Origin of the sequence: Bradyrhizobium forestalis (genome assembly GCF_002795245.1) — a bacterium.
GTDB lineage: Bacteria > Pseudomonadota > Alphaproteobacteria > Rhizobiales > Xanthobacteraceae > Bradyrhizobium > Bradyrhizobium forestalis.
In genome coordinates this window covers 1-54,026 of the sequence record NZ_PGVG01000002.1, presented here as the reverse complement: position 1 = coordinate 54,026, position 54,026 = coordinate 1, and the positions used below count along the sequence as shown (strand labels likewise).

The window sequence follows — 54,026 nt, the reverse complement described above, 5'->3', positions numbered from 1 at the left end:
GGCAGCGAGAGCGAGGGTGAGAGCCAGGGTTACGCGTTTCATGGGCTTCGGGCCTTTCAAGGTCGTCTCAAGGTCAGGAATGTTGTCTCAGGATCGACTCTGCCAGGGGCAGCCCTGCAAGAGTCATGCTGGAAAACCTTGCCGAACACTCGCCGATCTCGGGAGGCCATACCTTCATTCCCGCCGCTGGCGCCCGCCATTTTTGGCTGTGGCGCAAGGTCCGGTCAGACGATGGATCGAAGGTCGCGGCAGGCCCCTCAACATGCGGCGACTGAATAGCACCTGCGCATCACAGAACGACTGGCGAGCCGGGTCAAGGGGTTGACGGGACTCTTCTGTGTTCTGTTATTAACGACAGCGGCCTTTCGGCCGGCCCGCGGGCGCGACGCGCCCGGTGGAAACGCGGTTTTGAAAGCAGACGCATGGATTCCTCGCACCCCCAAGAGCAGCACGCCGAGACCCGGCTGGTCACCTCCGGCCGCGACACCAAGGCGCAGAAGGGGTTCGTCAATCCGCCGGTGTTCCACGGCTCGACCGTGCTCTATCCGACCGCCGAGGACCTGCACGCCCATCGCAGCGAGTTCACCTACGGCCGCCACGGCACCCCGACGACCCGGGCTTTCCAGGATACCCTGATGGCGCTGGAGGGGCCGCAATGCGCCGGCGTCGGCATCGTGCCGTCGGGGCTGTCGGCGATCTCCACCACCCTGCTCTCGGTGCTGAAGGCCGGCGACCATATTCTGGTTGCCGACAACATCTATCGGCCCTCGCGCAATTTCTGCAACGGCATGCTGACCCGCTATGGCGTCGAAACCACCTATTTCGATCCGCTGATCGGCGCCGGCCTCGACAAGCTGTTCAAGCCGAACACCCGCGCGGTGCTGGTGGAGGCGCCCGGCTCGCAATCCTTCGAGATGCCCGACATCCGCGCCATCGCCGAGGTCGCGCATGGGCGCGGCGCGCTCGTCATCGACGACAACACCTGGGCGACGCCGCTCTATCACCGCTCGCTGGAGCAGGGCGTCGACATCAGCATGCAGGCCGCCACCAAATATATCGGCGGCCATTCCGATATCATGTTCGGCACCATCTCGGCCAACGCGCAGGCCTGGCCGATGGTCGCCGAGGGCATCCGCCTGCTCGGCGTCTGCGCCGGCCCCGACGACGTCTTCCTGGCGCTGCGCGGTTTGCGCACGCTGTCGGTGCGGCTGGCGCAGCATCATCGCTCCGGGCTCGAGATGGCGCGCTGGCTGGCGGCGAGACCTGAGGTTGCGCGCGTGCTGCATCCCGGGCTCGAGACCGATCCCGGCCATGCGATCTGGAAGCGCGACTTCACCGGTGCGTCGGGCCTGTTCAGCATCGTGCTGAAGCCCGCCCCGCAGAAGGCTGTCGACACCATGCTCAACACGCTAGAACTGTTCGGCATGGGCTTCTCCTGGGGCGGCTTCGAGAGCCTTGCGATTCCCTTCGATTGCGATGCCTATCGCACAGCCACGAAGTGGGCTCCGGGCGGCCCGACTCTGCGACTTCACATCGGCCTCGAAAACACCGACGACCTCAAGGCCGATCTCGATCGCGGCTTCGCTGCCCTGAAGACGGCAATGTGAGCCTGCTCACAGGGCATCGTGCGCGAGGACGCGGCATCGCGCGCCGCGGGAACGTGCACGCGCCGTAAACGTTAACGCGGATGCGCCAACAAATGGTTTGATCCGCTGTCGTTTGGCGCTAGCCTCACCAATCGACTCCAATCCGGACACGGAGCATGGGAACGTTGGTTCTGCTCGATCTCATGGGCGGCGTGGCGCTGTTGTTGTGGGGCCTGCACATGGTCCACAGCGGGATCCTGCGCGCCTTCGGTCCGGACCTGCGGCGCCTGCTCGGCAAGGCACTGGGCAACCGTTTCAATGCCTTTGCTGCTGGCCTCGGGCTCACCGCGCTGCTCCAGAGCAGCACGGCGACCGCGCTGATCACCTCTTCGTTCGCGGCCGAGGGCCTCGTCAGCCTCGCCGCCGCGCTCGCCATCATGCTCGGGGCCAATGTCGGCACGACGCTGATCGTGCAGGTGCTGTCGTTCAACATCGCAGCCGTCGCGCCGGTGCTGTTCGTGCTTGGGCTCGTCGCCTTCCGCTCGGGACCGCGATCCCGGATCAAGGACATCGGCCGCGTCTGCATCGGCCTCGGCCTGATGCTGCTCTCGCTGCACATCCTGCTCGACACGCTGGCGCCGGCCGAGAACGCGCCCGGCGTCCGCGTCGTCATGTCGGCGATCACGGGCGACCCGATCTTGTGCATCGTCATCGCGGCCCTCGTCACCTGGGCGGTGCATTCGAGCGTCGCCAGCGTGCTGCTGATCATGTCGCTGGCCTATGCGCAATTCGTCACGCCTTACGCGGCGCTCGCACTGGTGCTCGGGGCCAATCTCGGCAGCGCCATCAATCCCGTGTTCGAGGGCGCCAAACGTGACGATCCCGCGAGCTATCGCCTGCCGGTCGGCAATCTCGTCAACCGCGTGGTCGGGATTGCGCTCGTCCTGCCCTTCCTGGGCGCGATCGCCGAGCACATGCACGCCTGGCAGCCCGATCTCGCCAAGATGACGGCGGCTTTCCACATCGCCTTCAATGTCGGCACGGCCGTGCTCTTCATCGGCCTGCTCGACACCATGTCGCGCCTGCTCATCCGCCTCTTGCCGGATCGCGTGCAGGAAGCCGACCCGGCAAGGCCGCGCTATCTCGACGAGACCGCGCTGGAGACGCCGTCACTGGCGCTCGCCGACGCCGCCCGCGAGACCTTGCGCATGGGCGATCTCGTCGAGGTCATGCTGCGCAAGGTGATGACCGCGATGATGACCGGCGACCGCGCGCTGGTCGACCAGGTCTCGAAAACAGACAATCTCGTCGACGGTCTCGACGAGGCCATCAAGCTCTACGTGACGAAACTGATGCGGGGCAGCCTCGACGAGAGCGAAGGACGTCGTGCGATGGAGATCATCTCCTTCGCCATCAACCTCGAGCATATCGGCGATATCATCGACAAGAGCCTGAGCGAGCTCGCCACCAAGAAGATCAAGCGGCGCTTCCAGTTCTCGGCGGAAGGGGCCGAGGAGCTCGCCGCCTTCCACAAGCGCACGATGGACTCGCTGCGCATCGCCTTCGGCGTCTTCATGTCGGGTGACGCCAACGAGGCGCGCAAGCTGCTGGTGGAGAAGACGGCGCTGCGCAACACCGAGCTTGCCGCGGTCGAGCGCCATCTCGACCGCCTGCGCGAGGGCCGCCCCGAAACCATCGAAACCACCTCGCTCCATCTCGACGTGCTGCGCGACCTCAGGCGCATCCACTCGCACATCTGCTCGGTCGCCTATCCCGTGCTCGACGCGGCCGGCGAGCCTTACCGCCGGGCCGAGACAGAGACGGCCACCCTCCCCGACTCAGGCACGGCGTCGGCGCTGCCGCGCTAGGCGGCCGGGCGCCGACTGAAGTCGGCACGACACGAGGCTCGACGATCAGGCTGGTTGGGCGCGTGGGCGCACTTGCGTCATGGCGACGCCTGAGATCGCGAGCAGCCCGCCGACGATCAGCTTTGGGCTCATGCGCTCGTCAAGAAAGATAACGCTGCAAGTCAATGCGAACACCGGAAGCAGCAGACCGAAAGGCGCGACGCGCACCATCGAGCAACGGGCGATCAGCCAGAACCAAAGGCCAAACCCGACAATTCCGCCGATGAAGATTGTATAGGCAAGCGCCAGCCAGCCGCGTTCGTCTGCCGTGACAAGGCTCGCCATTTGTCCGGATTCGAGCAACAACGACATCAGCATGACCTGCGGCACCGTGAGCAGCGACGACCAGCCCATCAACATCAGGGGATCAAAAGGGCCATAACGCTTCATCAAGACGTTGGACACCGCAAATGCGAAAGCTGCCCCGACCACGAGCAGCAGCGGAAGCGCGTTTGCCGACAGGCCAGGCCCCGTTGCCAGCACGACCACGCCGACGAACGCAAGTACGACGCCGGCGGACGTGGTTAGAGACGGCTTCTCCGCGAGCAGCGGCCAGGCCAACAGAACGGTGAAGGGCGGAGCGAGTTGATAGGCGACGGCAGACATGCTTCCCGAGCCGAGCCCGAGACCAACGTAGAACAGGCCGAAGTTCAATCCACCGAGGAAAAGCGAAATGGCAGCGACAGGCCCGAGCTGCCGACGGCTCGGCCTTTCGACGAACGGAACGAGCAGCAGCGCGATTGCCAGGAAGCGAAGTGCGAGGAAGAAGAGAGGCGGAAACTCGCCCACGCCCACTTTGATGACCACGAATTGATAGCCCCAGAGCAAGGGAACCACCACCGCGCAGACGATCTGGATGGCGGACATGGCATCGCTATTTTCAAGACCATTCGGTCCAGATATGGGCCTGCGAACAACGGAAAGGTCCATGGTTTGTCTACCTGATAAAGCGGTCGAGAAGAGCGTCAACGGTGGCTTGCGAAATGATCCGTGTCGGTGCCGTCTTACCGACCACCCGCAGCCCTTCGACGAAACAGACGAGAATTCGGGCGGCGCTCGAAGGCTCGACACCATCGGCGAGTTGGCCCGCTGCCTTCGCACGGGAAAATGCACCAGCCACCCGAGCCTCCATGGCTTTGAAGAAGTTCCCGATGCGACGATCGACCTCGACGTCACGGCCAGCCAGTTCCATGGCTGTGGCTACCAGCAGGCATCCGCGCCGACCATTGGCACCGCTGTTGCGGTCAACGTAGCCGGCAAGATAGGCCCTTAGGCCTTCGACCGGCTCTCTGCGGTGGTCGAGTTCGGTATCCATCCGCGTCAAGGCAATGGCAATATAGCGATCGAGCGCACGCAAGAACAGCGAGTGCTTGTCACCAAAGGCGGCGTAAAGGCTGCCACGGGAGAGCTTCGTCGCACGAAGCAAGTCCGGCAGTGCCGTGGCGTGATAGCCGCGCGACCAAAATACGTTCATCGCGCGTTCGACAGCGGCTTCCGTGTCGAAACTCCGGGGGCGGCCACGGGGCAGCTGTACTGGGGCGGCGCGACGCATAGGGATATATGAACCAATCGGTCTTGAAATAGCAAGAGCCGATTGGGTCACATATCACACGATTTTGGGAGAAGTCCCGGAGTCCGGTTTGGGATCAGCGTTCCAGCGTCTTCGACGCTTTGCCGCGATTCTTGATGATCAGCATGATGTTGCGGATATAGATCACCGTCGCCAGCGACTGTCCGAGGATGATAACGGGCTCGCGCTTCACCACGCCATAGACCAGCGTCATCAGCCCACCGCCCATCGAGCAGAACCAGAATGCCATCGGCACCACGCTGTTGCCGGCGCGCTCGCTCGCGATCCATTGCACCAGGAAGCGCGCGGTGAAGAACAGCTGCGCGACCAGGCCGAACGCAAGCCAGAAGTCGAACTTGGCGACGAAGACGTCGTAGAGATAATTGCTCAGCGCCTGACCGTATTGGATGATCATGCATTCACCTCGGTCACCTCAGGCGTCGGCTTCTTGCGGCGGATCAGCCACCAGACGCCAACGAGATCCATGATGCCGATCCACAGCCGGTCGAAGAAGCCATAGTTCGACACGCCGGAATGGCGCGGCCGGTCGATCACGTCGACATAGGCGATGTCGTAGCCTTCGCGGCGGACCAACGCGGGGAGGAAGCGATGCAGCCCGTCGAAGTAAGGCAGCATCAGGAAGACGTCGCGGCGGAACGCCTTCAGTCCGCAGCCGGTGTCGCGCGTGCCGTCCTTCAGGATGGCGTTGCGAACGCCGTTCGCCACGCGCGACTGGAATTTCTTGAAGCCGGTGTCCTTGCGCCCGACGCGCTGGCCGGCAGCGAGACCGACGCGCCCTGCCCCCTTCTCGACCGCCGCGATCAGGTCGGGCAGGAAAGCCGGATTGTTCTGGCCGTCGCCGTCGAGCGTCGCCACGATCTCCCCGCGCGCCGCGCGCACGCCGCTGCGCACGGCCGCCGATTGGCCGCCGGATCTCGCATGGCGGAGCTGACGCAGATTGCTCCGCTGTTTCATGATGGCGCCGAGCCGCTCGCCGGTCGCATCGGTCGAGCCGTCGTTGACGTAGATGATCTCATAAGCCCAGCGGCCATCGAGCGCCGCGGTGATCTCCGCGATCAGGGGCGCGATGTTGTCGGCTTCGTTGCGCACGGGAACGACGATGGAAACCGAAGGCTGGGACGTCGACAAATCGAGGCTCGTGGTTGGAATTGAGCTGCCCCAGGGAACCGGCGTCCCGGCAGGCAGCCGCTTTTATGGGGCGGATGCCCCGCGGGCAACCCTTTTAAGGCGGTCCGAAACCGTCCCTGAAAGCGGCACGATGGTGCCGTCGGCGCGGATGGCAAAGCCGAGCCTTCGGGCCGCAAACCAGTAACGGACGGCCATGGCGCCGACCGTTCCGACGAGAGCGCCGGCCACGACGTCGCTCGGGTGATGCGCCAGCAGCACCAGGCGCGTCAGCAGGATCACGATTGCGTAAGTGAACATGAACACGCGCAGGCGCGGCCACAATGCCGACACGGCAAACGCCAGGGCGAACGCTGCCACGGCGTGGCCTGACGGCAGGCTGGCATAAGCCCCCGTCCCGTCGAACGGGACGAAGTTGAACGGGTTGGCCTTGCCGCCGACGAACGGACGTCCGCGTCCGATGAGAAATTTCAGGATTTCGGCGACGAACGCTGACACGGCAACCGACAGAAACATGAACTGAAGCCGCGTGCCGAAGCCGAGCAGCAGCGCGCGGCGGCTTCCGTGCAGCCCGGCCGCAACAAGCGCCAGCGCCACCAGCGCAGCCCCCAGCACCAAGAGCACATACTCGTCCTTGCCGAAATCGGTGAGGATGCGGATCGGCCACAGGCTGGGCGTGCCGCGCGGCGGCATCAGCAGGATCTCGGCCTGATCGAACCCGACCATCAGCGCGATGACCAGCGCTGCGCCCGCTGCGCTGAGCCAGAGCGAATGCCGGGCCAGCTTGCGGGCGGCCTCGGCCCGGCACGAATGTGACGGCGAGCGCACGAGCTGCGCCAGCGCGCGCCGGGACACGGCGAGCAACTGCGCGGGATAGCCGCCACGCGGCGCAATGCCGGTCAAGGCCCGCATCCTATTCGGTGCCTTCCGACCGGAAGATCGAGATCGAGATCGCGCGCCCTTGCGAGAAATTGTAGCCGTCGATGCGCGCGCCGACCTTGTAGCGCAGCCCGATCGCCTCGGCGCGCTGCACGAAGCTGCGCTCGGAGCGCTGCTCGATCAGCGCGAAGCGGCAGCTGCCCTGCCGCAGGAAATCCGCCGCACCGGAGCCGTCGGTCAGCAAGGTCTGGGTGCCCACCAGGAAGACGAGGCTCGGCTCGTGATAACCGGCCGCGGCCGCTTTCGGTCCGACGCAGGTGACGTTGCGAAGCGCGCGCGCGATCTCGATGCTCGGAAACAGCGGCGTCAGTGCCGGCAGCACGATGCCGTAGACCGTCACGGCCAGCATCAGGGCTGCGACCAGCGCGTTGAGCAGCGAGCGCTCGGCGCGATTGTTGTCGTAGAGCCACCAGGCGAACAGGCCGAAGATCAGCGCGGCCGCGATGAACGGCCAGGCCACGAAGGCCGGCTGCCGCGTCAGCATCACCGCGCCGACGACCGCGATGATCGAGGCGGCTGCGGGGATCGCGAACCACCAGGCCGAGCCGCGCATCAGCCAGGAGCGCGATAGCACGCGCCGCTCCACCGCGCCTGCAGTGAGGATCGCAATCGCCGGATAGAGCGGCAGCACGTAATGCGGCAGCTTGGTCAGCACCGCCTCGAACACGATCCAGGACGGGATCAGCCAGGCCAGCAGAAACTGCGCGCCGGGCTCACGCCGCGCCCGCCACACCGCGGGCGCGGCCATCGCGGCGAGCGGCGCGCCGGGCCAGAAGGTGATCCAGAACAGCGCGAGGTATAGTCCGGGCGGGGCGCCATGGGATTCCTGTGCACCTAACTTGCTCAGCATATCGCCGCCGACGGAATCGGCGAAGAAGGCATCGCCCGCCCGCCAGAAGATTGCGACGAACCAGGGCAGCACCAGCACCAGCATCCACATCAGGCCCCAGAGGGGGCGCAGCTTCCACAGCCAGGAGGCATCGCGATCCTGGATCGCAAGCGCGACGATGGTCAGGCCTGCGAACATCAGGATCAGCGGACCCTTGATCAGGATGCCGATGGCAAGCGCGGTCCAGAAGATCGCCGGCCAGCTCCAGGGCGGATGCGTCTCGTCCTCGGCGCGCTGCCAGGACAAATAGGCCCGCGCCATCGCGCCCATCGCGGCGACGACGCAGAACAGCAGCATGGCATCGGTCTTCGCCAGCCGCGCCTCGACGCCGAGCAGCACCGAAGCGCACATCATCAGCGCCGCCAGCACCGCGGCGCGCCGCGTGACGAAGCCGAGCGCTGCCCAATAGGTCATGAGCACGGCGCCGATCGCGCCCACCAGCGACGGCAGGCGGTAGACCCAGATGCGCAATTCGGCCTTCGGCAGCTTGAGCATCGACGCGGCTTCGACCGTCGCCGATTGCAACCAGTAGATGCCGACTGGCTTCTTGTAGCGGACGTCCTCCTGAAAGCGGATGTCGACATAGTCGCCGCTCTCGACCATCTGCTTGGTGGCCTGGGCGAACCGCGCTTCGTCGCGATCGATCGGCGGGATGGTGAAGAAGCCCGGCAGGAACAGCAGCAGCGCGCACAGCACCAGGAAGCCGACCGCGCGCGCATGGCTGGCCGTGGCGATGTCGAGCATGCGCACGAGCCCACTGCCCGGATTTGCGGGCGATTTCGACTCGCGGGGTGCTCCAAAACGGGGGCTTGGATAGGTCTCGACCATTGGTTCCGCTTACGCTGAAACCGCCATCGCCACAACCGCTTAAGCCGGGGTCATTGAATTCGAATGACGACTGTGTCCGCGGCGCCCGTGGCGTCGATCACGGTGAGCCGGGCAAAGCCCGGACCGGGCGGGTCGATCAGCCGCTGACGGCGGCCGTCGATCTCGCCGCGCGAAGTGCCGTTAACCATGACGGTCATGGGCAGCACGCCGCCGGCGACTTTGATCGGCATGGCTGCGCTCTCCCGGCCAGCCGATCGATCGACGTCGATCCGCGAGCCATTGAGCGGAAATTGAATGTGCAGCGCCTGCTCGCTCCCGGTGCGCACCAGTTCCCCGACCGGGCGGAACCGCTTCAGAGGCAGCGGCAGCTTGGCGTTGCTGGCCACCAAGGTTCCCCGTGGCGGCTTCGGCAATGGAGTTAGCGTCTTACCGGTCCGGGCGAAGGCGTCGAACAGGATTGGCGCGGCAGCGACGCGCCCGATCAGGCCGGGAACCGGAGCGCCGTCGGGCCGGCCAACCCAGACGCCGATGGTCATGCGGCCGTCGAACCCAACCGACCAGGCATCACGATAGCCGTAGGAGGTGCCGGTCTTGAACGCGATCCGGTTGTGGGCGGCGTTCTCCGGCGGCGGTGTTCCCAGCAGCACGTTGCCGACCTGCCAGGCCGCGACCTGATCCAGCAGCCGCAGCGGCTCGCGGTCGTCCTTATCCGTCATGACCTCGCGCAGTGGCTTGGTAGTGCCGACACGGGCGAAGCCCGCATAAAGCTGAGTGAGGTCCTGGAGTGTGACGCCAACGCCACCGAGACCCATGGCGAGCCCTGGCGTCTCGTCCCTGGGCAAAACCAGGTTGCCACCGGCCTGCCGCAGCCGCGAAGCCAGCCGGCTCGAGCCGACCCGGTCGAGCAGCACGATGGCCGGCACGTTCAGCGATAATTGCAGCGCCTTCCTCACCGGCACCGTGCCCTGGAACGTCATGTCGAAATTCTCCGGCGCGTAGGAGCCGAAGCGAACCGGCCGGTCGTCGATCAGGCTCTCCGGATGCACGAAGCCATCCTCGAAGGCGAGCCCATAGATGAACGGTTTCAGCGTCGAGCCCGGTGAGCGGATGGCGCGGGTCATGTCGACCTGCCCTGCCCGGCGCTCGTCGAAATAATCGGCCGAGCCGACGCGGGCGAGCACGTCGCCGCTCTCATTGTCGACCACGATGATGCCGACAGAGATGTTCGGCCCGAGCGCGATGGCGCGGTCGCGGGCCAGCGGCTCCAGCACCTTCTGCAGATTCGCATCGAGCGTCAGCTTGATGACCGGCGTATCCTTGATTGTCGACAGCGCTGTGTCGGAGGCATGCGGCGCCAGGATCGGCATCGGCTTGCGCAGCTTTGGCACGGGCACCGCCTTGGCCTGCTTGGCGTCGTCGGCACTGACCACGTGCTCCTCGACCATGCGGTCGAGCACGCGGTCGCGCGCCTTCCGCGCCGCATCAGGGTAGCGGTCGACGCGGCGGGTTTCCGGCGATTGCGGCAGCGCCACCAGCAGCGCGGCCTCCGCCAGCGACAGGCGCTTCGGCTCTTTGCCGAGATAGGCGATGGACGCCGCGCGGATGCCTTCGAGATTGCCGCCATAGGGTGCGAGCGCCAGATAGAGATCGAGGATCTGCTCCTTGCTCATGCTGCGCTCGATCTCGATCGCACGCACGATCTGCCGCAGCTTTGCGTGGAGCGAACGCTGCCGGCGCGGCTCCATCAGCCGCGCGAGCTGCATGGTGATGGTCGAGCCGCCCGAGACGATGTGGCCGCGCGTTCCGAACTGCAACGCCGCGCGCCCCAGCGCCAGCGGATCGATACCATCATGGGCGTAGAAGCGCTGGTCCTCATAGGCGAACAGCAGTTTCAGGTACGTCGGATCGACGTTGGTCTTGGCATCGACCGGCAACCGCCAGCGGCCATCCGCCATGGCATAGGCGCGCAGCAGCTTGCCGTTGCGGTCGACGATGGTGGTGGAGACCTGGCGCGCTTCGTCGAGCGGGAGAGGACCGAGGGAGTAGACCCAGGCGACGAAGGCGACGATGGCGAGGATGAGGGTGAGTGCAGCCGCCGAGAGAAGGCGAAAGGCGATCCGCCCCCTCCGCCCGTGATGGCCGGGCTTGACCCGGCTATCCACGCCGTCACCCACCGCCCGCGAGGCCGTGGATGCCCGGGTCAAGGTCGGGCATGACGACTGTGTATGCGGCTCTACCTCGCTCACCTCACCACCTCACTTCGCCACCCGCACCTCGACCGTCCCCGTGCCGGTGCGGCCATAGCGCGAGGGGTTGTACATGTCCTCGACATAGGCCTGCGGCAGCACGTATTTGCCGGGCGAGACCGCGCGCACGACATAGGCGACGGTGAACACCGACTTGGAGTCCGAGGCCCGGTCGACGGCCGCGGTGAAGCGATCGTCGCGGAACTCGGTGTCTTCAGGCTCCTCGCCGTCCTCGATCCAGTCCAGCGTGCCGCTGTCGCCGGACGAGACCAGTTTCGGATTGTCGATCTCAAGACCGGCCGGCAGATAGTCGGATACCATGACGTGGCCGTACTCCGGCTTGGCCTCGGTGATCTTCAGCACCACCGCAAATCGCTGGTTCTGCTTGACCTTGCTGATGTCGGCGGGCTTGCCGTCGAGCGTGTAGTAGCTGCGCTCGATCTTGAAGCCGTTCGATGCCGCCGGTTCCGGCGTCACCGGCGAGCCGGACACCGAGACCACCGCCTGCACCGGTGCGTCGCCGGTGTTGGTGATCTTCAGCGGCTTGCCCTCCAGCGTCGCGGCCTTGTAGCTGCGATACAGCGCAGTCTTGACCGGCTGGCCATCCACTTCCATGGACAGGTTCTCCTTGGCGAGCGCACGTGCGGCCAGCACCAGCCACGCATTCTCCTGCGTGGAGGTGTAGGGCGTCAGCCCGCGCGCGGTCTCGACCCGCGACACTGCCTGCGTCAGCGTCGCCTTCGGCGCGTTGCCTTCGCTGGCGAGCGACACCAATGCTGCGGCATCGCGCAGCTGCGAGCCATAGTCGGTGCGGCCGAACTCAAGCACGGGCTTTGGCGCGAGGCTGTCGAGCGCGGCACCATAGACCCGCTCGGCGCGATTTCGATCGCCGACCAGGGCGAGCGCTGCGGCAAGCTGCGACTTCGCGATGGGCGTTGCGAGGTTGTTCAGCTTGGTGTCGGCGAGATAGCGGAGGTCACCGATGGGAGCAGCGCCGTTACGCGCGAGCACGTAGAGGCCATAGGCGAGATCGCGGCCGCCGTCCTTCTCCGGCTCGTTGGCATTGACGACGGAGTTTCTGATACGGTCGAGCGCGTTCTTGAACAGCACGTCCGGCACCGCAAAGCCCTTCTCGCGGGCCCGGGTGAGGAAGTCCGTCACGTATGCATCGAGCCAGGCGTCGTCTCCCCCGGCCGACCACAGGCCGAACGAGCCGTTCGAGCCCTGGCGCGCCAACAGACGCTCGATCGCATCGCGGATGCGCTGGTCGACCTCGGTGTCCATGGCGAGATGCGCGCCGGCCGCGAGGTCGTTGACATAGAGCAGCGGCATCGCCCGGCTCGTGATCTGCTCCGAGCAGCCATAGGGATAGCGATCGAGCGCCTTGAGGGTCGTCGCCGCATCGAGCGCGGTCGACAGGCTGGCCGAGACCGAGACGCTGCCGGTGCCCGGCACGAGGTCGGAGAACATGTCCGAAGTCAGCGTCAGGCTCTCGCCCTTGGCCAGCGTCCGGATCGAGCGCCGCGCCAGCACCTGGGTCGCCGCCTTGACGTCGAACGCATAGTGCCGCGCCAGGGCCAGGCCGTTCGGACCCTTGATATCGACGTCGAGCGTCGCCTGCCCCGCCGCCGTCGCATCGAGCGCAAGCGAGAACGAATTGCGCTGCTTGGCGGCGAGCTTGACCGTCGTGGCGGGATTGCCGGTCATCTTCACCGGGCCGCCGGTCTTCACGCTGATCACGTAGTCGCCGGCCTGGCCCTCGACATTGTCGATCTCCAGGTTGACCGTGCCGTGGTCGCCATTGAGCAGGAAGCGCGGCAGCGTCGTCGTCAGCACCACGGGATCGCGGATCACGGCGTCGGTGTTGGCGCGGCCGAGTTTTGTGGCAGTCCACGCCACCGCCATGACGCGGGCGGTGCCGGCGAACTCCGGAATATCGAAGCTCACTTCCGCGGTGCCGTCGGCGGCGACGGTGACGATGCCGGAATAGAGCGCCAGCGGCTTTTGCGTGGGCGGCGAGCCCTGGAGCTCGCCCGCACCGGCGTCGCCGCCGGACTTGATCTGGCCACGCGTGCCCGACATGCCGTCGATCAGCTGGCCGTAGAGATCGCGGATCTCCGCGCTCAGGCGGCGCTGGCCGAGATAGTAATCATCCGGCGCCGGCGGCTTGTAGTTGGTGAGATTGAGGATGCCGACGTCGACCGCGGCGATGACGACCTTGGCGTCCTCGCCCGGATTGAGGCCGTCGAGCTTGACCGGGATCTTCAGCGTCGAGTTCGGCCGGATCAGCGCCGGCGGCGTCAGTTTCACCTGGAGCGTGCGGGTCTGCTTGTCGATGCCAAACCATTTCAGGCCGATCGCCCGGCCCGGCATGCGCTGGGCAGCCGCATCCAGCGGACGGCGCAGCGTCGCCACCACATAGGCGCCGGTGCCCCAGTCCTTGCCGATCGGGAGCTTGACCTGTGCGGTGCCTTCCTTGACGTCGACGGTCTGCGTCGTCAGCAGGCGGTCGCCGAGCACGTTGATGGTCAGCTTGCCGGCGCTGCGGACGTTGACCGACACCGTCATGGTGTCGCCGGAGGCGTATTGCGGCTTGTCGATCGAGGTCTCCAGCAGGTCCGGCGTATCGGCGCTGCCGTCGGAATACCAGCCGACGTCGAACTGCACCGAGGTCACCGGGCCGTCCGCGTCGTTCGACTTCACATCCAGCCTGTAACGGCCGGGCTGCGGCGTCAGCGAGATGCGCGACGGCTTGTCGGCCGCGATGGTGACATCACCGTCGGCGACGCGCGAGGTCGACTTGACCGGCTCGTACTCCCAGTAATTGTTCTGGCGATACCACTGGTAGCGCGACTCCATCTTCAGGAGCTCGTAGCGCAGGCCGTCGCGACGCAGCTTCTCGCCCTCGGGCGAGACGAACACGATGTCGAACTCGGCCTTGTCGCCCTCTGCGACGTTCTTGTCGCCGAACAGCGGCTTGATGCCGATCATGGCGGTGGCGGGCGCGACCGGCAGCACGAGCTTGCGCTCGACAGCGCGGCCGCCGGTCTCGACCATGCGGACGAAGATCTGCGCCTCCTGCGGACGCGTCGAGGCCGGCTGCTTGTCCAGTGTCACCGGAAAGGTCGCAACGCCATTGGCGTCGGCCTCGGGCAGGTTCTCGAGCGGCGTGCGCTCGTTCGAGGTGGTCTCCTCGTCGGCGACGCCGAACTGATAGCCGGCAAAGCCAGGACGTTCGCTCGCAGGCGCCACCAGCATGTCGCCTTCGAGCTGGAGGCCCGAAGCCGGCGCGCCATAGAGGAAATGGCCGTCCGCCTTCAGCTCCACTGGAGTGTTAGCTTTGATCAGCTTGTCCTTGGCGGACAAGTCGAATTCGATCCTGTCGGGAACGTAGTCCTCGACCATGAAGGTGGTCTCGCCGACCGAGGAGCCCTTTGGATCGGTGAAGGCGCGCACGCGCCAGGTTCCGGTCGGAACGGCCGAATTGAGCGGCACGGACAGGGTGCGGCCCCCGGCGCCCTGATCGGCCAGCACCGCACGGCGGAATTCGACACCGTCGGGGCGCTCGATCACCAGCGTCAGAGGCCCGCCGGTCACCGCATTGCCCTGCCCGTCGCGGAGCAGCGCGGTGAGATAGACGGTCTCGCTGGAGCGGTAGACGCCGCGCTCGGCATAGACGAAGGCATCGGCGCCGGCGGGCACCGCGCGGCCGGCGACGCCGCGGGCGGACAGGTCGAAGGCCGAGGGCTTCAGGCTCAGGAAGGCGTAGTCGGCCTTCTCGCCCGTGACCGTCAGCATTGCCGGCGACAGACCGCCCTCGCCGCGCGCAAGGCCCGCCTCGAACAGCACGTGACCGGACTCGTGAGTCTTGCGCGCCGCCAGGATCTCGTTGTTGCGGGCCACCAGCCGCACCTCGGCCTTGCCGACCGGATCGGTCGAGGCCAGCGAGTTGACGAAGACATGGATGCCGTCATTGCCGGAGTAAGCGGAGACGCCGAGGTCGGAGACGATGAACCATTGCGTCGCGAGCTGGTAGTCGTCGTCCGAGCCCGGGCCCTTGGCCGCGGCGGTCATCACGTAGACGCCGGGCTGGAGCTCGCCCAGCGCCTGGTCGACCGGGAATGCCGTCGTGACGTCCTGGTTCAGTGTCATCGCGGTCGCGAGCTCGCCGGACCAGACCTTGACGCCGCGCTCGTCGCCGAGATCGCTGAGCTGGTATTTCGACAGCGTCTTCTGGAAATCGCTGTCGACCACCGTGTTGATCAGGTTGCGGTCGCCGATCCGGAAGACGTTGATGTTGACCGCGGGCGTGTTGACGCTGACCACGGGAATGCCGCGCTGGCCGGTCCGCGGCAGCACATAGGCCCGGCTGGTGAAGCGCACGAACGGTTTGCGATCGCGCACATAGATGTTGAACTCAGCCGATTTCGGCAGCCCCTCCTTCACCGTGGACGGCAGGCCGGCGCGCAGATTGATGTTGTAGCGCTCGCCGTGCTTCAGCCCGTCGACGCAGAGCTGCTTGCCCTCGGCCGACAGCGCCGGCTTGTCCTGGCCTGCCAGCGCCAGGAACGGCGCGAAATCGGTCCGCTTGGCCAGTTCTTCCGAGAACTGGAAGCAGGCACGCGGGCTCGCCGAGTCCGAGTCCACGGTATAGTCGAGCAGCCGGAAGCCGTGCTCGTCGCGCATCTTCTCGTATTGGCCGCGGACGTCGGCGACCTCGCGCAGGTCGAGCGATAGCCGCAATGCGTCCAGCGCCGGCCGCCACAGTTTTCGTTCGGCCAGCGACTTGCCGAGCACGGCGAGCGCGTCTGCCTCCTCGCCCGGATTGCCGGCGCGCTGGTAAGCAATGTAAGCCGCGGTCGAGGCTCGCTCGAGCAGGAACGTCTGCTCGCTCGAGCTCTTCGGCGAGATCTGGAAGATGGCCTTGGCGAGCCGCAGCCAGTTGCCGGCATCCTCGGGCGTGGTCGCGGCGATCTGGCCGAGCACCGAGAGGCCGGTGCGATAATCATTGCGCCGGAAGGCGGCGTCGGCGTCCGTCTTCAGCGTCGCGCTGGACTTGGCGACCGGTCCCGCCTCGCCCTTGATCTGGGCCTCCAGCTTGATCGCGGAATCGGCGAGATCGTCGCGCTTGAAGGCTTTGTCGGCGGCCTGCGCAGCGACAAGGCCGAGCGCCAGCGCGGCGCAGATTGTGACGGCGCGAACAAGACCGATCATGGATGGACTCCCGGAAATCGCGGACGAACGCCGCTTGTCGCATGAAATGCGCGGAAAGGTGACGGACTCAAGGCGATGGAACCGTAAGGTGCAAAACGTCGCATTCGCCATGACAAGGCAGGTCCAGAGGAGACCGATCGAGATACCGCCGCGCACGCCGTCCTGATGGCGCAGCACTATCAGACCAGTCGACCGGCGGCCATGTCCCGGAAGCTAATCAGCGGTCCCGGCGATGTGATCCATCGTCCAGTCCGCTGCCGCTCAACCCGGCACCCTGACACCCCACCGTTCCGCTTTGTCGCCCCATTGAGGAAAACGGTTCGGTTCAGGCTTGGCGAAACACCCAATTTTTCATATTGGCATGCTAGATGAACGGCCAGCCGTCCCAACCGGCCGGCTCAAGACGGTCCCGTAGCTCAACTGGATAGAGTAGCGGATTTCTACTCCGCGGGTTGCAGGTTCGAGTCCTGCCGGGATCGCCAAATACTCAATAAAATCAATGTGCTAACTTTCTAAAAAACAGCATTATTCGCCTTTTTATCATCGCAAATGCTGACAATTGGGGCACCGATCACCGGAGAAATCACCGGAGCGATCGGGCTGCGGTGCCAGTTACGCTGCGGCTGCGCGCCGCAAGCGTTTGAATCGATTCGTCAATCAGTTTCTGTTGATTGCATAGAGTCGCGGATATTTAATCCGCGGGTTGCTGCGACGAAACGATAGCTTTCTCAAGCGATTGTAGAATTTCCGATTATCCGATTCAGAGCTGCAATGCGGCGAGTTATGCACCGGCTACACAAAGCGTGTAGCAAGGTCGCCCTAAGGACGAGATGCGTCGAACCAAACAAGCGTTCCTATGATTGCCGCGCGCCTGAAGTGGACGCGGCAAGCCACGGGTCTTAACCAAGCCAAGTGGTGCCGGCTCGCAGGAATTGAACCTCAAGCTTGGAACAACTATGAAAATGGTTTGAGGAGGATTTCGATCTACCAAGCATTTAAGGTCTGCAAGGTCACCGGGGTCACACTCGATTGGATCTACCACGGCATTGCATCTGGCATCCCGGTCCAGCTCGCCCCGAGCTTGCTGGAATTGGAGCGGCGAACACAACAAGACGCGGATTACCGTGATCGACAATCAGAATGAATTAAGCAGGGGGAAAAATGCAACAAGACGAAATCATTCGTACGCTACAAAACACGAAAAGGCGCTTGCCCTATGCACCGATCTTTAGCCATGGGGCACGCTAATGGAAGCTAGTGCCCCAATCCTCGAGACGGATCAATTGCATTGCGGCTTGATCATGCCGTTGGCGGATTTCGACAATTGCTCAGCCAGTCATTGGGAAGACGTGCGGAAAATTATCTCCACCGCGGTCGAAACACTCAAATCGCCAAGCTTTAACGTTCGGATGGTCAGCGAGGGAGACGAAACCGGGATCATACATCGACGGATCATTCAGAACGTTTATGCAGATCCAATTGTCGTCTGCGATGTTAGCGGACGCAACCCCAACGTGCTCTTTGAACTAGGAATGCGCCTGGCATTCGACAAGCCAGTCGTCATTGTCAAGGACGATAAAACGCCCTTCATGTTCGACACCGGCATGATTGAGCACTTGCCGTATCCGAGGGATCTTCGCCATGGGGCCATCGAGACCTTCAAAGCAGCGCTCGCGAAGAAGGTAACCAGCACGTACCTGGCGTCGAAGGATAATCCCGACAGCGTGTCTTTCATCCAAAGCTTTGGTCCTTTCAAAACCGTGAAATTCGATAGCGTTGAAGAGCCTGCTGAAAAAGCAATATTGTCCATGCTTGGTGACATGCAGTCTCAAATCCATCGATTGGCTGGCTCGGTGGCTCAGATCACTTTAAGCAACGCACCAAATCAAGATGACTCGTCGCAAACAGCCTTAAGGCGAATTCACGATTTGGTTCTAGAGGAGTGGGTAAAATCGGGCGGCGTCCCTGATCATGTGCGTGCGGCTCTCTCGGTACGATACCGAGAGTTTAGGGCATTCATGAGTCACGGCGCATTCAATCGACAGGTTGAAGATGCCATTCAGGCATTAGATGCTGCCGGGGTAGTCGAGAAATCTAAAGGCAACCGCCCCCGATTTAGCGACTAACTGCCTCATAGCAACGGCTGTGCCTTGGATCACCGGAGCATCCACCGGAGCGTTATGCGGATAGACCTAAGCCTCGGATAAGTCGTGGATTTTGCATCCGACTCCCGAATGCTTCTACTCCGCGGGTTGCAGGTTCGAGTCCTGCCGGGATCGCCAGTCCATTGCCAGTTGGCCCGCCCTTCACGAACGCGTGGGTAACCATACGCCGGCCTTTGAACGGCGCCGATCAACCTTATGTAAGCGCCGGGCGAGATGCGCCCGATAGGTTTCTTAATGCAGCAATCCGAATTGACGAGAATGGCGATCGCGTCTGCGGTCGCGATCGTTGCGATATCGTATTTGGCAGTCGACGCAGGCGTGGTGAACACCAATGTGGTCACGAGGCCCGTCAAGGTGGCCCAGGCCTCGATCATCGGCGCCGCAATGGGCCAGCATCACCTTGCCTTCGCCGTTCAGGATTGGGCGCGCCGCGGCCACGAGAAGCCGCAACTGGAGCATTGCCTGGCGGTCGACTGATTGACGCGCCCTCCTTCCGGGCTATCGACAAAATCTATCCTTCACCACCTGCCGACTGATGGCCCCGCCACCACCGCGCAATGGCCGCGGTGAGATCGCCCCAAACCTCCGTCGGCAGATCCGGGACCGCCACCCGAACGCGCATGCTGCAACGAACACGCGCCTTCGCAGTTGAATCCGTGCAAGGAGGAGAACATGGCTGAGATTTGAGAGCACATGAAGATCATCGGCAAGGACGGCGCACATGTCGGCACCGTCGATCGCGTCGAGGGCAACCGCATCAAGCTGACGCGCAAGGACAGCCCGGAAGGTCCCAAGGACCATCATCACTACATCGACACGAAATATGTCGGTGCCGTCGAAGGCGATATCGTCAAGCTGTCGGTGAATGCCGACGCCGTACCGAAGACGGAGGCCGCCTGAAACACGAAGCCCCTTCGGGGGCTTTTCGTTTGTTCACGGTCCGACTCCGCTTCGTTCGCAAAGCACGAATCGCGATCGCGAATCGAAGGGCCGAGCATTCGTTAATGACTGGTTCAATCTGGTCGATCATGCCGTCACGAGGACGGGTCGCACCCGATAGGCATCGATCGCGGCGTTCGACAGCAGCAGCCTACGTCGCTCGCCACGCAACATCATGCGGTCGATCCGGTTCAAGATGAAGCGGGCGGATTCCTTATGCTCACCCGTGAGCAGGCCGGACTGGTCGAGATATCGCCAGGCGATCTCGAACGATTGTGCGCGCAACTCGAGGTCGGTCATAGCCGCACAACGTTGCCGCGCAACGAATGTTCCCGCACGCCAAGCGCGGGACGCTCTCTAGCCGAGCAGGATTTCAGCGCCGCGGGTCGCTACGGAACGAGCGCGCGATCAGAGCGTTGGATAACCGACTTGAGTGGTGCCGACTCGCCAGCCCCGGTCGGCTTTGAAGAACCCTGTGCTTGTCCCCCGAGCACGGGGTTTTTCTCATGGGGAGCGGCCTACCAGCTGGAGCGGATGCGCCCGGCGGCATCCGACGGGTCCGCTTGCTCCTCGCGCGGATTGCGGGCGAGCTGATGCCACGCCAGGGCCAGCTGAATCAGTCGTTGCCGATCGGCGCCTTCAGACGCCGCAGCCAGCTTCATTGCGGCCTCGGCTTCGTGCTGTGGGTCGTACTTGGTACACATGACCGACTTTAGACGGCCGATCTGGACAAGCGCATGGCAATTTCGCCCGTATGATTGCGGGGTGACTTCCTCGCCGCACGGGCTTCGTTCGAGGGATCTGTGAACTGCGTCACAGCCTGCCCCCGGCATCTCCGCTAAACAGAGCTTCAACGCTCCATGGTGGAGGTCAGGTCATGACGCACAAAGCAGCAGCCGAGATCGTCGTCCCGACGCAACGACACAGGTCCGATCTGCTCGGCATCGCCTATCTCGTGACCATCGCCATCGTGATGCTGGCCTGGATCAGCGGCCTGGTCTGGGCCACGATCGCGTTCTTCAACTGGCTCGTGTCCTGACGCGCGAGGCGATGAGCCTCACCGCGAGCGAGCGGCGTAATGTGGATCCTGCGCTAGAACAGATAAGGCAGCACCTGCGAGAGTTTGATCCCGCCGCAAACGATCATGGCCCATAGCGCCATGCTGATCTGGATGGCATCCAGCATGTCCCACGTCCCCCGCGAATCATCCCGTTTTTTTTCTTTGAGACTTGCGTGCGACGGCAACGAGCGCCAGCGCCAATTTGAAGCAATCGCCGGTGTGCAAAAAAAGAGGCGGGCCTAAGCCCGCCTCCCGTGCGCCAATCCGGCTTGGAAAAGTCAGTAGCATGCGCGGGGATCGGCCTGCACATATTGGCCGTTCGGATAGCGGTAATAGCAAGCGCCCTGCGCCCAGTAGTAGCCGGGCTGGGATGCAGCGGTCGCGCCGGCGATTGCGCCCGTCGCGCCGCCGAGAACCGCGCCTGCAGCAGCCCCTGTTGCATTGCCTGAGATCAGGCCACCCAGCAGCCCGCCGACGATCGCGCCGCCAAGCGCGCTGGCGCCGGGATCAGCCGGTGGCGGTGGCGGAGGTGGCGGCGCATAGGCGACCGGAGGCGGGGCATAGGCCACCGGCACGTCGTCGATATAGTCGTCTGAGATGTAGGCAGGCGGGCCAGCCATGCGCTGCGGATAATAATACCAGACGCCGCCCACGTCCCACCACCAGCCGGAGCGGCCGTTGCGGACTTCGTGGCGCCAGCGCCCGCCATCCCAGGCGAGATTGCCGCGATAGGTGTGTCCATCCCAGTCCCGCGCCGGGGCAGGACTGCGCGCATGACGTCCCGGCGGGGGGCCACCGGCATTGCGCGGGCCAGGGCCCGCATGGGGCTGACCACCGGGCTGCGCGGGTCGGGTCGCCTGCTGGGGCGGAGGGCCCTTGCGCATGGTCTGATTGGTCTGAGGCGGCGCGCCTGCATCCGGTGCGGCCTGCGGTGGGCCCGCCTCTTTCGGCGGTCTGGCCTCTTGCGCCTGCGCCGACAGCGCGAGCAACGACATGGCCGAAATCACGGGAATGATGATCTTCATGCGTTTGGACGCACTCATGCGTGCTCGCCCCCTACTCTCTCGATCGCCGTGGTCCCTGGCGCGGTCGACGAATCGCTGCGCGCCGGGCTGATGCCGGCCGAGACAACTGCCGTGCTTGATCGGCTAAGTCCCGTTACAAATGATTAAGATCAGGGCATTTTTTCGGCCCTACGGGCCACGCTGAAGCGCGCCTAGCGAGCCGGCTCGATCACATTGCAGTTGCTTCGCCCGGACATCAGGCAATCCTGCATCCTGCTGGCTGCGGTGAGATCCCGGGCAAGCCACCAGCCGACGCCGAGGATCAAGACTGCGATGATCAATCCGGCGATCGCGCCTCGGCGGTCGCCGCCCGAGTGGCGCTCCGGTTGTCGTTTCGGTCGAGGATTGCGCTCCTCGCCGGGTTCGGATCTGGACTCTGGCTTCGACATGGCCGTCCGGTCGCGCTGGCGAGCCGGCTTTATCACCTCTGCGGCGTCACGTCACATCCCGATCAGCCGGCCCAATTCAGCCCCGGGTCTGCCGAATCGCATCCCTGCGCAAGGTTTCGACCGCCGGAATTGCCTCCTGGACGCGCGGTGCGCAGCTCGTGAGCACCAATGCGGTCCGGGTGCATTCCCAGTCCGCCCCCAGCACCGCACTCTCGATGGGCTGCGGACGAACGAGCAGCAGCGCGGCGCCGGCCACACTTGCCAGTGCGAAGGCAATTGCGAGCGCCTTCAGGCTTGGTCTTGAGATCGTCATGCCCGTGCTCCGTCTCGTGTCGGGCGGACGCTAGGCGTCGCCCGCGTGCTCCCTTATGAGGGACATCACAATTCAGCAGTTTTTCCGGGCTACGAGAGATCGTCGGGGGGGCGATTTTTCGTTGACCTGATCGGCTGCGATTATGGGTGGCTTCGCGACGCGCGCCGATGTACACGCTTCTGCGTCGCGTGGCGCCTGCTATGCCCAGCCGACGTACCAACAGGCACCGATGTAGGATCGAAAGCGAGGAAGACAAGGCTCGTCGATGAGTGGATTCAGGGAACCCGGCTTCGCAGACCGGCAAAAGGCGGCACAGGACGCCCGCAAAAATCTTTTGAACAAATTCAAATCGCAACCGGGCCCCGATGATCCGGCGGTGGTCGCGCGCCGCGCTGAGCGCGAGGCACTCGCGGCTAAGCGCTCCGAGGCGAAGGCCGCGCGCGAGGCGGAAAAGGCCGAGCAGAAGCGTATCGAGGAAGAGGCCAAGGCCGCCGAAACCGCACGGATCGCGCGCGAGGCCCAGGAAGCCGCCGAGAGACAGGCTGCGCTCGAAGCCGAGCAAAAGGCCAAGCGCGATGCGCGCTACGCCGCCCGCAAGGCCAAGCGCAAGTAAGGTTCGCAGCTCACGTTCAATTGAACTTGGACGAAGCACCATTCCGGAGGCGGTCTCAAAGGCCGCCGCCGGAATTCGAGAGTGCGTGGCCCGCCCGAGGCGGGCGCCGCGCGACGACGCCGAAGGATCAATTCTTCTTCATCATCCCGTCGTCTTTCTTCATGCCGTCCTTCGACATGTGGTCCTTCTTCATGCCGTCATCCTTGGACATGGTGTCCTTCTTCATCATGCCGTCCTTGGACATCGTGTCCTTTTTCATCATGCCGTCATCCTTGCTCATCTTGTCCTGAGCAAAGGCGGCCGGGGCCAACGCGAGGCCAAGCGAAAGAGCGGCAGCCGAGACGCCGAGCACGATGCGGGTGCGAATGGTCATGGTTCATCTTCCCTTCGAGATGGTGTTTGTCAGCGACGGACGCCGCTATTTGATCTCGACGGATCGCCAGCCGGCGTTGTTACGCCGCCGCCGATAAATTTTGGCGAGCCCTCCGCTCACCGTCGTTCGGCCTACTCCCGCGCTCGCAACCGGGATCGGAAGTGTGCAGCGCAGCACGGCCGGCACTTGCCGGGGCATTCGGTCTCGAACTATCAGATGAGAGAATATCGGGTGGAAGACCGGCTAGGATGGGCCTGAACGTCGGTCTGACAAGACCCGACCCAAATCACACCAACAAGAATAGTCCAAAGAAACGATCAAGGGGATCACACCATGATTACGCGCCGACATCTGATCGCGACCGCCGTCGCGGCACCCGCCATCCTGCGCTTCGGCACTGGCACCGCGCAGGCCGCGACCACGCTGAAGATCTCACATCAATTCCCGGGCGGCACCATCGACAAGGGCGACTTCCGCGACCGGCTCTGCCGCATGTTCGCCGCTGAAGTTGCCAAGCGCAGCAACGGCGACATTGCCGCCGAGATCTATCCGAACTCCTCGCTGATCAAGACCAATGCGCAGTTCTCCGCGATGCGCAAGGGCGCGCTCGACATCTCGCTCTATCCGATGCCTTATGCCGGCGGCGAGCTGCCGGAAACCAATATCGGCCTGATGCCGGGCCTGGTGACCACCTACGATCAGGGCCTGCGCTGGAAGAAGGAGCCCGTCGGCAAGGCACTGACCGACTTCCTCGCCGACAAGGGCATCATCCTGCTCACCTGGGTCTGGCAGGCCGGCGGCGTCGCCAGCCGCTCCAAGCCGATCGTCGCGCCCGAGGATGCCAAGGGCATGAAGGTGCGCGGCGGTTCGCGCGAGATGGACATGGTGCTGCAGACTGCCGGCGCCTCGGTGCTGTCGGTGCCTTCGAACGAAATCTACGCGGCGATGCAGACCGGCGCCTGCGATGCCGGCATCACCTCCTCGACCAGCCTGATCTCGTTCCGCCTCGAAGAGGTGGCGAAGTCCCTGACTTCGGGCGCGGGCACCTCGTACTGGTTCATGCTCGAGCCGCTGATGATGTCGAAGGCGATCTTCGACAAGCTGCCGAAGAATCATCAGGACATCCTGCTCGCGGTCGGCACCGAGCTCGAAGCCTTCGGCCGCAAGGGCGCGCAGGACGACGACGTCGAGGTCGCCAAGGTCTACGAGAAGGCCGGCGCCAAGGTCTCGGTGCTCGATGCCGCCACCGTCGGCAAATGGCGTGACATCGCGCGCGACACCGCGTGGAAGGATTACAGCGCCAAGACCGCGACCGCCGCAAACCTGCTCAAGCTCGCCATCGACGTCGCGGCATGAGCCACGGTCCGCTTCCGGATCGTGATGACCAGGCGAGCGTTGCCGCAGGGACCGGCCCTGCGGCGGCAATCGATCGCGGTCTCGCCGTCCTCAACAGCATCATCGTCGTGTTCGCCGCGATCGCGCTGGTCGCGGCCTGCACCATCCTGAGCTACAGCGTGCTGAGCCGCGCGCTGTTCAAGGCCGCCAATTACTGGCAGGACGAGGCCGCCGTGTTCCTGCTGGTCGGCGCCACCTTCATGACGGCCGCGTACGTGCAGCAGAACCGCGGCCATATCGGCATCGAGGCCTTCGTCGGCCTGCTCTCGCCGCTCGCGAACAAGGTCCGTCTCTGGCTGGTCGACGCCACAACGTTCCTGTTCTGCGCCTTCTTCACCTGGAAATCCTGGACACTGGCCCATGAGGCCTATGTCGACGGCCAGGTCTCGAACTCGATGTGGTCGCCGCCGCTCGCCATTCCCTATTCGCTGATGGCGCTCGGCATGAGCCTGCTCTGCGTCCAGATCCTCGTGCAGCTCGCGCTGCCCTTTGCTGGAGGCCGGCGGCCATGAGCGTTTTCGGCATCGGCCTCGCCTATGGCATCGCGACGCTGGTCATCATGTTTTCGGGCATGCCGATTGCGTTCGCGCTCGGCGCGGTCGCGGTCGTGTTCATGGGCATCTACATGCCCTCGGCCTCGCTCGATACGGTGACGCAGAACGTCTACGAGGAAATGGCCTCGATCACGCTGCTGTCGATCCCGCTCTTCATCCTGAAGGGCGCCGCGATCGGCAAGTCGCGCGCCGGCCAGGACCTCTATTCGGCGCTGCATGCCTGGCTGCATCGCGTCCCCGGCGGCCTCGGCGTCGCCAACGTGTTCGCCTGCGCGCTGTTCGCGGCGATGGCCGGCTCCTCGCCGGCGACCTGCTCGGCGATCGGCTCGGCCGGCATTCCCGAGATGCGCAAGCGTGGCTATTCCGGCGGCTTTGCCGCAGGGATCATCGCCGCCGGCGGCACGCTCGGCATCCTGCTGCCTCCCTCCATCACCATGATCCTGTTTGCGGTCGCGGCCGAAAAGTCGCTGGGACGGCTGTTCCTCGCCGGCATCGGTCCCGGCCTGCTGCTGGTCACCCTGTTCGGCACCTATGCCGTGATCCGCTTCCGCCGGGAATACAAGGCGGCTGAAGCGATCTACAAGAATGGCGGCCCCGAGGCTGCGATCCTGACCCGCGACGAGTACACGCTGGCCGAACGCTTCAGCCTGCTGCCGCGGGTGATCCCGTTCGTCCTGCTGCTCACCGGCGTCATGATCGCGCTCTATGGCGGCTACGCCACGCCGTCGGAGACCGCGGGCCTCGGCGGCCTTCTGGCGCTGGCGCTGATCGCGGCGATCTACAGCGTGTGGCGGCCGACCGATCTCGCTCCCATCATGAAGTCGACGATCCGGGAATCGACCATGTTGATGATGATCATCGGCATGTCGCTGCTCTATTCCTATGTGATGAGCTATCTGCACATCTCGCAATCGGTCGCCGAAGCCATCGTCGCGATGCACCTGCCGCGCTGGGAGCTGCTGTTCGCGATCCTCGTCATGGTCGTCGTGCTCGGCTTCTTCCTGCCGCCGGTCTCGATCATCCTGATGACCGCGCCGATCATCCTGCCGCCGCTCCGCGCTGCCAATTTCGACATCATCTGGTTCGGCGTGGTCATGACCATCGTGATGGAGATGGGGCTGATCCATCCCCCCGTCGGCCTCAACATCTTCGTCATTCGCAACGTCGCGCCGGACATCCCCCTGCGCGACGTGATCTGGGGCACCCTGCCCTTCGTGCTCCTGATGATGCTCGCGGTGCTGCTGCTGTGCTTCGTGCCGGGGATATCGACCTGGCTGCCGGATCTGGTGATGGGGCCGGACGGGAGCAGGTAGCGGCAATCACGACTGCCGTAGGGTGGGTTAGACCTGCGGTCGCGCAAAGCGCGGTCCGCAGGGCGTAACCCACCTCTTCTGTTTCCCCTGAGACCGAGAACGGTGGGTTACGCCTTCCGACTGCGCTTTGCGCAGCCGCAAGGCTAACCCACCCTACGAATTCTCCTTCCGCCGAGACTTCGGCGCGTTCGCCACCACCTGCAGCAGATCCTTGCGCACGGCTTCGATGTGCCGCTCCAGGAAGCGGCACGCCTCGTCGACCTTCTCCGCGCGGCAGAGCGCGATCAGCTGGGCGTGCTCCTTCTCGGCAATGCCCATCGCCTTGGTGTTGGAGAGCTGCAGGCGCGTGTAGCGGTCGCTGGTCTGCAGCAGCGACAGCACGATCGCACGGGTGCGCGGCTGCGGCGCGTGAACATAGAGCGCCATGTGGAAGTCGGCGTTGAGCTGGCCCCATTCGCTGACATTGCGCGCCTTGATCGCTTTCTCGAAGCTTTTGTGGATGTCGTCGAGCCCCTCGAAATCCTCCGCGGTGAAGCGCGGCGCCGACTGTGCGAGCAATCGCGGCTCCAGGATGCGGCGCAGGTCGAAGACGTCGTTGATTTCATCCAGCGACAGCTCCGAAACGATCGCGCCCTTCTGCGGAACGATCCGCACCAGGCCTTCTGCCTCGAGCTGGAATAGCGCCTCGCGGACAGGAATCCGGCTGACGCCGTAGGCTTCGCCAAGCGCGTCCTGGCGCAACTGCGATCCGGCCGGATAGGTGCCGTCGAGGATCGCCTGCCGGAGCTGGTCGACGATCGCAGCCGACAAGGTGCGATGCTTCAGAGGCTGTCTCATCTGATCGTCTGTTGTCCTTCCCGACTCATCGGCCGAAGCGGTCCCTGTCTTGCATGTTGAGGTGTCCGGCAAAAGCCAAGCACTCTGCAAAGGCAAAGTGCCCAGCATAAGCGCGCCCTGCCGCCGAAATGACCGCAAACTCCGTTTGACTCCCAAAATGTATAAATTATACATTTGGCAATCGCACGACAAATCTTTCGGGGGCTGGGGCCTCTTTCATGATCGAGCAGACCATGCCGGCCACGCACGCGCTCAGCCTCCGACATACGATCGTCAGGATGTCGAGCGCCCTGCTCGCCTTCGAGCGTCTGGCGCTGATGGGCCTGATGTACCTGCTCACCGGGCTGATCCTGGTGAACGTCGTCACCCGTTACTCGCATTTCCCGATCTACTGGATCGATGAATCTGCTGTTTATTGCGTGGTCTGGCTGACCTTCATCGGGGCGTCCGCGATGACGCGGCTGCGGCTCGACTTCGCGGTCACCATGCTGACCGAGCGGCTTTCGCCGCAGCACCAGAAGATCGCCAAGGTGATCTCGACCGGCCTCGTCGTCGTGTTCGGCGTCGCCCTGATCATCACCTGTGTTCTGTGGATGGATCCGGTCGGGCTCGCACGCGCCGGCTTCGACGGGCGCAAGCTCGCGGCCGAGACCTTCAACTTCCTCTACACCGAGCACACCCAGACGCTGAACTGGCCGACCTGGGTACTGTATCTGACGCTGCCGATCTTCGCGGTGTCGATGACCATCCACGGTCTCGCCAATTTGCTGGAAGATCTCGAGCTGGTCCCGCGCACTGCGCCAAAAGGCTTTCAGCTCTCCGAGCTGGACGGGGTCAACTGATGATCACGTCAGCGGCTTTCATGGCGTTCATGCTGGTCGGCGTGCCGATCGGCCTGTGCCTGTGCCTTGCCGGCCTCGTTTACATTGCGGCATCCGGCAACCCGGTGCTGTTCCAGTCCTATCCGCTGCAGCTGTTCGGCGGCGTCGACAGCTACGGCCTGATCGCCATTCCGCTGTTCATCCTGATCGGCGAGATCATGAATGGCGGCGGCATCACAAGGCGCATCGTCGACATGGCGATGGCGTTCGTCGGCTCGCTCAAGGGCGGGCTCGCCTACGTCAACATCCTCGCCAACATGTTCATCTCCTCGATCCTGGGATCGGCGACCGCACAGGTCGCGATCATGGCCCAGATCATGGTGCCGGAGATGGAGAAGAAGGGCTACGACAAGACCTTCGCGGCGGGCCTGACCGCCTATGGCGGCATGCTCGGCCCGATCATCCCGCCCTCGGTGATGTTCGTGGTCTACAGCGTGCTGGCGCAGGTCTCGGTCAGCGACATGCTGATCGCCGGCATCGTGCCGGGCGTCATCCTCACCGTGATGTTCTGCCTCGTCATCGCGCTGATGGGGTACGTCTACAACTACCCCCGCGCGGACTATCAGACGCCGCGCCAGCGCGTCATGACGATCCTGCGGACCTCGCCGACGCTGCTGATCCCGATCGTGATCGTCGGCACCATTCTCGGCGGCCTCGCCAACGCCACGGAATCGGCGGCGGTCGGCGCGGTCGCCGCAGCGTTGGTGGGAAAATACTGGACCAGGGAGTTCAAGTTCTCCCAGCTGCCGCAGATGATGCTGCGCAGTGCCATCTATTCGGCGATCGTGCTGTTCCTGGTGGCGGCTGCCGCCGTGTTCTCCTGGGTCCTGATCTTCGGCAAGGTGCCGCAGGAGACCGCCGCCTGGATCCAGACTGCCGCCAAGGACCCGGTCAGCTTCATGCTGATCTGCAACGTCATCCTGCTCGTGATCGGCACGGTGATCGACGGCATTCCCGGCCTGATCATGACGGTGCCGATCCTGCTTCCGGTCGCGACCGAGATCTATCACATCGACCCCCGGCAGTTCGGCGTCGTGGTGGTGATCAACCTCGTGCTCGGCCTTTTGTCGCCGCCGGTCGGGCTCTGCTTCTTCGTCGCGGCCGCCGTCACCGGCGCCAAGCCCGGCAAGATGTTCATGGTGACGCTGCCCTTCTTCGTCATCTCCTGCGTCCTCCTCGTGCTGCTCTCGCTCTACCCGTCGCTCTCGCTGATCCTCGTCAAATAGGCCCATCCGAAAGGAGCCCGACCATGCCGCTTTCACGCCGCCGCTTTCTTGCCGCCAGTGCCGCCGCCTCGGTGTTCGTGCCATCGCTGGCGCTCGCCCAGGCCAAGGAATTCCGCCTCGGCCTGATCACGCCGAACGGCCATTCCTGGAACAAGGCTGCGCTCAAATTCGGCGACGATCTCAAGGCCGCCACCAACGGCCGCCTGACATTGACCGTGTTCCACTCCGGCCAGCTCGGCAACGAGACCGCGATGATGCAGCAATTGCAGTCCGGCGCGCTCGACATGGGCTTCATCCAGGCCGCCGAGCTCGGCTCGCGCGTGCCGCACATCGCCGCGATCAACGCGCCCTACATCGTCCGCTCGACGCCGGCGGTCGCAAAGTTCGTGCGGCATCCGGCAGCGGTCAAGCTGTTCGAGGTGCTGCCGCAGGAGACCGGCACCATCGGGCTCGGCTGGGGCATCACCGGTATGCGCGCGGTGTTCTCCTCCAAGGACCTGAATTCGCTCGCCGATATCCGCGGCATGAAGCTGCGCATCAATCCGACGCCGGTCTATCGCGATTTCTATTCCTCGCTGGGCGCGGCGCCGACGCCGATCCCGACACCGCAGGTGTTCGACGCCATGGCCAACGGCCAGGTCGACGGGCTCGAGGCCGATCTCGAATTCTCCTGGAACCAGCGTTTTGACAAGGTCTCGAAGGTGATCCTGCAGATGAACGCCGTCTTCATGCCGATGGCCGCCGTCGTCTCCGGCCGGGTCTGGCAATCGCTCCCCGCCGCCGACCGCGAGCTGATCACCAAGACGATCAAGACGACGCTGGACGCACAGATCGACGAGCTCGCCGGCAACGAGCCCACGCTGATCGAGAACTTCAAGAAGGCGCCGATCCCGATCCGCCAGGTCGACGCCAAGGACACCGAGGCCGTCATTGCCGAGTTCGACAAGATCTGGCTGCCGAAAGCCCCGGTCCTCGCCGAGCTGCGCAAGGTCGGCGCGACGCTCTGATCTCGTCCACCACCTTCACGTCAATGCCCGGCGGATCGAACGATCCGCCGGCACAATTTCAATCGGAGCCAAACAATGAGCCCACGCATCTCCTGGGAAGGCGTCTTCCCGGCCGTCACCACGCAATTCAACGACGACCTGTCGCTCAACATCGATGCGACCGCCAAGGTCATGGACGGCTTGATCCGCGACGGCGTCTCCGGCCTGATCGTCTGCGGCTCGGTCGGTGAGAACACCTCGCTGGAGCGCAAGGAGAAGGTCGCGATCATGGAAGCCGCGAAGTCGGTCGCAGCCGGCCGCGTACCCGTGCTGTGCGGCATCGCCGAGTTCACCACCGCCTTTGCGGTCGAGACGGCGAAGGAAGCCGCGCGTATCGGCATCGACGGCGTGATGGTGATGCCGGCGCTGGTCTATTCCTCAAAGCCGCACGAGACCGCCGCGCATTTCCGTGCTGTCGCCAGCGCCACCGACCTGCCGGTGATGCTCTACAACAATCCGCCGATCTACAAGAACGACGTCACGCCGGACATCCTGACCTCGCTCGCCGATGTCGAGACCGTGGTCTGCTTCAAGGATTCCTCGGGCGACACGCGGCGCTTCATCGACACCAGGAACATGGTCGGCGACCGCTTCGTGCTGTTCGCGGGGCTGGACGACGTCATCGTCGAGAGCGTCGCAATGGGCGCCGTTGGCTGGGTCTCGGGCATGTCGAACGCCTTCCCGCGCGAGGGCGAGACGCTGTTCCGCCTCGCCAAGGCGGGGCGCTATGCCGAGGCGATGCCGCTCTACGAATGGTTCATGCCGCTCCTGCATCTCGATGCCCGCCCGGACCTCGTCCAGTGCATCAAGCTGTGCGAGCACATCATGGGCCGCGGCACCGCGCTGACCCGTCCGCCACGCCTCGCGCTGCTACCGCAGGAGAAGGCCGAGGTCGAGGCCATGATGGCCAAGGCGCTCAAGAACCGGCCGCACCTGCCGGATGTCGGGCTGAAGGCTGCCTGAGTGCAGGTTTCGTAGGTGGGTTAGCCGAAGGCGTAACCCACCAACTTTGTCATCGCGGAAGGAGAAGTGGTGGGTTACGCCCTGCGATTGCGCTTCGCGCAGTCGCAGGGCTAACCCACCCTACAGGCTACGAAGCCGCCCGCTTCTTCTTCGCATTCAACGCCGATGCCACGCGGCTCACCGGCGGCTTGCCCAGCACGACGCTCATCTCGTTCGTCGCAACCAGCAGCTTATCCATATCGACGCCGGTCCTGATGCCCATGCCTTCCAGCATGTAGACGACATCTTCGGTCGCGACGTTACCCGTCGCGCCCGGCGCGTAGGGACAGCCGCCGAGCCCGCCGGCAGCGGAGTCGATGCCCCGCACGCCCTCCTCCATCCCCGCATAGAGATTGGCCAACGCCTGGCCGTAGGTGTCGTGGAAATGCATCGCGAGCCTAGCCGGAGGGATGCTGGCGGCAACCGCGCGCAGCATCTCCTTCGCCTTAACGGGCGTGCCGACGCCGATGGTGTCGCCGAGCGAGATTTCGTAGCAGCCGAGCTCCCACAGCGTCTTCGCAAGGTCGGCGACTGCCTTCGGCTTGATCTCACCGTCGAACGGACAGCCCAGCACGCAAGAGATATAGCCGCGCACTTTCACTCCATCGGCCTTGGCGCGCGCCAGCACGGGCTTGAACCGCTCGATGGACTCCGCAATCGTGCAGTTGATGTTCGCCCGCGAAAAGCCTTCCGAGGCTGCCGCGAACACGGAGACCACTTTGGCGCCGGCGGCGCGCGCGGCATCATAGCCCTTCTCGTTCGGCACCAGCACGTGGAATTCGGCGTCCTTCACATGCGCGACGCCGCGCAGCACGGCGTCCGAGCTTGCCATCTGCGGGATCGCCTTGGGCGAGACGAAGGCGCCGACCTCGACCGTATGCAGCCCGGCCGCGACCAGCGCCTCGACGAACGCGATGCGCGCCTCGACGCTGACGGGCGTCTTCTCGTTCTGGAGGCCGTCGCGCGGCCCCATCTCGATGATGCGGACCTGATCGCTCATGTCACTCTCCGGAAGCCTCAACCACGGCGAGCTCGACGCCCTCCTGCACGATATCGCCGACCTTGCACTTGATCGACGTCAGCACGCCGGCGTACGGCGCACGCAGCGTCTGCTCCATCTTCATCACTTCGAGCGTGAGGATCGGCGCGCCCTTGTCGAGCTTCGCCCCCTCCTCGGCCAGCACGGCAACCACAGTGCCGGGCAGCGGCGCTGCGATCTTGTCTTCGCCGACATGCTCCTCGGTCTCGCCGCCGAACGGATCCACCCAGTGCAGGTCGAAGCGGCCATTGCGCGTGCGCAAATACAGTTCATGACCGCCGATCACAGCCGCGACGGACGATTTGACGCCGTCGAGCGTGAGATCGAACCCGCCGTCCTTCGCCGCGATCGTGAAGGCGAGCTCGCGCTCGCCGATCACCAGGGTGGACGGCCCGCTGCCATAGTTCAGGGAGATCTTCTGCTCGGGTCCGTGCCCGACGCGGAACGCAAAATTGCGCTGGCGGCGGCCGACCGGCTGCCAGCCAAAGGTCTGCCAGGGCGAATTCGCCTGGCGACGTGCGGCCTGTTGCTCCTCGCTCACGATTGCGGCGACCGCGGCGCAGAGCTCGAGCTCTCCGGGTGCCGGCGCCGCGGCGGTCAGCACCGCCAGCTCACGCTCGATGAAGCCGGTGTCGACCGCGTTCGTCCGCACCTTCGGATGCGTCATCAGCGCCGACAGGAACGGGATGTTGGTGACGATGCCGCGAACGTCGGTCTCTTCCAGCCCGCGGTTGAGCCGCTCGATCGCGACGTCCCGCGTCGGCGCCCAGGCGATCATCTTGGCGAGCATCGCATCGTAGTAAGGCGAGACCGCATCGCCCTCGCGATAGCCGGCGTCGATGCGCAAGCCGCCGGTCTCGGCCGGCAGCCGCCAGGTCGAGATCTTCCCGACCGACGGCATGAAGTTCTTGGTCGGGTTCTCGGCGTAGACGCGGGCCTCGACGGCGTGACCGTTGAGCCGGATCTCGTCCTGCTTGAGCGGCAGCGCCTCGCCGAAGGCGACGCGCAGCTGCCATTCGACGAGGTCGATGCCCGTTATCAGCTCGGTTACGGGATGCTCGACCTGCAGGCGCGTGTTCATCTCGATGAAGAACACGTCCTTGCCATCGGAGACGAACTCGATGGTGCCGGCGCCGACATAATTGACCGCGCCGGCGGCCTTGCGCGCGGCGGCGCAGACCGTTTCGCGCTGGGCGGCATTGAGCGTCGGCGACGGCGCCTCCTCGATCACCTTCTGGTGCCGGCGCTGCAACGTGCATTCGCGCTCGAACAGCGAGAGCAGATTGCCGTGGCTGTCGCCGATAATCTGCACCTCGATGTGCCGGGGATTGTCGACATATTTTTCGATCAACATGCGGTCATCGCCGAACGCGGCCAGGGCCTCGCGCTTGGCGCTGACGATCGCGGGTCCAAGCTCGGCGGCCGAGCGGACGATGCGCATGCCGCGGCCGCCGCCGCCGGCGGAGGCTTTCACCAGGATGGGAAAGCCGATCTTGTCGGCCGCCTTCGACAGCGTCGCCTCGTCCTGGGCCTCACCGTGATAGCCGGGCACCAGCGGCACGCCCGCCTTTTCCATCAGCTCCTTCGAGCCGGATTTCGAGCCCATCGCCGTCATCATCCCGGCGGTCGGGCCGACGAAGACCAGACCCGCATCGAAGCAGGCCCGCGCGAAATCGGCATTCTCGGACAGGAAGCCGTAGCCGGGGTGCACGGCCTCCGCGCCGGTCTTGCGCGCGGCCTCGATCAGCCGCTCGACATTGAGATAGCTGTCGCGGGCGCGTGCGGGCCCGAGCAGCACGGCCTCATCCGCGAGCGCGACATGCATCGCGTCGCGATCGGCCTCGGAATAGACCGCGACCGTGCGCAAGCCCATGGCGCGGGCGGTGCGGATAACGCGGCAGGCGATCTCGCCACGGTTGGCGATCAGGAGCGTGTGAAAACGGCGGTAGAGCTTCGAGCGGTCCATCGCATCACATCCTGAACAGGCCGAATTTCGTCGGCTCGATCGGGGCATTCGACGCCGCCGAGAGGCCAAGCCCGAGCACGAGCCGCGTATCAGCCGGGTCGATCACGCCGTCGTCCCAGAGACGCGCGGTCGCGTAATAGGGGTGCCCCTGGCTCTCATATTGCGCGCGGATGGGCTCGCGGAATTTGTCTTCCTCTTCCCTGGACCAGCTATCGCCCTTGGCCTCGATATTGTCGCGGCGGACCTGGCTCAGCACCATCGAGGCCTGCTCGCCGCCCATCACCGAGATGCGCGCGTTCGGCCACATCCACAGGAAGCGCGGCGCGTAGGCGCGGCCGCACATGCCGTAATTGCCGGCGCCGTAGGAGCCGCCGATCACGACGGTGAATTTCGGCACCGAGGCGGTCGCAACCGCCGTCACCAGCTTGGCGCCGTCACGCGCGATGCCGCCGGCTTCGTATTTCTTGCCGACCATGAAGCCGGTGATGTTCTGCAGGAACACCAGGGGAATGCCACGCTGGCAGCACAGCTCGATGAAATGCGCGCCCTTCAGCGAGCTCTCGCTGAACAGGATGCCGTTGTTGGCGATGATGCCGACCGGATAGCCCCAGATATGGGCGAAGCCGCACACCAGTGTCGTGCCATAGAGCTTCTTGAACTCGTCGAACTCGGAGCCGTCCACGACGCGAGCGATGATGTCGCGCACGTCGAACGGCTTGCGGCCGTCGACGGGCACCACGCCATAGATCTCCTCCGCCGCGAACAGCGGCTCGCGCGGCGGATGCATGTTGAGATTCGGCCGCGTGGAAGGCTTGAGCGTGCCGACGATACGCCGGGCGATGCCGATCGCATGCGCGTCGTTCTGGGCATAGTGATCGGTCACGCCGGACTGCCGCGAATGCACGTCGGCGCCGCCGAGCTCCTCCGCGCTCACCACCTCGCCGGTCGCGGCCTTCACCAGCGGCGGACCGCCGAGGAAGATGGTGCCCTGATTGCGCACGATGATGCTCTCGTCCGACATCGCCGGCACATAGGCGCCGCCGGCGGTGCAGGAGCCCATCACGATCGCGATCTGCGGTATGCCTTGTGAGGACATCTGCGCCTGGTTGTAGAAGATGCGGCCGAAGTGGCGCTCGTCCGGGAAGATCTCGTCCTGGAGCGGCAGGAAGGCGCCGCCGGAATCGACCATGTAGACGCAGGGAAGATTGTTCTGCCGCGCGATGTCCTGGGCGCGCAGATGCTTCTTCACGGTCATCGGATAGTATGTGCCGCCCTTGATGGTGGCGTCGTTGGCGACGATCACGCATTCGCGCCCTGAAATGCGCCCTACCCCCGTGATGACGCTCGCCGAATGCACGTCGCCGCCATAGAGGCCGTAGGCCGCTAGCGGCGACAGCTCCAGGAACGAGGTGCCGGGATCGACCAAGAGGTCGACGCGCTCGCGTGCCAGCATCTTGCCGCGCGAAGTGTGGCGGTTACGCGAGGCCTCGCCGCCGCCGCCGGCGACCTGGCTGAGCTTTTCGCGCAAGTCCGCGACGAGGCCGCGCATGGCCTCGGCATTGCGCGCAAAATCCGACGAAGAAGCATCGATGCTGGAATGGAGCGGCATGGTGATTCCAATTGAGGTGAAGGAGTTAAGCCGTCTCGGCCATCAGCTCGCGGCCGATCAGCATGCGGCGGACCTCCGAGGTGCCGGCGCCGATCTCGTACAGCTTGGCATCGCGCCAGAGACGCCCCACAGGGAATTCGCTGGTGTAGCCGACCCCGCCGAGCGCCTGGATTGCTTCTCCCGCCATCCACGTCGCCTTTTCTGCGGAATACAGGATCGCAGCCGCCGCGTCCTTGCGCAGCGTGCGCGCGTGGTCGGCGCGGTCGCAGGCGCGCCCCACCGCATAGACATAGGCGCGCGTGGCCTGCCAGGTCGAATACATGTCGGCGAGCTTGCCCTGCATCAGCTGGAAATCGCCGATCGGCTGGCCGAACTGCTTGCGCTCGTGCATGTAGGGCACGACAGCGTCCATGCAGGCCGCCATGATCCCGAGCGGGCCGCCTGAGAGCACCGCGCGCTCATAATCGAGGCCGGACATCAGCACCTTGACACCTTCGCCCACCTTGCCGAGCACGTTCTCCTCCGGCACCTCGCACTCGTCGAAGAACAGCGGATAGGTGTTGGAGCCGCGCATGCCGAGCTTGTCGAGATGCTGGCCATGGGTGAAGCCCTTGAAGCCCTTCTCGACGAGGAATGCGGTCATGCCGCGCGGGCCGGCCTCCGGATCGGTCTTGGCGTAGACCACGAGCACGTCGGCGTCGCCGCCATTGGTGATCCACATCTTGGAGCCGTTGAGCACGTAGCGGTCGCCGCGCTTGTCGGCGCGCAGCTTCATCGAGACCACGTCGGAGCCGGCGCCGGGCTCGGACATCGCGAGCGCGCCGACATACTCGCCGGAGATCAGCTTGGGCAGATAGCGCTGGCGCTGCGCGTCGTTGCCGTTGCGGCGGATCTGGTTGACGCAGAGGTTGGAATGGGCGCCGTAGGACAGGCCCACGGCCGCCGAGCCGCGCGAGATCTCCTCCATGGCGACGACATGGGCGAGATAGCCCATGTTGGAGCCGCCATATTGCTCCGGCGCGGTCATGCCGAGCAGGCCAAGGTCGCCGAAGCGCTTCCAGAGGTCTGCGGGGAAAAGATTAGCCTTCTCGATCGCGGCGGCGCGCGGGGTGATCTCAGCCTCCACGAAGGAGCGAAGCGTGTCGCGCAGCAGGCTGATGTCTTCGCCCAGATCGAAATCGATGCTCGGGATGTTCAAGGCGATTCCTCCGTGTTTTGGGGTCCGAACCTAGCCCGGTCCCGGCCCTGTTGCGGTCGAAAAGGTTGCATTTTCTGCCAAACTTGGCGAGGATTTTCCAAGGGAAATCCGATGCCTTTTCAAGCCGCCACCGCAATCCCGCGCCGCGCCGTGACCCCGGCCGCCTTCGTCCGCGGCGTGGTCGCCGCTTATGAGCGATACGGCCGCGATCCCGCGGCGGCGCTGAGCCGGGGCCAGGTCGCGCCGGAGCTGGTCAATTCTCCGGATGGGCGGGTCACCGCCGCCCAGTTCGAGGCGCTGGCGGACCATGCCATGCGCGAGCTCGACGACGAGGCGCTCGGCTGGTTCTCGCGCCGGCTGCCATGGGGCACCTATGGCATGCTGTGCCGGGCCTCGATCACCGCACCGACGCTGGAGATCGCGCTCAAGCGTTGGTGCCGGCATCACCGCCTCGTCACCGAGGATGTGCTGCTCGATCTCGAGGTTGGCGAAGAGGCGGCCGTCGTGTCGATCCGTGAGCTGCGCGACCTCGGGCCGGTCCGCGAGTTTTGCCTCGTCACCTTGTTCCGCTACGTGCTCGGCTTCTCGTGTTGGGCTGTCGACTCCCAGATCGCACTCCGCGCGGCTGAGTTCCCCTATCCGGAGCCCGGCCACGTCTCGGTCTATCCAACCATCTTTTGCAGAAACGTCCGCTTCGATGTGGCCCATGCCCGCATCGTCTTCGACAAGCATTATCTCTCGCTGCCGCTGACCCGCAGCGCCGCCGATCTCGACAACATGCTCAAGGGCGCGCTCCGGCTGACCGTGCTGCCCTATCGGCGCGACCGGCTGCTGGTCGAGCGCGTCCGCCGCGTGCTGCGCAACGCGCGCGGGCGGGTCCTCGGTGCCGAGGACGTCGCGAGCGAGCTCGCACTCTCCACCCGCACCATGCATCGCCGCCTGCGCGAGGAGTCCACCTCGCTGCGCGATCTCAAGGAAGAAGCAAAATTCGAACTGGCAAAACAGGAGCTGATGCGTGGCCGCACCCCGATCAAACGCATCGCGGAGATCGCCGGCTTCCGCAACGAGAAGAGCTTTTCGCGTGCCTTCCGCAGCTGGACCGGCACAAGCCCGCGCGAGTTTCGCGGCCGGTATCGGTGAGGCGCGCGGGCGTCACGCCGCCGTCTTGATATCCGGACCGGTCAGCGCCTTGACGGCGTCTTCGAGCGCCTTGGCATTGTCGGTCAATTCCTGCTCGGATCGCTTCATCATCTGTGCGACGCGCGCGCAACTCCGCGACAGGAACTCGATGTTGAGCAGCCGCATGGCCTTGAGGACCGTGCGGTAACGTTCGACGTCCGAACCGACAAGGCCCGGCCGAATGACGGTCTTTCCGTCGCTCGACAGCCCCAGCGATCTGTACATCTCGCGGGCCAGGATCGGCCAGTAGTCCAGCAGACGCGACATCTTCTCGCATTCGACCTCGTCGAATGCCGCCAGAAAATCCTCGGTGCTGATATTGCCGCGTGTCCGCGATTCAACCGTCAGATCCTCGATCACGCGCGGGATCTGCTGGATCCGGCGCTCGCGCTCGTCGGACGATTGCGCGTCGAAATCGGCAGGGAATTTCTGGATGATCTCGGACCTGAACCGGTAGCCCATGCGGATGGCGGTCAATAGCGAGAGCTGCTTGCTCGACAATCCGGTCAGTGGCCCGCCGACCTCCTCGATCGCCAGGAATTCGCAGCGGTAATCGCCATCACCCTGGACACGAGCTCGGTGCAGCAAGGTCCGGTAGCGCCGGCCGCCGCGCCCGATCAGAACGGCCTGCGGCGCAACGAATTCGTTCTCGCGTGCCGCAAGCAATATCTGCGCGGTTTCCTCGAGCCATTTGTAGACGAAGTTCTGCCTTCCAGTTTCGGTATTTGCCAGCCTCTGGACCTTGCACCAGGGTACGGACTGCGCCTGGATGGTGAAGAGATCGCCGAGCACATTGTCGTCGCCGGTGAACTGGGCCGCAGGTGGAATCTGCCCCTGGGCGAGTTCGGCGTCGCACGCCACGAAATGCACGCGCGGATAGCCGTCGAATTCGCGGATCTCGCTGAACAGACTGCTCTCCAGCTTGCCGACCAGCCCGCGCAACTCGTTGGCATCGACGTCGATGGCGTTCCTCTCGAAGATGCCGATCAACTCCTTGATGAGTTGATCCTTGCTCGTCAGCATCTGCAGATGGCTGAGCGGACCCGGCGCGTTCACGTTCGGGCGGATCACACAGAAGATCCGGCGATCGGTAGCTGCCGGTTTTGCGGCGACAAAATATCCGGCTTCATAAAAGCACCAGGACCAGTCCTCATAGGGCGCGCCGTAAAGCAGAAACAGGCTTTGCGCCGTACGAAGATGATGCTCGATAGAGGGCCGCCATTCATTGCCGCGCGGGATGTCCTCCGAAATGAAGACATCGATTTGTCCGTGCGAAGCGGTTTCGATGACCTTCTTCATCGCACGGGCTATCCGGCCGTATTCAGACCGGTGGCTGATGAAAATCGGGTTGGGAGCCATGACGCGCTTCCCCAGGGTTCAATCCGGCCCGTCTACAACTCGGGCGATGGAAAGCATGGACCCGCGCGGATCGCCACTCTGTGAGGCAGTTCACACGGCCGCGTCTAATTTTGGGCCGGCGTACCTCCCCTTATGCATCGCCAGCGGCCGAGGCTTGCGATGAGACATGCGGCACCCCGATGTCGCGCGCCTCATGAATTTACGGCCCCCGAGATAAACCCCGGAGGCCGCAAAATTCAAAACCGGTCTCGAATTCAGGCGTCACTTGGCGTTGGTCTGGCCGCCCGAGCGAAGCTTGCCGCGTGACTGGGTCTGCTTCGGCTGGAAGGCGAATGCGTCGTTATTGGTCTTCGCGCCACCGGCCTGCGAGCAGATGCCGCCGATGCCGCCGGCGGCCTGGCGGCAGGCTTCCATCGTCGGATAGCCGCAGCCGTGAGCGGCCTGCGCGCCGTTGGTGATGCAGAAGTCATCGGCCTTGGCAGCCGGTGCGGTCATCATGAGAAACGCAGATCCAAACAGCGCCGCAGCCGATGCGACGAACGTCCTCGAAATCGATGTCATGGTGTCTTTTCCTGCTTCAGGGTCCCACAAAAGGGTCCTCGGCGTGCCCGGCACGCTGAGGGTCACGCCTGGCATCTAGGCGGGCCCGGGAAACCGACAATCACGGCTCAGCGCATTGCAGGACTTCGCAAATCACATGTCACAGTTAGGTGATTGACTCATGTATTATGACAATCCAGATTGCGTGAAATGCCGGTTTGTCCGCGTGGGAATGTTCGGATCCTATCCCGCCGGCGCCGCCGCGGCGAGATCCTGCAACGGCAGCGGCACATCCTTTGCGACGCCCAGCACGGGGAAGCTGCGGACGTTCCTTACGTTCGGCATCGCGGCGAAATGCAGGAGCTGCTGGCGCATGCTCTCGACACTCGGTGCCACGCATTTGAGGAGATAGTCGGTGTCGCCCGAAATCCGCCAGCACTGCTGGATGCGCGGGATCGCGGCGATCGAGCTCTCGAACGCCTCCAGCACCGGCTGGGCCTGACTGCCGAGCTGGATCGAGACGAACGACACCACTTCAAAACCGAGCCGTCGCTCGTCGATGACGGCGCGCACCGCCCGGATCACGCCGCGGCTGAACAGCGACTTCAGCCGCCGCGGGCAGTTCGGCGCGGACACGCCGCCGCGCAGCGCCAGCTCGTTGTTGCGCACCCGCCCGTCTTGCTGCAGTTCGGACAGTATCTTCAGGTCGACGCCGTCGAGCTGGTCACGCCCCGCCATACCCCCCCTCGCCCATGAGCTTGTCATGGGAGGCAGCGAAGCACGGGGCGAAATCGCTGCCAAGGGTGGTCAGGACGGTGGGGGAGGCTTGGCGGAGCCTGAGCTAGCGCCTCGTCCTCGTCCTTCGAGACGACCGCTCCGCGGTCTCCGCTCAGGATAAGGCTGAGCGGCATCCTTGCCTGTGGAATTGCTGCCGCGCCCGTGGTCCTCATCCTGAGGGCCCGCCAAAGGCGGGCGTCTCGGCCGCAAGGATACAGCCCTCAAAGGCGATTAGCCGCCCCTCAGTGCGTCCAGGGCTCGCCGCGGCGGAACGAGAAATTGTCGGCATAGGCGGCAGGCCGGCGGATCGATTCCTGCGGCTCGATCACCTGGTAGGCGATGCCCTTGCGCTCGCAATAGGCGATCGCCTCTTCCTTGCTGTGGAAGCGCAGCGTGATCTGCTGCTTCATGTCGCTCGACGAGGTCCAGCCCATCAGCGGCTCGACCGATCGCGGCAGCTCCGGCTCGTAGTCAAGCTGCCATTCCTTGGTCTTGGACCGGCCGGATTGCATCGCGTTCTTGGCAGGCTTGAAAATGCGTGCGGTCATGGCTGGTCCGGGCCTCTTCGTCTTTTCGTTCGATTTCGATGCGTCACGGTGGCAGTTGGTTGGTGGAAATCTCGGGGATAGTATAGAGACACCGATTGGGAACTGATCGGTGATTCCGGCCCCCGGGCACCCTCACCAACGGTATAGTCATTATGCTGCACCGTGACAATTGCGTACCCGCCTCCCGCGCCGGCATCCCGCCCGGCGGCACTGTTTCGCCGATATCAGCGTCTTTGTCCTCTTCGAGAGCCCCCGTCGCATGGCCTTCCTGAACATCAACGCCACGCTCCCTGAAAAGGGCCGTGACCTCAGGCTCGACCTGTTTCGCGGTGTCGCGAACTGGGCGATCTTTCTCGACCATATCCCCGACAACGTCGTGAACTGGATCACGACCCGCAACTACGGCTTTTCCGACGCGGCCGATCTGTTCGTCTTCATCTCCGGCTATACCGCCTCCTTCGTCTATGCGCGGATGATGCTGGAGCGCGGCTTCATCGTCGGCGCCACGCGGCTGACCAAGCGGGTCTGGCAGCTGTATGTCGCCCACATCATCCTGTTCGTGATCTACATCGCCTCGATCAGCTATCTGGCGCTGCGCTTCGGCGATTCCGAGATGATCAACGAGTTCAACGTCGCCGGCCTCGTCGACAACGCCACCGAGACGCTGCGCCAGGGCCTGTTCCTGCGCTTCAAGCCGCTCAATCTCGACGTGCTGCCGCTGTACATCGTGCTGATGGGCCTGTTTCCGCCGGTGCTGTGGTTCATGCTGCGCAAGCCCGATTTGACGATGGCGCTGTCGATCGTGCTGTGGCTCGCGGCGCGCCACTTCGGCTGGAACCTGAACGCCTATCCGGCCGGCCAGTGGTACTTCAACCCTTATTGCTGGCAGGTGCTGTTCGTGTTCGGCGCCTGGTGCGCCATGGGCGGGGCTCGGCGCTCGATGACGCTGATCAATTCGCCGGTCACCCTGTGGGTCTGCCTCGGTTATCTCCTGTTCGCGCTGGTCATGACTATGGCCGGCCGCTTCCCCGCCGTCGGCGGCATGTTCCCGGAATGGCTGTTCTCGGCCTTCAACCCCAATGACAAGACCAACCTTGCGCCGTACCGCTTCCTGCATTTCGTGGTGATCGTGATCCTGGTGATCCGGTTCGTGCCGAAGGAGTGGCCGGGGCTGGAGTGGAGGGTGTTCGATCCCTTGATCGTCTGTGGCCAGCAGTCGCTCGCCGTGTTCTGCGTCGGCGTGTTCCTGTCCTTCGTCGGCCATTTCGAGCTGTCGATGAGCTCGGGCTCGCTGCTCGCGCAGATCTTCGTCAGCGTCGCCGGCATCGCGATCATGACGACGGTGGCCTATTACATCTCGTGGTCGAAGAAGCAGGACAAGCCGCTGAAGCCGCCACCGGCAAAGCCGGCTGCGGAGGCGAAGGCTGCTTGAGACAGGCGGTAGCTACGCCGCCTCTTCGCCGTCGAACTCGGTGAATTTCTTGTAGATCCAGTCGCGGCCGTCGTGGCGGCGCCAGACCTTGCCGACCACGAACTGCCCATTGATGGAGCGGCGCGGCACGATCACTGTCCAGAGATGCCAGATCTCGGTCCAGCTCGACTGCGGGCCGACGGCCTTGAGATTGCGATCAAGAGACATGGGCAGAACTCGCTGGGGCAGAACTCGCTGGCGCAGAACTCAACTGATACGCGCGCCGCGACGAACCGTGATCTGTGGTCGCACAGATGAAGGGCAGCCCATCGCGGGCCGGGACCGACCTGATAACAGCCACCCAAACGACCGCAACAGCCGCTCGCCCTTAACCTAACCGATCAACCTTACTTCTTGGGTCGGCGCGATCGGTTGAAAGCCGGCGCCGGCTTTTCTAGAATGCATGTGATTTGAGAACGAGCGCGCTGTTTCGGCGCACGGTGATTTCTAGACTGAACTTTGCAAGCAATCGGACGTTTGGAAACAATTGGTTTGCGGGGGGACAACAATAATGAAACTGCAATGTGCGCGTCTGCGCCTCGCGCTCCGAATGGTGCCGCCCGCGCCGATGGTGAGAACGCCGTCACAGGAGCCGCCGCAAGCCGCCAACGACAACCAGGCGGTCTGGTCGTTCGTCCCGTTTCCGCCCGGCTGGCACGCGTCGAACTGACCAGTGCGGCTGGAAAAGCGCAACGCCGCGCAAGCGGAGTATCATCGCTTGGCGGCGTCCGTTTAGACATTGGGCGCTGAAATCCCCAACACAGATTTGTCTATGGCGACGCCCGAAGGTTCGATAGGACTTTGCTGATGCCGCAAGGAGCGGGCGGCAGGACGTTCCCTCGGCCGCGGGGGCGTTTCTGCCCCTCGCCTCGCAACCTATCCCCGAACTCATTGTCGGTTGGATGATGTCTTGAGGACCAGCGCCTCCAGGGACGAGCGCCCCAAGGAATCGGAAGTGGCCTCAACCTCGGGACTGGTCGGGGCAGCTGGATTCGAACCAACGACCTGCAGTACCCAAAACTGCCGCGCTACCAGGCTGCGCTATACCCCGAATGTCCGGCGAGCCCTGTCGATACACGCTTCCCAGAGCGCCAGCAAGCTTCCAAAGCCGCCGGCAAGCTTCCCAAAACGCTGGGCAAGGCCGGCAATCGCCCGGGCCCGCCCGTCCTATTTGCTGCCGAACAGGGGGTGGCCGACGCGGTCACCAGGGCGGATGCCGTACTTCTGCGCCGTTCCCGCCACCACCTCCAGCACGGCCCGGGCGGGCCCCCGGGACGAGATGATCTTCGTCGACAACGGCTCGGTGTTCTCGGCGATGCGCAGGATGCGGCCGTCAGCGCGGATGAAGATCATGTCGAGCGAGACATAAGTGTTCTTCATCCACATCGACACTTCCTGCTCGGGATTGAAGTCGAACAGCATGCCTTTGCCGTCGGCCAATTCCTTGCGATACATCAGGCCGGTCTGCTTCTCCTCCTCGGTCGTCGCCATTTCCACCGAGAACACCTGCACGCCGTTCTTGGTGACGATCTCGAGCGGCTGGAAGCTGGCGGCGCCGACCGGCGCGCTCGTGACGGCAAGGCCGATGACGATGACGACGAGGATGGCGGCAAGCCAGCCCTTCGCAACGGACCAGACGGCCTTTCGATCAAGATTCATGGGAGACACTCGCGGCGTGGAACTGGGCCAGTCCTTACGCGGCGGCCGCCGGAAAAGGAAGAGGCGCCCCGGCCGGCCGGCGCGCCTCAATTGCTCACGATTGCGGGATTCGCGCGTCATCCGAACGCGCGCCTCATCGCGCCTTAGTGCGACTGCAGTCCCGGCGATCCGGTCTCGGGATGGATCTCGGCGGCCATCATGCCCTTGGAGCCGGGCCCGAAGCGGACCAGGACATACTGGCCCGGCCTGAGTTCGGTCATGCCGAAACGGCGCAGCGTCTCCATGTGCACGAAGATGTCCGGCGTGCCCTCGCCGCAGGTCAGGAAGCCGAAGCCGCGCAGCCGGTTGAACCATTTGACCTGGGCTCGTTCCAGCCCACTGGTCGGGGTGACCGTGACATGGGTGCGCGGCGGCAGCATCTGCGCCGGATGGATCGCGGTCGACTCGTCCATCGAGACGACGCGGAAGGCCTGGTAACCCTTGGCGCGCTGGATGCACTCGACGACGACGCGAGCGCCTTCATATGCCGTCTGGAAGCCGTCGCGCCTGAGCACGGTGACGTGCAGGAGGACGTCCGGCCAGCCATTGTCGGGAACGATGAAGCCATAGCCTTTGGAGGCGTCGAACCATTTGATGACGCCGTGGACCTCGACGAGATTGGCGCCGGTCTCACCAAGCCCGCTGAACGGACTGAGTGCGCTCTCGCGGCCGGCACCGCCGTGCTCGCCCGGCGTCATTCGCCCGGGCGAAGTGCCCTGCCCGGGAACTCCAAGCTTCTTGGACTCAAATCCGTCCGACGACCCCATAACCCCGGACCCCACACTGCCATGCAACCCGCCACATTGGCGGCGCTCGAATCACGCGTCTTAAGAGAATGTTCTCAATTCGACGCGACGCGAATCTTTCGACTCAAAAGATAACACTCCCGGTTGCGGCGCATAGACAAAAAAGAGATTCGCCGGAACCTATGAACAGCTTGCACAGCCGCGAATCAAACTGATGCCTCAATTGCCGACAAAGGGCCCCAGCGTCTCGCCGATGTCGTGATGGATGACGAGATCGGCAATGTCGTCCTGATCCGTCGGTTCGCGATTGATGATCACCAAACGTGCACCGGCGCGCTTGGCCATCACCGGAAAGCCCGCGGCCGGCCAGACCACGAGCGAGGAACCGATCGCGATGAAGAGATCGCAGGCTTGCGACAGCGCGGTCGCGCGCTGCATCTCGTCGTCCGGCATCATCTGGCCGAAGGAGATCGTGGCGGTCTTCACCGGCTCGTCGCAGGCGGTGCAGTTGGGCGCCGCGCCATCGTCGTCGAAACGGCGCTTCACCCAGTCGAGCTGGTAGGACTGCCCGCATCCGATGCAGCGCGCATAAGTGGTATTTCCATGAAGTTCAATCACGTGTTCGGGCGCAAAGCCCGAGGCCTGGTGCAGATTGTCGATGTTCTGGGTGATGACGGCGGGAACCTTGCCGGCGCGGTAGAGCGAGGCCAGTGCGCGATGGCCGCGGCCGGGCTTGGCCGCCGCGAAGATCTGCTCCATCGCAAAGCGCCGGCGCCAGGATTCGTCCCGCGCCTCCTGGCTCGCAACGAACTCGTCGAACGGGATCGGGCGGTTACGCGTCCAAATTCCACCCGGCGAGCGGAAGTCGGGAATGCCGCACTCGGTCGAGATGCCGGCGCCGGTGAACGGTACGATGGCCCTGGCCTCGGCGATCAGGTCGCCGAGGCGCTCGATGCCGCGCTGAAGATCCGATGCGATCAATCACGCCTCCCGACTCGTTTTGCCTGACAGCAACATGCGCAAGCGGCAAGATCGTTGACGCTCTTATCAAGCGCGAACGCAACGCGCCCGGCAATTTTACCCAGCCTTCGCTTATCACAATCCTGCAATGCCTCCTCCCCATTGACGCCCCATTCAGGAGCGCCAATGGATGTGTTGACGCGACTCAACGTGATTGCGGCGGCAGCGCTTGGGTTCAGATGTGCACATACTCAGGTGTAGAGGGGATTTGACATGACCGAAGACGAAGAACGCAAAGCGCGTGAGCGCGACGAGATCGCCGCCCGTGTCGCCGCCTTCCGTGCCACGCAGGAAAAGTTCAAGCGCGAGCGCGAAGAATATTTCGTCTCGACGCTGGAGAACGCCCGCAAGGTCGAGCGGCCATCGCTCTGGCCGTAGGATCGTCGCGCAAGCAAGCGCGAAGCATGCGAATGGAAAAAGCCCGGAGCCTCGCTCCGGGCTTTTCGCTATTGGCGACTACCAATGGCGCCAGTGGTGGTAATGGTGGCGGTAGTACGGTCCGCCATAATAGGCGTAGGGGCCCGGTCCATAATAATAGCTCGGGCCGTCATAATAGCCGTAGCGGGGACCGTAATAGCCATAGGGGTGGGAGGCTGCGACCGCGCCCGCGGTGATCGCGCCGGCGGCAAGGCCGAATGCAAGGCCCGGGCCGATGCCGCGGTGGCGCGCCTCGGCCGGCGCAGGCGCCGCGATTGCGGTCACGCCGACGGCCGCGATGGTGGCCAGAACTGCCAGTGTCTTCTTCATGGTTTCCTCCTTCGCGTCTTGCGGGGATAACCGCGGGCACCTGCGATGGTTGCGCAACCGGCAGGAACCGACCGCGGTCAAAGAATGTCGATGCAGCGGGAACGAAATCGCCGGATGCGGATTGACTCGTTGAGTGCGAGAGCCTCCGCCGTCCGGTAGAGGCAAACAGCACGAAGCCCCGTCAGCATCTCCGCGATGCTGGCGGGGTTTTCAGTTTCACGGGAGCAAATGGCAGCAGACCACAATTGCGCTGACCCGTATCAGCAAGTTGGTTCCCAGATCCGACGATCAGCATGACCGCGAGATCGTCCGTAGCTTCGGTGTCGGCACGCTGCGGCCGCCGTCGACGCCGATGAGCGACCGCGAGCTGGCGCGGGCCATCGCCGAGTTCCTGAAGAAGCAGCCGTCGAGCGAGTCCGTCGCGACCCTCGGCCGCCGCCTCGACCCCTCCTCTTCCGTTTGAGTTTCTTTGCGAGAGCAGGGAACCAGGATTGCGCGCGGACGTTGAGCCCTTCCCACGCCGAGCGGAAGGAAAGACGCCCGACATGCCCGTCTGGCTCGAAGTCTTGCTCAACCTGTCCGGCTATGCCGGCTTCGTGGTGCTCGCCTCGCGCGGCGCCGTCTGGCCGCAAGCGCCGGCCGACGATCGCAGCTGCGGCGAGGAGCGCTAATTGGCGCGCGCCGCTTGGCCCGCCGTGCGCACCAGCCGGTCGGCCTTGACCGCAACGCGCGTGTCCTCGGCCTGCGGTCGCAGCGAGAAGCTGATCACCACGAAAGCGAGACAGAACAGCGTGCCGACGATGGCGACGCGCCGGTAGGTGTGCCGGTCGCCCTGGTAAAAGGACGGCTTTGAAAAAGGTGTCATGGCAAAATGCTTCTTGGCAAAGTCGTTTCTTGCTTGTCTTTGCCGGACACCTACTCCAACCCGCGGCAGGCGCAACGCGATTGGGCTTTTAACCTAACCGGATAGGGTTATCGGCATCCGTGCAAGCTGTCGTTAGGCAGACCAGAGGCGGCACCTCTGCCGCAAGGAGCGGTGAAAGACCGACCGGCTCTCGTTCCAGCTTCGATTCCATTTCGTTCTCGAAGAACGAATCGGAATCGTAGAAATCGGCGCGGAGCAGTTCTTAACAAACGCTTTTGCCGCCTCGATCAGACCGGCCTGCTTCCGTGCCGCTCCCCTCGCCTCATTGCTTTCGGAGAAGACAGCGGCGGGACTGGGCCGGGCATCGCGCCGTCTCGTTCTGACACGCGCGGCCGCATCGCAGCCGGGAGGCGCAACTTGTTCTGCATCCGACTCCATTTCGTTCTCGAGGAACGAATCGGAGTCGCAAAAATCAGTGCGGAGCGATTCCTAACGACTGATGAAAGCGTGTGCGCTTGCACCGTCGGCGGCAGGCCTCCTCGCGGGCAAACTCTGCGGCGGCAAGCAAGCGCGAGCCGTCAGAACGAGGCCGCCCCTGCGCCTTGCCGTGTGTCATCGACGATAGATCAAGCCGCCCGCTTCGGCTTGCCCTTCGAGAAGCATTCGAGGATCTGGATGCGGAGCTCTTCTGCGGCAGGACCCTCGAGCTTCCTGAGCTCGTTCCACAGCCTGATCACTTCGCGCTGCTTTTCGACGGTCATGAGCACCTCCCAATGGTCCAACCAAGGCGGCTCACACTAGAACAAAGAGAGAACAAAAGTCCAGCCCCCTCGGGAGCGATTTTCGCGCTGAACCTTTTCGGCGCAGCAAACACCCATGGAAGCTGGGGATTTCAGCGCCCAGTCACACGGCAGCGCCGCCTGACGAACATACTCCGTCATCGCGGCGCTGTTGCTTTTTGGAAATTCAACTTTAAGTTACGTGCATGCTGACGGCCAGGCGCTGAAATCCCAACGCCGTCAGTGAGAAGAGCCCCGCGCGAAAGCGCGGGGTTTTTCTTGCGAAGCCGGTGATTTGATGAGGGGCGGATTGCGGCGACCGGAACGAGGTCTCGCCTTCCGCATTGACCGTCCGAAATTCAGCGGGCCGGCAACCGCGCAGCGCAGCTGTTCGGCGCGACGGAGGCCCGCACCGCGAGATGCGTCATCGAGGCGCCGATGATCCGCGAGTTCTGCGAGAACGAAATCCCGATCGGTCCTTCGGTCTGCCCGGCTTGCGGGAAGCCGCAGGGCGCGCCCCGACAGAGCGACCGCACGCTGCGGTTTGTCCTGATCGTCGTGGCGGTGTTCGGCATCGCCATAGCCGAGCACCACCTCTTCAGCCATTGATCGTTGCGCCGTCGCGAAAGAGTCCGCCGCAACGACAGCGCCGGCGGCTCAGACGGCGTCCTTCGCCACCTTCAACGGCGAGGCCTTGACCGATTTGCTCGCGGGCTTCGCCGCAAACTGCATCGGCTCCTTGGTGAAGGGATTGATGCCCATGCGGGCTTCGGTCGCCGGCTTGTTCACCACCGACATCTTCACGAAGCCGGGAATGACGAACTCGCCGGATTCGTTGAGCTCCTTGTAGCCGACCGTCGCCATGTACTCGATCACCGACTTCACGTCGTTCTTCGAAAGCTGCGTGCCCTCGGCAATTGCATCGATCAATTGGGTCTTCGTCATCTTCGCCATGTCTGAATTCCTCTGAATGGGGGCGCGCGCAATTGCTGGGGATGCGGCCGGACCGCGGGGGGCACGCTGCTGATTCATGCCAGAAGTCATGAAGTGACCGGGCTTAGAACCCATCGAGGCCGAAAACGCAAGCACGGATGCCCGGCCTGCTGTGAACGATGCCGGACATGCCCGCTTCTTTTGAACCATTCGGCGGCTGACGCGTCTTATGATTGAAGCCCCTAAGCTTCACCCCACCAGAGAACCCCGCTTCCCCCCAGGGCGGGGTTTTCGCTGTTCGAGACTTCCGTTGACCCCACCCGCCGTGTCACCTCCGCGTGAAACCTGTGGCTCCGCAGGCGTTGTTGACGCTTCAGTAACCTAACGCCGCCAAGCTCCAATCAGGTTCGTTGCGTTGGAGTATCCCCACTGTGCTGAATTTTGACGAGCTGCGTGAACTCGCAGCGGATGTTCGTATTTTTGTCGACGTCGCCGAAGACAAGGCCGAAGCGCTCAGGGCCGTCATCGCGGCTTACGACGTGGTGCTGGCGATCTTCCCAACTGAAGAGGGTATGGGCATCCACGTCATCAAAGGCAGCGAGATCCTCGACAGGATTGCGAGATCGCGGACGCATGCGATGTACAGCCACACGGCGATCGCGGTTCCAGACCTTGCACATGCAGAAGCGCTCAAGTTCCTGACGGTGCCTGTCGATCAACGGATTGCGGCCTAGCTCGGCCGCTGGCCAGTCGCTTCAGCGGGCGTTGTCTTGGCGCGCAGGTTAAGCGGTTCGACGCTTCCGTCGCAGGCCGATGCGCGTGCCGGGCAGATTGATGCCGAGCTCGATCGCCCGCGACCTGATCGATGCAATGGGGCGCTTGAGCTTCACGATCATCAGCGTGAGGCTCTTCCCGGTTTCACACATCGATCGAAGCAGCCGATCGTCGTCTTCCGACCAGCGTTCGTGGTTGTAGCTGCGGGCAGCCATGGGCGTTGCCTCTGAGGCCAGTGAGGCGGGGCCAGGCGTGGGGAATGTCAAAGGACCCAGCTTCGCCTTCTCTGAGCGCGGCGGCAGGGCGTCAGTTGAGGGGCGGCTTGTTATGCTGCCGCCTGACGCAGAGATAGGTTTGAGACGCTGCTTTTCAACTGACTTACGGATTTGTAATCGCTGGGCCCGACGTGCCTCGGCTTCGTGTGGAGCGACGAGCAGAGAATGCCTTCCGGACCGGTCCGCTTGGGATGCAGGAAAGACCGACCAGCGGCGGCCCTCGTACGACGCACGAGCAACGATACGAGGGCATGCCCCCTCACGGGATGTCCGCGGCCTTCCGGCTCTCGCCGATCGAAACCGGCTTGTTCAGGAAATACTCGCGGTTGCCTGTCGCGGCTTCCGCGTACTGGTCGATCGCCACGATGATGGCCTGGACGTGGGCATAGCACCACCCTTCCCGCGTCGCCTTGCGGCGAACGTCCTCGAGCGCGGTCAGGAAGGGCGACAAATCCCTCTCATCGTCGAACCATCGCCTGCTCACCACGTCCTCCCGCCGAGCACCCTGCCCTTGTTGTGATGCGGCCCCGCACCCTTCAGCGCGTCGCGCTGGGCGCAGAGACTGTCGACCTTCGCCTCCATCCGCGACAGCAGCGCTTCGGCCGAAGCCGTCCCGATGCCGGCCCGCTGCAGCTGGAGGATCTCCTTCCTCTGCCTGCCGATTTGGATGCGCATCCGTTCGATCTCCCGCCTGACAAAGTCCAGGTCCGGCATGTTCAGCCTCGCGATTTGGAATATGGCCCAATGAGAACAAAAAAGGAACGACGAGTCGAGTCCGACGTTCTACGGACAAGGAGATTTGCGATGGCGGACAACACCCGGAAGGAACCGAAGGACCGGGTTTCCGGAGCCACCCGATGACGGGGGCCGGGCCTCAGGACCCTCGCCGAGCGGGCGCACGTAAAGCCGCCCGAGGACGAGCTGACCAAGGTCGAGGATGATTGCAGGAACCCGAGGCCGTGTGTATGCAAACGAAATTGGGAATCGAACATGTCTTATTTCGTTTGCGCCCGCGACGGTGCCGGGCAGATCATTTTGAAGCGAGACACCAGGGAAGCGGCCGAGAAGAAAGCCGCCGAGCTCCGCGACATGGGCTATTTCGAAGTCGAGATCATCACGAAGGGTGGCGAGGAGGCGGCGTGAGGGAGTGGCGCGTGTAGGCCGAGTTGGCCGTGGATGACCAGGGAAGCCGTCCAACATCCGTGAATTTACCGCAACAACGAATTATGCCCCAACGAGGCGCGCTATGATTTGGGCTAACTCGGTTTCATCCCCGTCAAAACTGGCAATCATGGCGTCAAGCATGGCACCAGGATCGAGCCTTTCAAGATCAAGGGGATGTCCTGCCCGCTCAGCCAGCATGGCAAAGAACGACAATTGAGAGCGCCCGTTTCCTTCGCGGAACGCATGGATGGCATTCAACTCAGCAAGGAAGTGCGCGGCCTTTACTGCGAACTCGGCCGCTGGCAGGTTCTCCAAGAAATGGTCGGCCTTCAATTGCAGAAAAAGCTTCGCCGCCTGGACGTCGATATGTTCAGGAAAGCAAAACGGACTGCCCTGCTTGGATATTCGGACTGTCCGCGGTTTCCCCGCCCATTCGTAGACGTCCTGAAAAAGATGATGATGAACGGCACAGTAGTGGGCGAAGTCCAGTTGGCCTTCAGGCAACGGCTCGGCCGATCGAGCGCTGGAGATTTCGGCTTCGAAATCGTCGAGGTCTTCCTGCTTGCGCAGACCCAGCTTGTTAACAAGAACGGTGGAGTTTTCGTAGGTATAGGGATCGTCAATCGCATCGTACATGCGAATACGCTTAGCCCTTGCGGTAGCTGCGCAAGATCGTACGGCGATACTCCTCCGGCGAGAGGCCCTTGGCCGCCGCTTCGGCGGCCCGTTTTGTCATGGCCGGCTTCAGCCGAATGCCTTCAACAGCGCTTATCTTCGCAAAGCTGGCACGACCAACAACGAAGCCGCCCTTGCCGGTTTTTCCAGTCTGTCGCTTTTGCTTTGGCATCGCTCGAATCTATCACGTTCTTGTCGTTTTGCCATGCCGGCCCTGCCCCAATTTCGTCCCGACGACTCCCCGGGCTGGGCCAGGCTGGGGCATTGCTAGCCGTTGCCCTGCTGACTCTCGGCTTGGCAGACAACGCTCAATTGAGTGCACTCAACTACTCCCACTCCCTTGTGATTAAATGCACTGGCACCGCCAACAAGAGTCGTTCGCTCAGAGATGACCGCTTTCTCGCTCGTATCGAGTGCCAGAGCCAGACCTACAATGATGTGTTCCATTTTCCAAGCGCCAACCGATTCTTGGCGACCTCGTAAGGCCTGTTGAGCAATGGAATCAACAGCATCATCACTCCAGACATGAACTTACGGCGAGCATCGCCCTCTTTGTCGCGTTCAGGCACCAACAGATTGTTGCAGAGATCCCTAACCTTGTCGGTCCGGAACGAAACTTCGACTTGGTGAGCAAACTCATTCCTGACCTTCCGTAAAAATATCGCATTGCCCTACTTCAGCGTCGCTGATGAGGCCGAGCGCGTGGCATCCAGTTATCCGAGTGCTGAATGTTCCGAATGGCGCATTGAACCCGAGAAGGATCCTCTTACTGCTGTCGTTCTCAAGCATGAAGGCGGCAAGAGTATCTGTGAGCACCTTGTCGAGAAAAGACGTTGCCACAAGTGCAACGCCGCGATCGGTCTCGCCCTTAAGCTCTTCGAGTGCAGCGAGAAACCCCTTATAATTAGGGTCCTCCTCCCAGATTTCGTCACGACCAGTTGCATAGGCCTCAACCCAAAAAGGGACTTCACTCATTCGCCACCTCTACAGCTGCGGGCTCCGCGACTTCGGCCTCATGCTTGGCAGACAGTGCCAATTAAGCGCACTGGACTGCACCCCTTAAGTGAGACACGATAATTCCTGTGACAGTGCGGTTGCCACGACGTTATCGTGCCTTGTTTTGCGCGAACGCGGTTTCGAACTCAAGGGGCGACTGATATCCGAGCGCC

61 protein-coding genes and 2 tRNA genes (1 of these 63 running past the window's edge) are annotated in these 54,026 nt (G+C 63.9%); 25 read left to right on the top strand and 38 right to left on the bottom strand.

All coding sequences use genetic code 11. The features are described 5' to 3' along the window. Window positions 1-42: the 5' portion of an amino acid ABC transporter substrate-binding protein gene (locus CVM73_RS02595; protein WP_027574514.1), read on the bottom strand. 975 nt of this gene lie to the left of the window's left edge; the window shows 42 of its 1,017 coding nt (coding positions 1-42); its start codon is at window positions 40-42; the stop codon falls past the left edge of the window. Window positions 43-422: 380 nt separating this feature from the next. Between CVM73_RS02595 and metC the strand changes: the two genes are divergently transcribed. Both metC and CVM73_RS02580 read left to right on the top strand, forming a co-directional pair. Continuing rightward, window positions 423-1,607, top strand: a complete 1,185-nt coding sequence (gene metC / locus CVM73_RS02585; protein WP_100230463.1) for a cystathionine beta-lyase — start codon at window positions 423-425, stop codon at window positions 1,605-1,607. Between the two features lie 155 nt (window positions 1,608-1,762). Next, the gene (locus CVM73_RS02580; RefSeq protein ID WP_100230462.1) at window positions 1,763-3,454 is read left to right on the top strand and encodes a Na/Pi cotransporter family protein; all 1,692 of its coding nucleotides are present in this window, start codon (window positions 1,763-1,765) and stop codon (window positions 3,452-3,454) included. 45 nt (window positions 3,455-3,499) lie between these two features. Here CVM73_RS02580 and CVM73_RS02575 read toward each other — a convergent pair whose 3' ends face one another. From CVM73_RS02575 to CVM73_RS02540, 8 genes are all read right to left on the bottom strand, one after another. Next, window positions 3,500-4,360 (bottom strand): DMT family transporter, encoded by an 861-nt coding sequence (locus CVM73_RS02575; RefSeq protein WP_100230461.1) that lies wholly within the window; start codon window positions 4,358-4,360, stop codon window positions 3,500-3,502. A gap of 70 nt (window positions 4,361-4,430) precedes the next feature. Then, window positions 4,431-4,967 carry a TetR/AcrR family transcriptional regulator gene (locus tag CVM73_RS02570; protein WP_245452201.1) on the bottom strand — a complete coding sequence of 179 codons (537 nt, stop codon included), beginning with the start codon at window positions 4,965-4,967 and terminating at the stop codon, window positions 4,431-4,433. Window positions 4,968-5,139: 172 nt separating this feature from the next. After that, a complete protein-coding gene (locus CVM73_RS02565; protein ID WP_063194420.1) occupies window positions 5,140-5,478 on the bottom strand; it encodes a lipid-A-disaccharide synthase N-terminal domain-containing protein in 339 nt (112 codons plus the stop codon). Next, window positions 5,475-6,212: a glycosyltransferase family 2 protein gene (locus CVM73_RS02560; RefSeq protein WP_100230459.1), complete on the bottom strand. Its 738-nt coding sequence runs from the start codon at window positions 6,210-6,212 to the stop codon at window positions 5,475-5,477. The genes CVM73_RS02565 and CVM73_RS02560 overlap by 4 nt, the downstream gene beginning before the upstream one ends. Before the next feature lie 63 nt (window positions 6,213-6,275). Further along, a complete protein-coding gene (locus CVM73_RS02555) occupies window positions 6,276-7,121 on the bottom strand; it encodes a phosphatase PAP2 family protein (RefSeq protein WP_100230458.1) in 846 nt (281 codons plus the stop codon). 1 nt (window position 7,122) lies between these two features. Further along, window positions 7,123-8,865: an ArnT family glycosyltransferase gene (locus tag CVM73_RS02550; RefSeq protein WP_100230457.1), complete on the bottom strand. Its 1,743-nt coding sequence runs from the start codon at window positions 8,863-8,865 to the stop codon at window positions 7,123-7,125. A 50-nt stretch (window positions 8,866-8,915) separates the two neighbouring features. Next, window positions 8,916-11,027, bottom strand: a complete 2,112-nt coding sequence (gene pbpC / locus CVM73_RS02545; protein ID WP_430641284.1) for a penicillin-binding protein 1C — start codon at window positions 11,025-11,027, stop codon at window positions 8,916-8,918. A gap of 93 nt (window positions 11,028-11,120) precedes the next feature. Then, window positions 11,121-16,325 (bottom strand): alpha-2-macroglobulin family protein, encoded by a 5,205-nt coding sequence (locus CVM73_RS02540; RefSeq protein ID WP_100230455.1) that lies wholly within the window; start codon window positions 16,323-16,325, stop codon window positions 11,121-11,123. A 405-nt stretch (window positions 16,326-16,730) separates the two neighbouring features. On the opposite strand from CVM73_RS02540, the gene CVM73_RS02535 reads away from it, so the two are divergent. The 5 genes from CVM73_RS02535 to CVM73_RS02515 all read left to right on the top strand — a co-directional run bounded on the left by CVM73_RS02535 (window position 16,731) and on the right by CVM73_RS02515 (window position 19,390). After that, window positions 16,731-16,807 (top strand) — tRNA-Arg (locus CVM73_RS02535). 374 nt (window positions 16,808-17,181) lie between these two features. Continuing rightward, a complete protein-coding gene (locus CVM73_RS02530; RefSeq protein WP_100230454.1) occupies window positions 17,182-17,469 on the top strand; it encodes a helix-turn-helix transcriptional regulator in 288 nt (95 codons plus the stop codon). Between the two features lie 103 nt (window positions 17,470-17,572). Then, complete coding sequence (locus tag CVM73_RS02525) at window positions 17,573-18,451, top strand: hypothetical protein (RefSeq protein ID WP_100230453.1); 879 nt, start codon at window positions 17,573-17,575, stop codon at window positions 18,449-18,451. Between the two features lie 297 nt (window positions 18,452-18,748). Next, window positions 18,749-18,967 (top strand): hypothetical protein, encoded by a 219-nt coding sequence (locus CVM73_RS02520; RefSeq protein ID WP_245452200.1) that lies wholly within the window; start codon window positions 18,749-18,751, stop codon window positions 18,965-18,967. A 216-nt stretch (window positions 18,968-19,183) separates the two neighbouring features. Then, window positions 19,184-19,390 (top strand): DUF2171 domain-containing protein, encoded by a 207-nt coding sequence (locus CVM73_RS02515; RefSeq protein WP_245452199.1) that lies wholly within the window; start codon window positions 19,184-19,186, stop codon window positions 19,388-19,390. Between the two features lie 126 nt (window positions 19,391-19,516). Here the strand turns inward: CVM73_RS02515 and CVM73_RS02510 are convergent, their stop codons facing one another. Then, window positions 19,517-19,729, bottom strand: a complete 213-nt coding sequence (locus tag CVM73_RS02510; RefSeq protein WP_100230451.1) for a hypothetical protein — start codon at window positions 19,727-19,729, stop codon at window positions 19,517-19,519. Window positions 19,730-19,947: 218 nt separating this feature from the next. Then, window positions 19,948-20,091 (bottom strand): hypothetical protein, encoded by a 144-nt coding sequence (locus tag CVM73_RS02505; RefSeq protein WP_245452198.1) that lies wholly within the window; start codon window positions 20,089-20,091, stop codon window positions 19,948-19,950. A gap of 215 nt (window positions 20,092-20,306) precedes the next feature. On the opposite strand from CVM73_RS02505, the gene CVM73_RS39960 reads away from it, so the two are divergent. Then, complete coding sequence (locus tag CVM73_RS39960) at window positions 20,307-20,468, top strand: hypothetical protein (RefSeq protein ID WP_167406579.1); 162 nt, start codon at window positions 20,307-20,309, stop codon at window positions 20,466-20,468. A gap of 299 nt (window positions 20,469-20,767) precedes the next feature. Here the strand turns inward: CVM73_RS39960 and CVM73_RS02500 are convergent, their stop codons facing one another. From CVM73_RS02500 to CVM73_RS02490, 3 genes are all read right to left on the bottom strand, one after another. Further along, window positions 20,768-21,532, bottom strand: a complete 765-nt coding sequence (locus CVM73_RS02500) for a hypothetical protein (protein WP_100230449.1) — start codon at window positions 21,530-21,532, stop codon at window positions 20,768-20,770. Window positions 21,533-21,705: 173 nt separating this feature from the next. Continuing rightward, window positions 21,706-21,942 carry a DUF2273 domain-containing protein gene (locus CVM73_RS40815; RefSeq protein ID WP_100230448.1) on the bottom strand — a complete coding sequence of 79 codons (237 nt, stop codon included), beginning with the start codon at window positions 21,940-21,942 and terminating at the stop codon, window positions 21,706-21,708. Between the two features lie 76 nt (window positions 21,943-22,018). Next, a complete protein-coding gene (locus CVM73_RS02490) occupies window positions 22,019-22,255 on the bottom strand; it encodes a hypothetical protein (protein WP_100230447.1) in 237 nt (78 codons plus the stop codon). 265 nt (window positions 22,256-22,520) lie between these two features. Here CVM73_RS02490 and CVM73_RS02485 point away from each other — a divergent pair, with 265 nt between their 5' ends. Continuing rightward, on the top strand, window positions 22,521-22,868 hold the full coding sequence (locus CVM73_RS02485; RefSeq protein ID WP_100230446.1) for a DUF6481 family protein: 348 nt from the start codon (window positions 22,521-22,523) through the stop codon (window positions 22,866-22,868). 127 nt (window positions 22,869-22,995) lie between these two features. Here CVM73_RS02485 and CVM73_RS02480 read toward each other — a convergent pair whose 3' ends face one another. Beyond that, window positions 22,996-23,241 carry a pentapeptide MXKDX repeat protein gene (locus tag CVM73_RS02480; RefSeq protein WP_100230445.1) on the bottom strand — a complete coding sequence of 82 codons (246 nt, stop codon included), beginning with the start codon at window positions 23,239-23,241 and terminating at the stop codon, window positions 22,996-22,998. Between the two features lie 333 nt (window positions 23,242-23,574). Here CVM73_RS02480 and CVM73_RS02475 point away from each other — a divergent pair, with 333 nt between their 5' ends. From CVM73_RS02475 to CVM73_RS02465, 3 genes are read left to right on the top strand one after another with little or no spacing between them, the layout of a single operon-like run. Continuing rightward, window positions 23,575-24,597: a TRAP transporter substrate-binding protein gene (locus CVM73_RS02475; RefSeq protein WP_100230444.1), complete on the top strand. Its 1,023-nt coding sequence runs from the start codon at window positions 23,575-23,577 to the stop codon at window positions 24,595-24,597. Next, window positions 24,594-25,148 carry a TRAP transporter small permease gene (locus tag CVM73_RS02470; RefSeq protein WP_100230443.1) on the top strand — a complete coding sequence of 185 codons (555 nt, stop codon included), beginning with the start codon at window positions 24,594-24,596 and terminating at the stop codon, window positions 25,146-25,148. The genes CVM73_RS02475 and CVM73_RS02470 overlap by 4 nt, the downstream gene beginning before the upstream one ends. Then, window positions 25,145-26,503 carry a TRAP transporter large permease gene (locus CVM73_RS02465; RefSeq protein ID WP_100230442.1) on the top strand — a complete coding sequence of 453 codons (1,359 nt, stop codon included), beginning with the start codon at window positions 25,145-25,147 and terminating at the stop codon, window positions 26,501-26,503. The genes CVM73_RS02470 and CVM73_RS02465 overlap by 4 nt, the downstream gene beginning before the upstream one ends. A 153-nt stretch (window positions 26,504-26,656) precedes the next feature. On the opposite strand, the gene CVM73_RS02460 is transcribed toward CVM73_RS02465, so the two are convergent. Then, entirely contained in the window at window positions 26,657-27,340 is a 684-nt protein-coding gene (locus CVM73_RS02460; protein ID WP_100230441.1) for a GntR family transcriptional regulator, read from the bottom strand. 233 nt (window positions 27,341-27,573) lie between these two features. Between CVM73_RS02460 and CVM73_RS02455 the strand changes: the two genes are divergently transcribed. From CVM73_RS02455 to CVM73_RS02440, 4 genes are all read left to right on the top strand, one after another. Then, complete coding sequence (locus CVM73_RS02455; RefSeq protein ID WP_100230780.1) at window positions 27,574-28,182, top strand: TRAP transporter small permease; 609 nt, start codon at window positions 27,574-27,576, stop codon at window positions 28,180-28,182. Continuing rightward, complete coding sequence (locus CVM73_RS02450; protein WP_100230440.1) at window positions 28,182-29,447, top strand: TRAP transporter large permease; 1,266 nt, start codon at window positions 28,182-28,184, stop codon at window positions 29,445-29,447. The genes CVM73_RS02455 and CVM73_RS02450 overlap by 1 nt, the downstream gene beginning before the upstream one ends. A gap of 23 nt (window positions 29,448-29,470) precedes the next feature. After that, on the top strand, window positions 29,471-30,454 hold the full coding sequence (locus CVM73_RS02445; RefSeq protein ID WP_100230439.1) for a TRAP transporter substrate-binding protein: 984 nt from the start codon (window positions 29,471-29,473) through the stop codon (window positions 30,452-30,454). Window positions 30,455-30,529: 75 nt separating this feature from the next. After that, window positions 30,530-31,456 (top strand): dihydrodipicolinate synthase family protein, encoded by a 927-nt coding sequence (locus tag CVM73_RS02440; protein ID WP_100230438.1) that lies wholly within the window; start codon window positions 30,530-30,532, stop codon window positions 31,454-31,456. A 127-nt stretch (window positions 31,457-31,583) separates the two neighbouring features. Here the strand turns inward: CVM73_RS02440 and CVM73_RS02435 are convergent, their stop codons facing one another. Genes CVM73_RS02435 through CVM73_RS02420 form a run of 4 tightly spaced genes read right to left on the bottom strand, consistent with a single transcriptional unit; the run spans window position 31,584 to window position 37,307 of the window. Then, window positions 31,584-32,495 (bottom strand): hydroxymethylglutaryl-CoA lyase, encoded by a 912-nt coding sequence (locus CVM73_RS02435; RefSeq protein ID WP_100230437.1) that lies wholly within the window; start codon window positions 32,493-32,495, stop codon window positions 31,584-31,586. 1 nt (window position 32,496) lies between these two features. After that, window positions 32,497-34,500 carry an acetyl/propionyl/methylcrotonyl-CoA carboxylase subunit alpha gene (locus tag CVM73_RS02430; protein WP_167406578.1) on the bottom strand — a complete coding sequence of 668 codons (2,004 nt, stop codon included), beginning with the start codon at window positions 34,498-34,500 and terminating at the stop codon, window positions 32,497-32,499. A 4-nt stretch (window positions 34,501-34,504) separates the two neighbouring features. Beyond that, the gene (locus tag CVM73_RS02425; RefSeq protein ID WP_100230435.1) at window positions 34,505-36,109 is read right to left on the bottom strand and encodes a carboxyl transferase domain-containing protein; all 1,605 of its coding nucleotides are present in this window, start codon (window positions 36,107-36,109) and stop codon (window positions 34,505-34,507) included. Between the two features lie 25 nt (window positions 36,110-36,134). Next, window positions 36,135-37,307, bottom strand: coding sequence for an isovaleryl-CoA dehydrogenase (locus tag CVM73_RS02420; RefSeq protein WP_167406577.1), 1,173 nt, complete (start codon window positions 37,305-37,307; stop codon window positions 36,135-36,137). Window positions 37,308-37,418: 111 nt separating this feature from the next. Here CVM73_RS02420 and CVM73_RS02415 point away from each other — a divergent pair, with 111 nt between their 5' ends. Then, window positions 37,419-38,447, top strand: coding sequence for an AraC family transcriptional regulator (locus CVM73_RS02415; RefSeq protein ID WP_100230434.1), 1,029 nt, complete (start codon window positions 37,419-37,421; stop codon window positions 38,445-38,447). Between the two features lie 12 nt (window positions 38,448-38,459). Here CVM73_RS02415 and CVM73_RS02410 read toward each other — a convergent pair whose 3' ends face one another. The 4 genes from CVM73_RS02410 to CVM73_RS02395 form a co-directional block, all read right to left on the bottom strand. Continuing rightward, window positions 38,460-39,845, bottom strand: a complete 1,386-nt coding sequence (locus tag CVM73_RS02410) for a TIR domain-containing protein (RefSeq protein ID WP_100230433.1) — start codon at window positions 39,843-39,845, stop codon at window positions 38,460-38,462. 261 nt (window positions 39,846-40,106) lie between these two features. After that, window positions 40,107-40,406, bottom strand: a complete 300-nt coding sequence (locus CVM73_RS02405) for a DUF3551 domain-containing protein (RefSeq protein ID WP_100230432.1) — start codon at window positions 40,404-40,406, stop codon at window positions 40,107-40,109. 222 nt (window positions 40,407-40,628) lie between these two features. Next, the gene (locus tag CVM73_RS02400) at window positions 40,629-41,123 is read right to left on the bottom strand and encodes an Lrp/AsnC family transcriptional regulator (protein WP_100230431.1); all 495 of its coding nucleotides are present in this window, start codon (window positions 41,121-41,123) and stop codon (window positions 40,629-40,631) included. A gap of 281 nt (window positions 41,124-41,404) precedes the next feature. Then, window positions 41,405-41,710 (bottom strand): ETC complex I subunit, encoded by a 306-nt coding sequence (locus CVM73_RS02395; protein WP_100230430.1) that lies wholly within the window; start codon window positions 41,708-41,710, stop codon window positions 41,405-41,407. Between the two features lie 259 nt (window positions 41,711-41,969). Between CVM73_RS02395 and CVM73_RS02390 the strand changes: the two genes are divergently transcribed. Continuing rightward, a complete protein-coding gene (locus tag CVM73_RS02390) occupies window positions 41,970-43,142 on the top strand; it encodes an OpgC domain-containing protein (RefSeq protein ID WP_100230429.1) in 1,173 nt (390 codons plus the stop codon). 12 nt (window positions 43,143-43,154) lie between these two features. On the opposite strand, the gene CVM73_RS02385 is transcribed toward CVM73_RS02390, so the two are convergent. After that, entirely contained in the window at window positions 43,155-43,349 is a 195-nt protein-coding gene (locus tag CVM73_RS02385; RefSeq protein WP_100230428.1) for a hypothetical protein, read from the bottom strand. A gap of 343 nt (window positions 43,350-43,692) precedes the next feature. Between CVM73_RS02385 and CVM73_RS39950 the strand changes: the two genes are divergently transcribed. Continuing rightward, window positions 43,693-43,851, top strand: a complete 159-nt coding sequence (locus CVM73_RS39950; protein WP_167406576.1) for a hypothetical protein — start codon at window positions 43,693-43,695, stop codon at window positions 43,849-43,851. Window positions 43,852-44,155: 304 nt separating this feature from the next. Here CVM73_RS39950 and CVM73_RS02380 read toward each other — a convergent pair. From CVM73_RS02380 to CVM73_RS02365, 4 genes are all read right to left on the bottom strand, one after another. After that, window positions 44,156-44,232 (bottom strand) — tRNA-Pro (locus tag CVM73_RS02380). A gap of 116 nt (window positions 44,233-44,348) precedes the next feature. After that, window positions 44,349-44,840 carry a DUF192 domain-containing protein gene (locus tag CVM73_RS02375; RefSeq protein WP_100230427.1) on the bottom strand — a complete coding sequence of 164 codons (492 nt, stop codon included), beginning with the start codon at window positions 44,838-44,840 and terminating at the stop codon, window positions 44,349-44,351. 143 nt (window positions 44,841-44,983) lie between these two features. Next, complete coding sequence (locus CVM73_RS02370; RefSeq protein WP_167406575.1) at window positions 44,984-45,646, bottom strand: cold-shock protein; 663 nt, start codon at window positions 45,644-45,646, stop codon at window positions 44,984-44,986. Window positions 45,647-45,844: 198 nt separating this feature from the next. Next, a complete protein-coding gene (locus CVM73_RS02365) occupies window positions 45,845-46,606 on the bottom strand; it encodes an SIR2 family NAD-dependent protein deacylase (RefSeq protein WP_100230425.1) in 762 nt (253 codons plus the stop codon). Between the two features lie 252 nt (window positions 46,607-46,858). On the opposite strand from CVM73_RS02365, the gene CVM73_RS39945 reads away from it, so the two are divergent. Further along, entirely contained in the window at window positions 46,859-47,023 is a 165-nt protein-coding gene (locus CVM73_RS39945) for a hypothetical protein (RefSeq protein WP_162832225.1), read from the top strand. Between the two features lie 78 nt (window positions 47,024-47,101). On the opposite strand, the gene CVM73_RS02360 is transcribed toward CVM73_RS39945, so the two are convergent. After that, window positions 47,102-47,392, bottom strand: coding sequence for a hypothetical protein (locus CVM73_RS02360; protein ID WP_100230424.1), 291 nt, complete (start codon window positions 47,390-47,392; stop codon window positions 47,102-47,104). Window positions 47,393-47,660: 268 nt separating this feature from the next. Here CVM73_RS02360 and CVM73_RS02355 point away from each other — a divergent pair, with 268 nt between their 5' ends. Together CVM73_RS02355 and CVM73_RS41455 are read left to right on the top strand one after the other, a co-directional pair. Further along, entirely contained in the window at window positions 47,661-47,855 is a 195-nt protein-coding gene (locus CVM73_RS02355) for a hypothetical protein (RefSeq protein WP_245452196.1), read from the top strand. A gap of 82 nt (window positions 47,856-47,937) precedes the next feature. Beyond that, the gene (locus CVM73_RS41455; protein ID WP_100230423.1) at window positions 47,938-48,063 is read left to right on the top strand and encodes a hypothetical protein; all 126 of its coding nucleotides are present in this window, start codon (window positions 47,938-47,940) and stop codon (window positions 48,061-48,063) included. Here the strand turns inward: CVM73_RS41455 and CVM73_RS02345 are convergent. Beyond that, a complete protein-coding gene (locus CVM73_RS02345; RefSeq protein WP_100230422.1) occupies window positions 48,060-48,257 on the bottom strand; it encodes a hypothetical protein in 198 nt (65 codons plus the stop codon). The two genes, CVM73_RS41455 and CVM73_RS02345, sit on opposite strands and share 4 nt — an antisense overlap. Before the next feature lie 626 nt (window positions 48,258-48,883). Then, complete coding sequence (locus CVM73_RS41450; protein ID WP_283809884.1) at window positions 48,884-49,018, bottom strand: hypothetical protein; 135 nt, start codon at window positions 49,016-49,018, stop codon at window positions 48,884-48,886. A 456-nt stretch (window positions 49,019-49,474) separates the two neighbouring features. Between CVM73_RS41450 and CVM73_RS39625 the strand changes: the two genes are divergently transcribed. Further along, a complete protein-coding gene (locus CVM73_RS39625; RefSeq protein WP_158237532.1) occupies window positions 49,475-49,645 on the top strand; it encodes a hypothetical protein in 171 nt (56 codons plus the stop codon). A gap of 48 nt (window positions 49,646-49,693) precedes the next feature. Here the strand turns inward: CVM73_RS39625 and CVM73_RS02330 are convergent, their stop codons facing one another. Next, the gene (locus CVM73_RS02330) at window positions 49,694-49,990 is read right to left on the bottom strand and encodes an HU family DNA-binding protein (RefSeq protein ID WP_008558895.1); all 297 of its coding nucleotides are present in this window, start codon (window positions 49,988-49,990) and stop codon (window positions 49,694-49,696) included. Between the two features lie 410 nt (window positions 49,991-50,400). Here CVM73_RS02330 and CVM73_RS02325 point away from each other — a divergent pair, with 410 nt between their 5' ends. After that, window positions 50,401-50,703: a hypothetical protein gene (locus CVM73_RS02325; protein WP_100230418.1), complete on the top strand. Its 303-nt coding sequence runs from the start codon at window positions 50,401-50,403 to the stop codon at window positions 50,701-50,703. Window positions 50,704-50,751: 48 nt separating this feature from the next. Here CVM73_RS02325 and CVM73_RS02320 read toward each other — a convergent pair whose 3' ends face one another. The 3 genes from CVM73_RS02320 to CVM73_RS02310 all read right to left on the bottom strand — a co-directional run bounded on the left by CVM73_RS02320 (window position 50,752) and on the right by CVM73_RS02310 (window position 51,693). Continuing rightward, window positions 50,752-50,958 carry a hypothetical protein gene (locus CVM73_RS02320; protein WP_100230417.1) on the bottom strand — a complete coding sequence of 69 codons (207 nt, stop codon included), beginning with the start codon at window positions 50,956-50,958 and terminating at the stop codon, window positions 50,752-50,754. 319 nt (window positions 50,959-51,277) lie between these two features. Beyond that, entirely contained in the window at window positions 51,278-51,502 is a 225-nt protein-coding gene (locus CVM73_RS02315) for a hypothetical protein (protein ID WP_100230777.1), read from the bottom strand. Continuing rightward, complete coding sequence (locus tag CVM73_RS02310; RefSeq protein ID WP_245452195.1) at window positions 51,499-51,693, bottom strand: hypothetical protein; 195 nt, start codon at window positions 51,691-51,693, stop codon at window positions 51,499-51,501. Before CVM73_RS02310 ends, CVM73_RS02315 begins: the two co-directional genes overlap by 4 nt. A 315-nt stretch (window positions 51,694-52,008) precedes the next feature. Between CVM73_RS02310 and CVM73_RS39620 the strand changes: the two genes are divergently transcribed. Continuing rightward, a complete protein-coding gene (locus CVM73_RS39620) occupies window positions 52,009-52,161 on the top strand; it encodes a hypothetical protein (protein WP_158237531.1) in 153 nt (50 codons plus the stop codon). 81 nt (window positions 52,162-52,242) lie between these two features. Here the strand turns inward: CVM73_RS39620 and CVM73_RS02305 are convergent, their stop codons facing one another. Both CVM73_RS02305 and CVM73_RS02295 read right to left on the bottom strand, forming a co-directional pair. Beyond that, entirely contained in the window at window positions 52,243-52,818 is a 576-nt protein-coding gene (locus CVM73_RS02305) for a Fic/DOC family protein (RefSeq protein ID WP_100230415.1), read from the bottom strand. Window positions 52,819-53,493: 675 nt separating this feature from the next. Continuing rightward, complete coding sequence (locus tag CVM73_RS02295) at window positions 53,494-53,832, bottom strand: hypothetical protein (protein ID WP_100230413.1); 339 nt, start codon at window positions 53,830-53,832, stop codon at window positions 53,494-53,496. Between the last annotated feature and the right edge of the window lie 194 nt (window positions 53,833-54,026).

Bases quoted from the DNA above. Each gene is read 5' to 3' on its own strand.
- CVM73_RS02500 (WP_100230449.1), bottom strand. From the start codon at position 21,532: ATGAGTGCGTCCAAACGCATGAAGATCATCATTCCCGTGATTTCGGCC.
- CVM73_RS02415 (WP_100230434.1), top strand. From the start codon at position 37,419: ATGCCTTTTCAAGCCGCCACCGCAATCCCGCGCCGCGCCGTGACCCCG.
- CVM73_RS02400 (WP_100230431.1), bottom strand. From the start codon at position 41,123: ATGGCGGGGCGTGACCAGCTCGACGGCGTCGACCTGAAGATACTGTCC.
- CVM73_RS39625 (WP_158237532.1), top strand. From the start codon at position 49,475: ATGATCCGCGAGTTCTGCGAGAACGAAATCCCGATCGGTCCTTCGGTC.
- CVM73_RS02330 (WP_008558895.1), bottom strand. From the start codon at position 49,990: ATGGCGAAGATGACGAAGACCCAATTGATCGATGCAATTGCCGAGGGC.
- CVM73_RS02490 (WP_100230447.1), bottom strand. From the start codon at position 22,255: ATGACGATCTCAAGACCAAGCCTGAAGGCGCTCGCAATTGCCTTCGCA.
- CVM73_RS02460 (WP_100230441.1), bottom strand. From the start codon at position 27,340: ATGAGACAGCCTCTGAAGCATCGCACCTTGTCGGCTGCGATCGTCGAC.
- CVM73_RS02515 (WP_245452199.1), top strand. From the start codon at position 19,184: ATGAAGATCATCGGCAAGGACGGCGCACATGTCGGCACCGTCGATCGC.
- CVM73_RS02450 (WP_100230440.1), top strand. From the start codon at position 28,182: ATGATCACGTCAGCGGCTTTCATGGCGTTCATGCTGGTCGGCGTGCCG.
- CVM73_RS39950 (WP_167406576.1), top strand. From the start codon at position 43,693: ATGAAACTGCAATGTGCGCGTCTGCGCCTCGCGCTCCGAATGGTGCCG.
- CVM73_RS02445 (WP_100230439.1), top strand. From the start codon at position 29,471: ATGCCGCTTTCACGCCGCCGCTTTCTTGCCGCCAGTGCCGCCGCCTCG.
- CVM73_RS40815 (WP_100230448.1), bottom strand. From the start codon at position 21,942: ATGTCGAAGCCAGAGTCCAGATCCGAACCCGGCGAGGAGCGCAATCCT.
- CVM73_RS02410 (WP_100230433.1), bottom strand. From the start codon at position 39,845: ATGGCTCCCAACCCGATTTTCATCAGCCACCGGTCTGAATACGGCCGG.
- CVM73_RS02425 (WP_100230435.1), bottom strand. From the start codon at position 36,109: ATGCCGCTCCATTCCAGCATCGATGCTTCTTCGTCGGATTTTGCGCGC.
- CVM73_RS02580 (WP_100230462.1), top strand. From the start codon at position 1,763: ATGGGAACGTTGGTTCTGCTCGATCTCATGGGCGGCGTGGCGCTGTTG.
- CVM73_RS02550 (WP_100230457.1), bottom strand. From the start codon at position 8,865: ATGGTCGAGACCTATCCAAGCCCCCGTTTTGGAGCACCCCGCGAGTCG.
- CVM73_RS02370 (WP_167406575.1), bottom strand. From the start codon at position 45,646: ATGGGGTCGTCGGACGGATTTGAGTCCAAGAAGCTTGGAGTTCCCGGG.
- CVM73_RS02530 (WP_100230454.1), top strand. From the start codon at position 17,182: ATGATTGCCGCGCGCCTGAAGTGGACGCGGCAAGCCACGGGTCTTAAC.
- CVM73_RS02520 (WP_245452200.1), top strand. From the start codon at position 18,749: ATGGCGATCGCGTCTGCGGTCGCGATCGTTGCGATATCGTATTTGGCA.
- CVM73_RS02480 (WP_100230445.1), bottom strand. From the start codon at position 23,241: ATGACCATTCGCACCCGCATCGTGCTCGGCGTCTCGGCTGCCGCTCTT.
- CVM73_RS02295 (WP_100230413.1), bottom strand. From the start codon at position 53,832: ATGAGTGAAGTCCCTTTTTGGGTTGAGGCCTATGCAACTGGTCGTGAC.
- CVM73_RS02320 (WP_100230417.1), bottom strand. From the start codon at position 50,958: ATGGCTGCCCGCAGCTACAACCACGAACGCTGGTCGGAAGACGACGAT.
- CVM73_RS02390 (WP_100230429.1), top strand. From the start codon at position 41,970: ATGGCCTTCCTGAACATCAACGCCACGCTCCCTGAAAAGGGCCGTGAC.
- CVM73_RS02385 (WP_100230428.1), bottom strand. From the start codon at position 43,349: ATGTCTCTTGATCGCAATCTCAAGGCCGTCGGCCCGCAGTCGAGCTGG.
- CVM73_RS41450 (WP_283809884.1), bottom strand. From the start codon at position 49,018: ATGACCGTCGAAAAGCAGCGCGAAGTGATCAGGCTGTGGAACGAGCTC.
- CVM73_RS02405 (WP_100230432.1), bottom strand. From the start codon at position 40,406: ATGACATCGATTTCGAGGACGTTCGTCGCATCGGCTGCGGCGCTGTTT.
- CVM73_RS02575 (WP_100230461.1), bottom strand. From the start codon at position 4,360: ATGTCCGCCATCCAGATCGTCTGCGCGGTGGTGGTTCCCTTGCTCTGG.
- CVM73_RS02470 (WP_100230443.1), top strand. From the start codon at position 24,594: ATGAGCCACGGTCCGCTTCCGGATCGTGATGACCAGGCGAGCGTTGCC.
- CVM73_RS02565 (WP_063194420.1), bottom strand. From the start codon at position 5,478: ATGATCATCCAATACGGTCAGGCGCTGAGCAATTATCTCTACGACGTC.
- CVM73_RS41455 (WP_100230423.1), top strand. From the start codon at position 47,938: ATGCCCGTCTGGCTCGAAGTCTTGCTCAACCTGTCCGGCTATGCCGGC.
- CVM73_RS02375 (WP_100230427.1), bottom strand. From the start codon at position 44,840: ATGAATCTTGATCGAAAGGCCGTCTGGTCCGTTGCGAAGGGCTGGCTT.
- CVM73_RS39945 (WP_162832225.1), top strand. From the start codon at position 46,859: ATGACCGAAGACGAAGAACGCAAAGCGCGTGAGCGCGACGAGATCGCC.
- CVM73_RS02395 (WP_100230430.1), bottom strand. From the start codon at position 41,710: ATGACCGCACGCATTTTCAAGCCTGCCAAGAACGCGATGCAATCCGGC.
- CVM73_RS02455 (WP_100230780.1), top strand. From the start codon at position 27,574: ATGCCGGCCACGCACGCGCTCAGCCTCCGACATACGATCGTCAGGATG.
- CVM73_RS02345 (WP_100230422.1), bottom strand. From the start codon at position 48,257: ATGACACCTTTTTCAAAGCCGTCCTTTTACCAGGGCGACCGGCACACC.
- CVM73_RS02440 (WP_100230438.1), top strand. From the start codon at position 30,530: ATGAGCCCACGCATCTCCTGGGAAGGCGTCTTCCCGGCCGTCACCACG.
- CVM73_RS02525 (WP_100230453.1), top strand. From the start codon at position 17,573: ATGGAAGCTAGTGCCCCAATCCTCGAGACGGATCAATTGCATTGCGGC.
- CVM73_RS02555 (WP_100230458.1), bottom strand. From the start codon at position 7,121: ATGCGGGCCTTGACCGGCATTGCGCCGCGTGGCGGCTATCCCGCGCAG.
- CVM73_RS02475 (WP_100230444.1), top strand. From the start codon at position 23,575: ATGATTACGCGCCGACATCTGATCGCGACCGCCGTCGCGGCACCCGCC.
- CVM73_RS02435 (WP_100230437.1), bottom strand. From the start codon at position 32,495: ATGAGCGATCAGGTCCGCATCATCGAGATGGGGCCGCGCGACGGCCTC.
- CVM73_RS39620 (WP_158237531.1), top strand. From the start codon at position 52,009: ATGTCTTATTTCGTTTGCGCCCGCGACGGTGCCGGGCAGATCATTTTG.
- CVM73_RS02310 (WP_245452195.1), bottom strand. From the start codon at position 51,693: ATGCGCATCCAAATCGGCAGGCAGAGGAAGGAGATCCTCCAGCTGCAG.
- CVM73_RS02360 (WP_100230424.1), bottom strand. From the start codon at position 47,392: ATGAAGAAGACACTGGCAGTTCTGGCCACCATCGCGGCCGTCGGCGTG.
- CVM73_RS39960 (WP_167406579.1), top strand. From the start codon at position 20,307: ATGACGCACAAAGCAGCAGCCGAGATCGTCGTCCCGACGCAACGACAC.
- CVM73_RS02505 (WP_245452198.1), bottom strand. From the start codon at position 20,091: ATGAAGCTGGCTGCGGCGTCTGAAGGCGCCGATCGGCAACGACTGATT.
- metC (WP_100230463.1), top strand. From the start codon at position 423: ATGGATTCCTCGCACCCCCAAGAGCAGCACGCCGAGACCCGGCTGGTC.
- CVM73_RS02305 (WP_100230415.1), bottom strand. From the start codon at position 52,818: ATGTACGATGCGATTGACGATCCCTATACCTACGAAAACTCCACCGTT.
- CVM73_RS02510 (WP_100230451.1), bottom strand. From the start codon at position 19,729: ATGACCGACCTCGAGTTGCGCGCACAATCGTTCGAGATCGCCTGGCGA.
- CVM73_RS02540 (WP_100230455.1), bottom strand. From the start codon at position 16,325: ATGATCGGTCTTGTTCGCGCCGTCACAATCTGCGCCGCGCTGGCGCTC.
- CVM73_RS02485 (WP_100230446.1), top strand. From the start codon at position 22,521: ATGAGTGGATTCAGGGAACCCGGCTTCGCAGACCGGCAAAAGGCGGCA.
- CVM73_RS02430 (WP_167406578.1), bottom strand. From the start codon at position 34,500: ATGGACCGCTCGAAGCTCTACCGCCGTTTTCACACGCTCCTGATCGCC.
- CVM73_RS02465 (WP_100230442.1), top strand. From the start codon at position 25,145: ATGAGCGTTTTCGGCATCGGCCTCGCCTATGGCATCGCGACGCTGGTC.
- CVM73_RS02570 (WP_245452201.1), bottom strand. From the start codon at position 4,967: ATGAACGTATTTTGGTCGCGCGGCTATCACGCCACGGCACTGCCGGAC.